Raw genomic sequence first — 57,671 nt, 5'->3', positions numbered from 1 at the left:
GTTAGGTCTAAAGTGAGCGGCTTGCCAAGATGAGAGCCGCTCACATGCCGACAAGACCCAACCCTGCTAAACGTGTACGCCACGAACAACCCGACACGCTGGTTTATGCAATAGAAGATCGTCTCTACGTTAACTTAACAGATCGCTGCACTCTGGCATGCAATTTTTGCCCGAAACATAACGGTAGCAAAGAACTGCACGACTACAACCTAACGCTATCAGAACGCCCAGAACAAGAGCATATTATTGAGCAGATAGGTGACCCTTCACGTTATCAAGAGATTGTTTTTTGCGGATTTGGGGAGCCGACATTACGTCTTAAGGCTCTAGTATCAATAGCAGCAGCGGTTAAAGCTAAAGGAGGGAGAACTCGTTTAAATACCGACGGACTCGCGAACCTTTTTCATAAAAAAGATGTAGTGCCACTTTTGGCCGGCTGCATTGATGCAATGTCTATCTCCCTGAACGCTCAAAATGAGCAGACATATACTCAACATTGCGCGCCAAGCCTAGCCAACAGTCATGCCGCTGTATTGTCTTTTATCAAGCTCGCTGCTGATATGATTCCTGATGTAACGGTCACTGCAATAGACGGTTTAGAGGGTGTCAATATTCTGGCTTGCCAAAAACTTGCAAAAGAGCGAGGAGCAAAATTTAAAGCACGAGCCCTAGACATTGTCGGCTAAATTATGCTTCCTATTTCTATACGTATTTTGGGCTGTATTTATAAGAGCGATAACGCGTAACTGTTTTGCGATCAAGCAAACGCAAGAAGTTAATAGTATCGCTACTTTTCATCGGAAAGCCTAAGAAATAGCCTTGGGCAAAATCACAGCCCTGATTCTTCAGCACAGCTAATTGCTCTTTAGATTCAACCCCTTCAGCAACAACTTCCAAACCAAGCGACTGCGCTAATGCAATAGTCGCTTTTACTATCATTTCATCATTAGTATTGTGCAACATATCACGAATGAAGCTTCGATCAATTTTCAAACGACAAGCACTGAGTTTTCGTAAAGTCACCATTGATGAATAACCCGTTCCAAAGTCATCAATTGCTATCTTCAAACCTTGATTAACATAACTTTCTAACAGTTCAATCGTATTATCAGACGCATCCATACAAGCTGATTCAGTAATCTCTACTTCAAAGTGATGCAAAGGTATGCCAGACGACTTCAGTAAAGATAAAAGACACTCGACCCCTGCCTCACTGCGCAATTGGACTGGCGAGATATTAAACGATACCGTACCAAACGCAAGCCCATCCTCAAGCCAGCGCCCAACTTCAAGGCACACATGCTGCGCTACCCAGATACCTATATCATCAATCATGCCGCGCTTTTCGGCGACAGGGATAAAGGTTAATGGAGAGATCAAACCTTGCTCTGGATGCTCCCATCGCAACAATGCCTCAAAACCAACTAACGCGCCATTTTCGCAGTCGAACTGCGGTTGATAAACCATATAAAGTTGCTGTAAAAAACGTGCACTGCTCAACATATGAGCTAACTCTGCTTCTTTTTGAACACGCTCTGTCATCTCTGCCTGATAGAAAACAAACCGCCCACGCCCCTGCTCTTTAGCACGGTATAGAGCAACATCTGCACGTGAAATCAGTTCATCTGCCGTATCATCAGAATCACATAGCACTATGCCAACACTGGTATTGGTTTTAAGTTTATGCCCTCCCACATCAAATGTGGCTTCAAAGCAGCTAATGACTTTTTCAGCAAGAGTAGCTACATCAGAAAGGTCATGAACATTACTTTGTAAAACAGTAAACTCATCTCCACCAAAGCGGGCAAACGTATCACACGCTCGAAGCACCCCCTTAATTCTACTGGCAACTTCAATCAATAACTGATCACCTGCCGGATGACCTAGGGTGTCGTTAATCTCTTTGAAGTGATCCAAATCCATCATCAGTAAAGCGCAAGTTTGCTGATGCCTGCGCCCCTGAAGCAATTCATGCTCAAACCGGTCAAGAAAGAGCCGCCGATTAGGCAAGCCCGTTAAAGAGTCATGAAATGCCAAGTATTTGATCTGCTCTTCAACGGCTTTTCGGTGAGAAATATCATGAAAAGTTACTACAGCACCCACAATCTCCTCGTTTAGGTAGATCGGTGAGCTCCAATACTCAACAGGGAAAGATTGGTTTCCTTTTCTCCATAAAACATCAGTTTCAATTCGGTAGCTCTCACCATCACGAATTGACATCGACATATAGCAATTTTCTTTTAATAACGGCTCACCATCAGCATGAGAGTGATGAATCAATCCATGATTATCTTTTCCGATAAGCTCATCAGGGTCATAGCCGAGCATCATAGCACCCGCAGGGTTTATAAAGGTTGTAACTCCATTAACATCTAATCCAAAAATACCTTCATTACTGTGCTCTAACAGCAAACGGGAACGGTGCTCTGCTGTCTTCAACGCATTTTCATAATCAAGTCGATCACGAATATCTTTCAAAACCGTGATCATATAAATTTTATCTTGATGAACAAACGGGCTGGAAGACACCTCAACAGGTACCTCTTCTCCGTTTCGTAGCTGGTGTGTTGTTTTAGCGGAAAGCGTCTTTTCCTGAACTTTTATCCAGCGCTTTTTTAATCGAGTAGCAGTAAAAGCGGGATCCCAATCGGATATATGTGTTTGATAAAGCTCACTTGCGCTAACGCCAAAATGCTTTATTGCCGCAGAATTCGCATAGATGATTCGAAAGTTTTCATTTGGGGAAGTACAGATCAGCGAATCTAAGCTATGATCGACCATTGCATTTACAAGCGATAACTGGCCACTCATTACGGTATGTTCAGTTATGTCACGACTAACGCCTAACACCCCATGACCTATGTCAGGAAGGTTTAACGGAATCCGTAGCGTATCTAACAAAACTCGACGGCCATCAGGGTAAGTAACCCATTCATCATGGCGAATTGGTGCCTGCTTTTGTAACATTTCTTTATCAAAAAACTGAAAGCCATTTGCTGTCGTGCAATCAAATAGATCAGCATCTTTTTGACCAACAATGGACTCTTCACAAGCACCACTAAATACTTCAAATGCTTTATTACAGCCTATATAAGCAGCATCGCTATTTTTGAAAAATATAAGGTCCGGTATAGAATCAATTAACGTGCGTAAACGACTTTTTTCAATTTGTAACGTTTGCTCGGATAGCCGCTGCTCAGTAATATCCGTTCCTGAAGAAAGGATACCTATGCGAACGCCCTGTGCATCTTCTAATACGCGGTTGTGCCAAAGAATAAGACGCTCATCTCCCGTTTGCGTAATAACTGGCTTTTCAACTTTCTGATTAGGGATTTTAGTACAGCTCATTAAGCGGTTATACGCAGATTGAGCGATGAACCTTCCACTAACGGGTAGAAAATTATCGAACCAGTTGAGTCCTAGTGCATCTTCTTGCTCCATGCCCAACAATTCACAAGCAAAGCGATTTAACAGTGTGATGTTTCCATCAAGATCAAGTGTCACCATGATGACACCTGCTATATCTAAATAATGATTTGCCCTTTGGTGCTCTTGCTTTAACGCCTCAATAACAGAGCCTTGGGTCGCATAATCAGAAACCAAACCTATCTCATAATCATTGCGACCTTGCGGCAAAAACTCAATATGACACCGCTCCTGCTCGATAGCGGATAATGAAAATTTCACAGGCAGTATATGTGCATCATTGAAAGCGTGCGGTTCTTCACACAAAGACACTAATACATCATGATAATGCCCAGTATTATCAAGCAAACGCAGTGAGAGTCCGTCAGGAAACGAGTGATCTATTTGCCACTCAAGGAGCGCCTCTTTCCATCGCGGCATATCATCCGAATGAATCATTAACGATAAGAAAGACGGCTTTTCCCAAATAGAAAGCACACTTCCAAGAAACATATCGATGTCGCTATTTTCGATACTGAATTGATCATGCTTCGTGTCAAAGAGCCCGGTTATAACCAAAACCCCACCCAATGACGCATGCAAATGCTCGGACGAACCCATCAATCACTCTTTTTAATTATTATTAGAAGCTACAAAGTAAGGCTTTGCCTTACTGTTAGCTGAATTATAACACCCATCATCAGTATGGCGATGGTTTTGGAAGAGGATCATTGAAATTCTATAAGGCAGAGGCAGCAACAAAAGAGGTTTACACACATTTTGCTACTGCTTGAGTCACATATTAGATGAAATACGTTTTCAAAGGAGGGAAACCATTAAACTCTACAGAACAATAACTACTGGTATAAGCACCGGTCGCCATCCAATACATTCGATCACCTATCTCCAAAGAAAGAGGCAATTCGTATTTGTGGTTTTCATACATAATGTCCATGCTATCGCATGTTGGGCCAGCCAAAACAACAGCCTCTTCTTCACCACTACGCTCTGTATGAATAGGGTATTTAATACACTCATCCAGTGTTTCAATTAGCCCGTTGAACTTACCTACATCTGCATAAATCCAACGTTCAAGTGCGGTTTGCGATTTTCTCGAAATCAAAACTATTTCAGAAACAATCACACCTGAGTCGCCAACTAATGACCGACCCGGCTCCAAAATAACTTCGGGAACAAGATCCGGAAAATCTTCTGTCAAAAAGCGCGTAATTTCTTCAACATAAGTACTGAATTCATTGGTTTTCTGAATATACTGCGCTGGGAATCCCCCTCCCATGTTGATCATTTTTAACGCAATGCCGTGCTCACTATAAAGTCGCTCAAAGACAACCTTCACTTTAGCAATCGCGCCATCCCATGTATCAATTTCACGCTGCTGCGAACCTACATGAAAAGATACGCCATAAGGATCTAAACCTAACTCTTTCGCCAAAGCTGCCAGCTCAATAGCCATTTCAGGACTACAACCAAATTTGCGTGAAAGCGGCCAGTCAGCGCCTTCAGCACCTTCTGTCAAAATTCGGATATAAACACGTGAGCCAGGTGCATATTCCGCAATATTGCGAAGGTCAGCTTCTGAATCCGTGGCAAATAGACTTACCCCTTTTTCGTAAAAATAGGCAATATCTTTACGTTTTTTAATAGTATTACCATAACTGCAACGATCAGGTGAAACATTACATTTAAGAACACGGTCTAACTCAAAAACAGACGCTATATCGAAATTTGAACCTAGTTCACCCAACAAATTAATCACTTCTTCAGCCGGGTTAGCCTTCACCGCGTAATACACACGCGCATAATCAAATCCCTGAACAAGCTCTAAATACTTTTCACGCACAGTATTCAAATCAACAACAATAAAAGGGGTTTCCTTATTGTCAGCAAATGCTTTGATTTTATTCCAGTTTACTGGAGATAAATGTTCTGGATGTTTCACTTCTTTCGTCACCATCTATTTTTCAGGGTTAATACGAAAACAGCCCATAATGGGTAACCATTACGGGCTTAACTTCTAGTGCTTACTACGCACTGCATCGAGCGAATAGTCAGCATTTTGCGCGAGTATAAATTAAATGCTGGTGATAGCAATAGTTGAAATAAAATTCAGCCGCCATGGGATACTACTCTCTCAATTTCAGCGAAAGACTTAGCTTCGTACATTATTTCAAAGCCGATTTTAAGCTTCCTAGAGACATCACTTGCAGAGATAATACCGCGAATTCGCTTCACTTGAGCCAGACCTTCATCAATCACCAGAATGTGCTGCTCACCAGAGTCTTTCAGAGTAAGCATCACATCACCAATTTTTGAGTGCTGTAACTGCTCATAGGTCAGCGCCTGCAATTGCCTTTTCGCTGTCATAACATGCTTTACCAACATAAATTCTCTGGATAAACCATGAGTCTGCATATAAGACATTACACGGCTACCCATGATATCGCGAGCTGTCACAACCCCACTAAAAACGCCCTCGTCAGCGGTCGCGAAAAGCAGCCTGACATGTTGGTTTTTCATCCACTCAAGCGCTTCATCAATCTGTGTTTCTTGGGAGATGGAAACAGGTTTAACGCTTTGAAAATCTGTCATAACATCAACAGCGGCGCTATTTAAACTGATAGGAGCTTGTAGCTGCTCCGGAGAAAGGAGATGCGATACACCAGCAATCTCCTGTAAACGAATATGACGAAATGTTTCTAACATCGCCGACCTCCTTCCTGTTATTTTTAGAATTTGAAGTCTGTTAATAACAGCATAGCCAGCTTTTTAGGAAAGGTCATCTTTTTGACTTCTCCATTATCCTTAAGTTACACCCACCTATGTTAGTCATATCTAACCTAGCTATAAGTTAGGCTCGCTCATTACCGCTAAAAAATACCCCTTGAGACATCAAAACAGCATTGCCAAACACTTCAACTTGATTCACACCCTGAGGGCCTACCTTAACGTGAGTCCCAATTAGACTAGAACGCCCCATCTCGACACCTTGCTCGATCATCCAGCCGGTATCATGCTGAAGTTCTTTAATTAGTGCGATACTACCCACCAGCGCAGCGGCCGCACTACCTGTTGCTGGGTCTTCTGCTATACCGGCAATGGGGGCAAACATACGCATACGGATATCTGCACTTTCATCACTATAGCTAAAGATACATAGATCAGGCGCCTCATCATTCGAGAGTAACGTAGACCACTGTGACATATCTAGTTTAGCCTGTGATACAGCACCAACATTTTCAAGCTCTATTATCTGATAAGGCACACCGCAACTGGCGACATAAGGAAATGGCTTGACCTGTTCTACTCCTAAACCAAGCAGGCTTGCTGCATTATTAACTGATAAATGGCTATTACTCACCTGCGGCAACACAGCTGTTGCAAAACGCGCCAACGTTTGACCATGACTATTTGTTGAGTACTTCACAGGGACGGGCCCTACTTTTTCATCTAGGGTCAACTCGCATTCACCATTAACGGCTTCTAGCCAGCCTAACAGCTTCAATAAAATAGCGGTACCCACAGTCGGGTGGCCAGCAAATGGAATTTCACCTTGGGGCATAAAGATACGAATTGCCCAGCGGTTCACGCCTGTTTTTTCTGTAATAAAAACAGTTTCTGAAAGGTTTAACTCACGTGCAATGCTCTGCATTTGCTCACCTGATAAACCGCCTGCATCCGTAAAAACCGCTAAAGGATTGCCGCAAAAAGGACGGTCCGTGAAAACATCCAACGTATAGTATTCTAACCCTTTCATTTTTACTCCTTATCCATTACTAACATTAACCACCGAGCAAGGCATATCATAAGCGCTTTACCCTACTCAGCAGCTACTGGTTAACTGCGCCAGAACGGCTTATTCGCTTCTAACAACGCATCTGCACGGCTTATCCCAATATCTTTCAAAGCATATCGATCTAAAGTGACAAGTTCACGTCGTGAGCGCTGACGCTGTTGTAGCTCACGCAATCTTTGCAAAATCCGTCTAAACATTTCAATGATAATCATCGTCATACCCTCCTGTAGTTGCTGATAAATATCTTATGTCGTAAACTAAAACCATTACAGATTCAGAGTTAATTATTTTTTACCAGCACAGATAATAAGTACAGATAACTGTATTGGTTATTTTCAGCAAGATCTGTCATGCATGCTTTATTGAAGGCGTGGTGTTATTAACGAATAAAAGAAGGCTAAAGAAAAATGAAGCTTTATGAGAAAGTAGCGCATGCCATTGCAGAACGCATAGAGCAATCTTTTTATCAGGCCGGTGAGAAGCTTCCCTCTATTCGTGCATTAAGCTTGGCTCATGAAGTCAGTATTTCCACTGCACAAGAAGCCTACCGCTTACTCGAAGATCAAGGTTGGGCAGAATCTCGCCCCAAATCTGGTTTTTATGTTATTAACCGACAAAAAGCCCCGCAGCAACTTCCTGACCTATCACGCCCTACACAAAGACCAATCGAAGTATCTCAATGGGAAGAGGTATTAAACTTGCTTTGTGCCAGCACGACACCAAATTTAGTACAACTAAGCCGCGCTATACCTGACCTTAACGCACCTACGCTAAAACCACTCACGCGCATCCTGTCAGACCTCAATAAAAATGCTCACGGCAGCATGCTATCGTATGAAGCCCTCAGGGGATCCGACAGCTTACGTCTGCAAATAGCACGTTTAATGGTTGATTCGGGCTGCCGGTTGCACCCAGATGACATTATTATTACCGCAGGCTGCCAAGAAGCCCTATCCACCAGCCTTAGAGCAGTCACAAAACCTGGCGATGTAGTTGCTGTGGATTCGCCAAGCTTTTATGGCTCGATGCAAGCCATCAAAGCACATGGCTTAAAAGTACTAGAAATCCCAACACACCCTGAAACAGGCGTTAGCATTGAAGCCCTTGAATTAGCATTAGAGCAATGGCCCATCAAGGCAATTCAAATAACACCGACGTGCAACAACCCACTGGGTTACACCATGCCAATTGAGCATAAAAAACGCTTATTAGCGTTAACTGCTCATTATGACATTCCCATTATTGAAGACGACATTTATGGCGATTTATCCTACATCTCACCTCGACCACCGACTATCAAGTCTTTTGATACCGAAGGGCGTGTATTGCTATGCTCTTCTTTTTCAAAAACGCTCGCTCCGGGGTTAAGAATTGGTTGGGTTGCCCCTGGTCGCTATGGCAACCAAGTCATGCACATGAAATACGTTGTCACGGCCAGCACACCAACAATACCTCAACTGGGTATTGCCGAGTTTATTGCCCAAGGGGGCTATGAGAGGCACATAAGGAAAGTACGCGCTCAATACCACCAAAGCAGAGATGTGATGATTCGCTGGGTTGAAAAGTACTTCCCTCAGGGCACAAAAATCAGTTATCCACAGGGAGGCTTCTTACTGTGGGTCGAGCTACCTGATGATATCGACACAACAATCTTAAACGAACGTACCATCATCAAGGGAGTGAGTATTGCTCCTGGTGTGCTGTTTTCCGCTTCTGGTAAATATCGAAATTGCATGCGCCTTAACTTTACTGACAAGTCCTCTGAGAAAAATGAAAACGCCATAAAACTGGTCGCAACATCCATTCATGAAATGGTTTCAGAGCTGAAACAACAGACGCATACAATAACGGTCTAAAAGCATAAGGGGCTCACACCGAGCTACTGCGCCAACAACTTGACCCAAAAGTCAGAAAAAGATTATTCTTATTCTAAACAGAACATTCTAGGTAGCATCATCGGATTAAGTACACATGATTACGTACTTAATAAAACATCAGGAGTGATCAGTGATTCGTTTTTTACTCAACAATACGCTGCAATCGGTTAGCAACATTGATCCCAATACCACAGTACTTAATTACTTGCGCAACACTCTACGCTCTACAGAAAAGCGCACGGGCACCAAAGAAGGCTGCGCTTCGGGAGATTGCGGCGCGTGCACAGTGGTTTTAGCCGAAGTAAAAAATGATCAACTTACCTACCAATCCATCAATAGCTGCCTTACCTTACTCCCTGCTCTTAATGGAAAACAACTCATCACCGTCGAAGACCTCAAACAAGGTGATCAACTACATCCCGTACAGCAAGCAATGGTGGACCATCACGGCTCCCAGTGCGGTTTTTGTACACCCGGCTTTGTGATGTCTCTCTTCTCTTATCAGAAAAACTACAATCACCGCCTTCTGCATGAAAACAGCACGCTTAAAAGCCACACAGACAAAAAAAACACAGTGCAGCAGTTCAACCCAGCCAAAGCACTTGAAGCACTTGCGGGGAACTTATGCCGCTGTACTGGTTACCAGCCCATAATCAATGTGGCAAAAGAGATCAGCAAGAACCAACAACTCGACCAGTTTGACCTCCAACAGCAACACACCGTCACTACATTAAAAAGTATTCAACCCGGTCAGTGCGATACTATTAAGTACAGTATCCCAAGCACAAATAAAAAGGGTGCAGTCAAAAACTCTTACTCACCCACACAGCTATCCCAGCTCGAGCGGTTATTACAACAACACCCCAAAGCACATTTGCTCGCGGGTGGAACCGACTTAGTACTTGATATTACACAGAAGCAAATCTCTTTCGATACTCTAATTTATCTAGGGGAAATCGAAGAGCTACGGTGTATTAACTTAAGTGAAAACACTATTGAAATAGGTGCGACTACACCGCTGAGCCAATGCCATGCAGTGCTGTGTGACGAATATCCTGATTTGGGCCAGCTCTTAGAGCGGTTTGCTTCATTGCAGATTCGTAACCAAGGAACTCTCGGGGGGAATATAGCTAACGCATCTCCTATAGGAGATGCGCCACCTGCGCTCATTGCCGCAGGGGCCAGTTTACAACTACGCCACGCAGGTGCAGTACGCAGCATGCCATTAGAAGCTTTTTTTATTGATTACCGTAAAACTCATTTAGTTGCTGGTGAATACATCGAGAAAATTATTATTCCTCGTAAACCTGCAGGCTCAATCTATCAGATTTATAAGCTTTCCAAACGTCTCGATGATGATATTTCTGCCGTTTGTGGTGCTTTCCATATCCAGCTGAAAGATGGCAAGGTTACGGAGGCTAGCATCGCCTTTGGTGGCATGGCTGCCATCCCTAAACGCGCCAGCTATTGTGAACAAGCACTGCTCCATCAGCCATGGAATAAAGCCAGTATAGAAACAGCCATGAGCGCCTTAGACCAAGACTTCACCCCTCTCTCTGATTTTCGTGCCAGTGCAAAGTACCGTTCTCTAGCAGCACGCAACTTACTATTAAAATGCTGGATAGAAACGCAGCCTAATAGCTTGCCCACAAGGGTGACTGACTATGTCTAACCATAGAAAAGTCGCCAACAATACTTCGCAGCTAGAATTAGAGAAGCAGTTCAAACAAGGCCTAAAAACCGGCGTCGGTAAAAAAATCCCACATGAAAGCGCAGCAAGGCACGTCAGCGGTGACGCTCTGTATGTAGACGATCGCTTAGAATACCCCAACCAGTTACATTTATATGCACGCCTTAGTAAGCAAGCCCATGCAACTATTAGCACAATAGATACAGCCCCCTGTTACAAAATACCTGGCGTATCCTGTGTAATAACCGCAAAAGATATACCCGGCAACCTAGATATCGGGGCGGTATTTCCCGGTGACCCTTTACTGGCCGATGGAGTCGTTGAATACCTGGGACAACCGATACTTGCGGTTGCTGCTGCTTCACTTGATATTGCCCGTAAAGCGGCCGATGCAGCCGTTATTGAATACACACCACTTACAGCGGTGCTGGATGTAAAACAAGCACTGGATAGCAAGCAGTTTGTACAAGATAGCCACCAACACAAGCGCGGCGATGCGAACAAAGCACTTAATGATGCCACTCACCGCTTACAAGGCGAGCTGCATATTGGTGGGCAAGAACATTTTTACCTCGAAACCCAAGTCTCTTCTGTGATGCCAACCGAAGACGGTGGCATGCTGGTGCATTGTTCCACACAAAACCCAACAGAAATACAAAAATTAGTAGCCAGCGTACTCGACCTGCCCATGAATAAAGTCATTATCGATATGCGCCGTATGGGCGGCGGTTTTGGTGGGAAAGAGACTCAAGCAGCAGGCCCAGCGTGTATGGCTGCGGTGGTTGCAAACATCACAGGGCAACCCGTCAAAATGCGCCTACCTCGTATTGACGACATGCTAGCTACCGGCAAGCGCCACCCTTTTTATATCAAATATGATGTTGGTTTTGATGAGACAGGCAGATTACAAGGCATCGATATGCAACTGGCAGGTAACTGTGGCTACTCGCCAGATCTATCCGGCTCCATCATTGATCGTGCTATGTTCCACTCTGATAATGCCTATTATTTAGGAAATGCGTTAATTACCGGCCACCGTTGCAAAACTAACCTAGCCTCCAATACTGCCTTTAGAGGTTTTGGCGGGCCACAAGGTATGGTAGCAATTGAAAACGTAATGGATCATATCGCTCGCTATTTAAGGAAAGACCCATTAAAAATTCGTAAACGTAATTTTTACGGAAAAACCGAGCGTAATATCACTCACTATCACCAAACAGTAGAAGACAATTTTCTGGAAGAGATGACCTCTGATCTAGAGCAAAGCGCCAGTTATAGCGAACGTCGTAAAGCGATCATTTTGTTCAACCAATCCAGCCAGATATTAAAAAAAGGGATAGCGCTCACACCGGTTAAATTTGGTATCTCCTTTACTGCTACTTTTTTGAATCAAGCTGGCGCGCTCATCCATATCTATACAGACGGCAGCATTCACCTAAACCACGGCGGCACAGAGATGGGCCAAGGGCTCAATACCAAGGTTGCGCAAATAGTCGCCGAAGAGTTTCAGGTAGATTTGGAACGCATTCAGATTAGTGCTACCAATACCGACAAAGTGCCGAACACATCGCCAACAGCAGCCTCCTCGGGAGCAGACCTCAACGGTAAAGCGGCACAAGCAGCTGCCCGAACCCTTAAACAACGTCTCACCAGCTTTGCTGCAGAGCATTTTGACGTTGATATTAGTGAGGTAAAATTCAATAACAACCTAATTCAAGCAGGCGAGCAGTTCATCAGTTTTAATGAGTTGGTACAGCTCGCCTACTTTGCACAAGTGTCACTTTCGAGTACGGGTTTTTATAAAACACCCAAAATTTTCTACGATCGAGACAAAGCCAGCGGGCACCCTTTCTACTACTTCGCATACGGTGCAGCGTGTTCAGAAGTCGTCATTGACACCTTAACGGGCGAGTACAAAGTGCTACGTACTGATATTCTCCATGATGTCGGCGCATCGTTAAACCCCGCCATCGATATAGGGCAAGTTGAAGGCGGCTTTATTCAAGGCATGGGGTGGTTAACGACCGAAGAACTCATATGGAACGAACAAGGCAAGCTCACCACCAATAGCCCAGCAAGTTACAAAATCCCAGCGATTGCGGATACACCGCTAGATTTTCGAGTCAAGCTGATCGAGAACCGTAAAAACCCAGAAGATACTGTTTTCCATTCTAAAGCTGTAGGCGAGCCCCCCTTTATGCTGGGAATTTCTGTATGGTCGGCAATTAAAGATGCAGTATCCAGTCTATCCAATTACCGAATTCACCCGCAGATAGATGCCCCCGCCACGCCTGAAAAAGTTCTCATGGGCGTAGAAGCATTACGTAAACAGATGGCAACGGAGCAATCACCATGAACTGGCTGAGTACGCTCCACCGCCTACACAGCGAAGGCACAGCAGCGATGCTGGTTACCGTCGTTGAAAATCGCGGATCAACACCCCGAGACGCAGGCACTAAAATGGTTGTAACCACCGATGATAGCTATGAAACTATCGGTGGCGGCCACCTAGAACATAAGGCGATAAAACAAGCCCGCCAGCTATTAAACGAACATTGCAGCAGCGTACAGCTTGAGAGTTATGCATTAGGAGCCAGCCTTGGACAATGCTGCGGCGGTGCAATCCAACTGTTATTTGAGCCCATCAACCCTCCAGCATTACATGTTGTTCTGTTTGGTGCTGGCCATGTAGCTAAAGCGTTGATTCCTTTACTGGGTAACCTTCCTTGTAAAGTCACGTGGATAGATAACCGCTCAGAGCAATTCCCTGCAGATTTACCACCTAATGCCACTCGTAATTTATGCGACAAACCTGCAGATGAAGTACCTGACTTACCCGCTTTTAGTTACTGTTTAGTCATGACTCACAACCACCAGCTAGACCAAACAATAGTAGAAGCTATCCTCAAACGAGATGATTATCGTTATCTCGGTATGATTGGGTCAAACACAAAACGGCGCAAATTTGAGCATCGCCTGCGTCATAGAGGTTTTGATGAGAACAGCATTGCACAGCTACATTGTCCTGTAGGTTTGGGCGAGGTCTGCGGTAAACTACCTGGTGAAATTGCCGTATCTATTGCTGCCGAATTCATTGCCCATTACCAAGCAGCCGCTAAAAGCAACAAAGCTAAAACTAACTACTTAACTCAACACACAGCATAACTGGCACAAAATCGATGACAACAACCACTGCTTCCCCTTATCACGCATACCGCGCCGCCATTATTCACACGCTTGAAGATCCTGCAAAGGTAGGCATAGATGCCAGTTATCAATACTTTGAAGACGGCCTACTTATCGTAGAAAACGGCTTAGTAAAAGCTGTTGGCCCAGCAGAAACGCTGCTCAACACATTAGACCCCAATACACCCATTACTGTTTATGACAACTCACTGATAACACCGGGCTTTGTCGACACACATATTCACTACCCGCAAACGGGCATGATCGCCTCATACGGTGAACAACTACTTGACTGGCTAAATAACTATACCTTCCCTGAAGAGCATAAATTTGCTGATAAAAACTACGCCGATAACGTAGCAAAGATCTTTTTAACCGAGCTATTACGCAACGGCACCACCACTGCATTGGTGTTTGGCACAGTACACCCACAATCTGTGGATGCCTTTTTTGAGGCCGCACAAAGCCTTAACCTGCGAATGATTGCCGGTAAAGTGATGATGGACCGCAACGCGCCAGACACGCTTACCGACACCCCAGAAAGCAGCTATCAAGACAGCAAAAACCTTATCGAACGTTGGCATGGCAAAGGCAGACTACATTACGCCGTAACACCCCGCTTTGCGCCCACCAGCAGCGACGAGCAGCTCACGTTAGCGGGAAAACTGCTGAAAGAATACCCAGAGCTTTATATGCACACTCATTTAAGTGAAAACAAACAAGAAATAGAATGGGTTAAAGCGCTGTTCCCTGATCAAAACGGTTACCTAGATGTGTACGACCATTTTGATTTACTAGGCGAGCGTTCCGTGTTCGCTCACGGTGTATACCTGTGTGATGACGAATGTAAACGCTTAGAAGAAACCGACTCTGCCCTTGCTTTTTGCCCTACGTCCAACCTATTTTTAGGCAGCGGCTTGTTTGATTTGGCTAAAACAGAACAACACAATATTAAAGTAGGCCTTGGCACTGATGTTGGTGCAGGCACCAGCTTTTCGATGCTGCAAACCCTCAACGAAGCCTATAAAGTTATGCAACTACAGGGGGAGAAACTCAACCCACTTAAATCTCTCTACCTGGCTACACTGGGTGGTGCACGAGCACTTAAATTAGAAGAGAAAATTGGCACATTGCAACCCGGCACTGAGGCCGACTTTGCCGTTCTCGACTACCACGCAACACCGCTGATGGCTTATCGTATGGAACAAACAACATCACTTGAAGAACGCTTATTTGTGCTAATGACGCTCGGTGACGACCGCACTATTAAAGCCACATACGCTATGGGTGAAGCAGTACACACACGAGACTGATTGCCTTTTTAACCATTAACTTTTCGGCTATCAACACCTCAACCATAGCTATTAATCACAAGGTATTGCACCCAAAACAGTGCAGCGCTATGGTTGAAAACAGCGTTTTATAATAGCTTGTCTACTGTTTTAGATAGTCGCCGATAGAAAGAGTGTAAGATGTCCTTTCTGCTAAATACCGTTTAACAAGCGATATAGTGGGGATCCATCATGAAAAAAATCAGCGTTAACGAAGCCCAACAACCTCTACGCGCTCAATACAAAACATCTCCTGAAACAGCCATAGTGACAGATCATGCACGCACTTGTGGCCCTGATGCTAACGACCCTTTCCACTCCATTGTTGAACCCATGCAAGGCTGCGGTGTAAATGTGCCGATTGGTGTACATCATGCACTGGGTGGCTTACACGATGCTCCAACACCTGGTGATATGTTATGTGCAGCACTCGCTGCATGCCAAGACTCTTCCATCCGTATGGTAGCTAATTTATTGAACATAGAATTAGAGCAGCTTGAAGTAAGCGTAGAAGCAAAGGTCGATGTACGCGGCACGATGGGCATAGATAAAAACGTACCTGTCGGTTTTCAAAACATACACTGCTCAGTACAACTACGTGCCAAAGAAGGCACCGATCCTATTATGCTCCAAAAACTACAAGTAGCCGCAGAACGATGCTGTGTAGTGCAGCAAACCTTACGTAACCCACCACCCATTGAAACAGTATTTAATGCTTCTTAAGCCTCTTTACAGGACCAGCTTTAAGCAGATGAATAACCCTAAAGAAGTGGATAACCTGGCCCCTACAATAGATAGGAATTTGGGTCTAACTCATTAAAAATAAACGGCTCGTCAGTAATCGGAGCAACCCATGACGTTAAAACGAAAGGAACAAATTTATACCTTGTTAAAAGGCATCGAAACGGGTGACGAAGCATCCGTTGCTGTTGTGAATCCTGATAAATATATTCAGCATAACCCCCAGACCCATGAAGGGAGTGAAGGCCTCGCAGCACTTTTCAAACGTTTATCCAAGAGCTCTCCGAGGGTCAATATCGTTAGAATTTTTTCAGATGGCGAATACGTATTTGGTCATACGGAATATGAATTCGATACCTCTAAAGTTGGGTTTGAAGTATTTAGATTCGAAGGTGATCAAACCGTGGAACACTGGGACAACATCCAGCTTCGAAAAAGCCCTAATCAATCAGGCCACTCTATGGTTGATGGTGGAACTCTTTTAACTGATATTGAAAAGACAGAATCAAACCGAGAACTCGTTCGTGCGTTTATAAGTGAAGTGTTAATCAATAATGAAACACACAAAATGTCGCATTTTGTTAATGCTCAGCCCTATATAGAACATAGCCCTCACCTCGCGGATGAGTTATCCCCATTACATGCTGCCCTCACAGGGCAACCTAAAGAAAACACTGGTTTCATTCAATACGACAAGCTGCACAAACTATTGGCAGAAGGCAATTTTGTCCTAGCAGCCTGCGAAGGCTTTCGAGATGGTGCCCATACATCATTCTATGACCTATACCGTGTTGCGAACGACAAAATTGTGGAGCACTGGGATACCAGTGAGTCAATTCCCCCGCGCAGCGAGTGGAAGAACGAAAATGGAAAGTTCTGAAGTTCTGAATTGCTAAGCTAAAGATTGATAAACTATTAATGTCTATAAAAATCACTACTAAGTAGACTTGGCTCACTGTTTCTATATGTGAGCATTATGTTATCCGGAGAAGCCAATGATTAGGGAAGTCACAAAGTCAGACTTTGAAGAGTTCTGGCCTTGTTTTGAGCGCATCATCAAAGCGGAGGAAACGTACGCCTTTGAGCCTGATATGAACTTCCAAGAGGCATACCAGCTTTGGTGTAAAACACCTTTAAAGAGTTTTGCCTTTGTGGAAGGCAAACAAGTTCTCGGTTTGTATTATATAAAAGCGAATGCTCAAGGACCTAGCAACCATATATGCAATTGTGGATACATGGTCAACGAGCAAACTCGCGGTAAAGGTATTGCCAAGAAACTTTGTCAACACTCTCAACAAATGGCAGTAACCCTAGGGTTTAAGGCAATGCAGTTTAACTCTGTAGTCTCAAGCAATAAAGTTGCTGTCAGCCTTTGGCAACAATTAGGCTTTAATATTATTGGAACTATTCCCCTTGCGTACCGACACAGAAGGTTAGGTTATATTGACAGTTATGTCATGCACAAACAGCTACGAAAATAACACGGATTTGTGAAACTCAGGAGAGCAAAAGTGAATGACATTACGAAAGAGCTAGCTATTGCAGAAAAGTATCTCTCACAAATGCTAGAGGCTGATCGAACTAGTAATTATGAAGCCTTTATCGAGCGATTCGATAAAACAGATTTAGAAGATTTTAACGAGGACGTCTTTCTTCATGATACAAAGCTGATGCGAGAAGACTTAGGCGCTTATAAAAGCCGCTCATATATGGGATCCCTAAAGGGCTTTAAAGTCGATCAACACCCTAAATGCATGAGGTTTGTGTGGCGCGCCATATACGACAAAAATGAAGCACTTATTGTTGTAGGTATTCATGAAAAAGACGGTGTTTGGTATGTGAATGAAAGCACAGTATCTAAGTAGCGCTAGGTGTGGTGGTAGCTCATCAGGTTACGTTTTTGCCTATAAAAGACAAATGCTTGCAACAGCTCTTACGAAGTAAAATATAAGCAGGAAACCCTTTAAATGCAGCCAGCGGTCCGAGAAAAGTTTAATAGCTACCCGAAGCATATCAAAATAGTTTTGATGAAAGTTCGTGCTCTAGTACTGGATATTATTCACGATAATAATTTAGGTGACGTGAAAGAAACACTTAAATGGGGAGAACCTAGTTATCTGGTGAAAGGTGGCAGCACAGTGCGCTTGGACTGGAAGCCAAAATATCCTGAGCAGTACTTCGTCTTTTTTAATTGTAAAACTAAACTTGTAGACACGTTTAAAGAGTTATATTCAGATACGCTAGAATTTCAAGGCAACCGTGCAATTGTGTTGCACGTAAATGATCCTTTACCGCAAAGCGAACTACGACACTGCCTTGAACTTTCGTTAAAATATAAAACGATCAAACACTTGCCACTGCTTGGCGTGTAATTGCAGTAGCGTTAATTATCATGCCTAAACATTCACTACAGAGATCTCTATTAATGATTAGTAAATATTTCCCGCATACACTTGCTGGAATCTACTTGGTTTTTTCTATTGTACTGGGTATCAGCCCCGTTTCCCGCGAAGTGTGGATCGCAGAGATCATCCCTGTCATCGCTATCTTTCTAATTTTGGTTTTCACATTCCATAAGTTTCGCTTCAGCAACCTAGCTTATGGATTAGTTTTTATCTGGATTTTTTGGCATACGGTAGGCGGGCACTACACATTCGCCAATGTTCCTTTTGGCTGGGTAACTGAGCTGCTAGGAGCCGAGCGTAATCATTTTGATCGAATAGGCCATTTTACTATTGGCTTTTATGCCTTCGCTATGGCTGAGTGGTTATTACGTAAAGGCTACTGTGGTTTTAAATTAGCAATGACATTTAGCCTATTCTTTATTATGAGTGTTGCTGCGGCATACGAAATCATCGAGTGGTGGTATGCAGCGCTCGAAGGTGGTGATGCAGGCGTCGAGTTTTTAGGCTCACAAGGCGACATCTGGGATGCTCAAAAAGACATGTTATCCGATACGCTGGGCGCTATTGCCTCACTACTACTTTTTTACTTTTATCGGTCGGACAAAAAACAACAAATTTCATAACAAATAATTTCAATTAAGAACAGGGAGTTTAGTGACTCTCTGTTATCCGCTCCATGACATTACTAACCACCGCATCACAGTGCTCGCCAGCAAACTCAAATACCTCGAGTCCCGCCGCTTGAATATGTTGATCTAAGTGGCCACGTAAAAGCTTTTTAGCTCTAGAGAAACGTGTTTTAACCACATCGGCATGTAAATCCAATGAGTCAGCGGTTTCTTGTGTAGATAACTGCTGTACACCTCGTAATACAAATACGCTGGCATAGCTGTCAGGTAACTGGTCAATAGCTTGCTCGATGATTTTTGCCAGCTGCCCCTGAGCTAACACAGCCGATGGCCCCTCGTTATTCAACTCAACTGGCTCATGATCTTGGATAGAGCAAATATCAACAAGCTTGTTCCTACGTATTCGCATAAGCGCCTCATTGCGTACAATACGAGATAACCACCCAGCAAAGCCTTCGGGGCCGCTAAACTGTGCTATTTTTTCATAAGCAATCACGTAACTGTCTTGTAGAATATCCATAGCATCCGCATCACTTTTACAAAAACTACGCGACAATCGATATAAACGCTGATTATAACGCCGCATTAATGGCTCAAAAGCCACTGAAGAACCTGATCGAACCCGAATTATTAACTCAAAGTCAGTTTCTTCTTGTAGATCTGCAAGTGCAATATCCATTGGTAACGCTTGTGCTGAAGAATCCATTGTTCATACCTTACTTAGCGGCAATCATTATGATCAGTTGTGAGAAGCTCAATATAATCAATTAACTGGGCTCTCACGTTAGCATCAGTTATACCGGCAAAGGTCATTGACGTGCCCGGCACTATAGCTGCAGGGCTTTCAAGAAACTTATCCAACGTCTGCCGATCCCAGCGCAGTCGAGACATTGTTAATGCCTCACTGTACTGAAACCCTTCCTGACGAGCAGCCAACTGACCAAATACACCACAATGCTTAGGGCCTGTGCGGTTATAAGATGGAGAGTGGCACCCCATACACATAACATAATGAGGCGGTGCCGCGTATGCACTAATATTAAAGCTGCAAAATACACAACATGTAAATACCAACACTGCACGGCAAACACTCATGAAAAGAAAGCTCCCGGCACCGGATTAAGCCCTAATACTTGTCTCAACACCGCCCAGTGCATGGCTTCATCAGCAAGAATACTGGCAGCGGCTTTAGACAACTCTCGTTGTTCAAATAAAGGAATAGCACCGGCATAAGCACTCACTGCTCCACGCTCTAAAGAGGCGGCGAAAGTTAATACATCAGTTTCAGTTTTCAATTTTTCTACTGAAAATTGATAAATTGCTAATGGACCTGCGGCCTCCCCTCCTAAAGCCCCCACCGCTTTAGAAAGTGCATCAATATGTTCTTTATGATGCCCCTGAAACTGCACTGCCACATTGAGTATAGCCGATGACAGCAAGCCACTTTCTGCACCTACTTGATAGGCGGCTACCGCTTCATGCTCAGCAGCAATCGCTGTATTTAAGATTTGTATATCCATCATAGTTTGTTTATCTGACGCGCTAGCCACTTTAGCGTTAAGGCCTGACAACATAGAAATAGCCATTGCCGACAATGTCAGCTGCCCTCCTGAACGTAAAAAGCTTCGACGGTTAGTTGTTTCTTGTGTAACAGTTGAAGCTGTAGGTAAAGCATCTACTGATAATAGAGTTTTTGGTTTAGAAAATTGAACTGACATAGGTTTCTCCCATCTGGTCATATTTATGATCTATACCCATAAAGATGCACCGCACAGGAAAAGGTGACAGATATTTGAAATTAATTATTCGCGTAATAAGTTAAGACACTATAGAAGATGCACTACTCCTGCTCTTGCGCTTCGTCCAACTTAGCTCTTTGTAAATACAAGCGCAGCAACGGCGGGTGAACCACCAACGTATAAAGACATAAAACAAAAACTAAGCACAGCATCTCAAACCGATAAATGTAGTCTGCAGGGATCATCAGCACTAAAGCAGCAGACACAGCACCACGCAAGCCACCAAGCATCATTATATGCTGCCACGCTAAAGGGAGCGGCTTACGTAATGAGCTTAATAACAACGAGCCTCCATAAACTACAACCGCTCGTGACACTAGCAATACAATGACAACGCCTGGGAGCGCCCAATTAATAGGAAAGTCATGAGCGCCTGCCGCTGTCCCTAGTGAAAAAAACAAAATGCTACCCGCTAATACCTCTAAATATTCCCAAAAGGAAGTAAACAACTCACCTTCTTTAGGCTGAACGCCTGCCTGGCGACTGCGAATAAATGCCAAAGACGCACACAGCACAGTAATAACACCAGAGACATGAAAGACGCCCTCTCCCAACAAATAACTGCCATACGCCAATAACAATGTCAGCGTTAAACCGGGAAAGCGATTCTGCTCTCCCCAATGCAGCACTAGCTTTCCAGCCAACCAACCCAGAGCCAAGCCAAGAGGAATAGCGCCAGCAATAGACCAAGCAAATTGCAGCAACGCCTGCCCCAATGATAACGGCGCATCAGTTAGCACCAGCGCAGCCATTAAGCTAAACAGTACGATGGCGGTTCCATCATTAAAAGTAGACTCACCCTCCAGCAAAACATTTAACCGTTCTGGAATAGAAAAGCGCTGAAAGATAGCCGCTACGGCAGAAGGATCAGTCGCTGCGACGGCCGCCGCAAAGAGCAGGCCATCAGTAAGGGGAATAGACATGATCCACGAAAGAGGAATACCAATCAGAAACAGTGTCAAAATAACGCCTAAGCCTGCGAAACAGAAGATAGGTATCACGTCCGTCTTGAGCGCGGGAATTGAGGTATTGCGAGCACTGGCGAAGATAATAATAGGTAATAGTAACCAGATCACCAGCTCAGGCGAGAGTTCGATAACAGGTATAGTAGGCAAGTAATTGTGTTGCACAGACCCATAAATCACACCTGCCAATAGCAACCATGATTCTGGCGGTAAAAAACTACGGGAACTATAATGACGCAGGCAAGCAACGAAAAAAAGAAATGCACAAATGCCGACAAGAATGAAGAAAAGCGGTTGATCATGGGCGCTCATAATCTAGCCCTCTGAGGTTTTAATCCAGTTTTAGTTTTACTCAGTCACTCCATTTCTAGCTATTCCATTTTATCTATCGCCGTACCCCTAGCTGGACTCAAAGGGCGATAATCATCAGAATAAGCGCTATATTCTTAAAAATCTACCGTTACGAGTGTGTTGCTAGTTCTTACAACAGCTCCTTGCCACCGTAAACCTCTGCCAACTCATCAAGCTGTGAGCTAGTTGAATCAAAGCCTTCCTCAGCAAAATAATAAGACACTTTAACTTTATCGGCACCGCGATAGAGTTTTACCTGAACATCGGCAACACTCCAAACTTTGAGCGCGTTTAAAAAGCGGTTTGCCTGCTGCCCCGTCACAAAGGCATATACAATTTGTGTTTCCATAGAAATTTCAGAATGCTTAAAAAGCGCGCAGTGTGGCACAAGTTCCTAAAGAAGGCATTTCGTTTTTTCTGGATTACGAATATATTTATCTATACTGTTACAATCATATTCACACTGAGAATCATGCTTTTCACTTGTCTATCTACCTATTTTTATCGTGTCGCCACGGCTAAATGAGTTTATTTAGAATGGATATAAAAAAGAAAGAACAGCGTGCAAAAGCTTTCGACTATCTCTTTGATTCTGTCGTCATTACTGACTTGCAGGGTATTATCACCGACTGGAACAAAGGCTCTGAAGAGCTATACGGTTACTCCCAATCAGAGGCTATCGGACAGCCAGTATCTATTCTTCATGTGCCTGAAGACTCTGCACATATTACAACCGAAGTTATTTCCGCTGTTGGAGAGTTTGGTAAGTGGGCGGGCGAAGTAAAAATGCGGCGTAAGGATGGATCAACTGGCTGGATTGAGTCTATGTGTGTCCCTCTACTCGACGATAACAATCAGGTTATTGGCGCACTGGGTATTAATAGAGACATTACCGAGCGTATCAGAAAATCTGAACACCTCACACAAATTGCTCACTACGACCAATTAACTCAGACTCCAAACCGTTACTTATTACTAGAACGGATCTCGCACTTAATTGATCAATGTGAAAGAAACAAAGGTAACTTTACGCTGCTCTATATTGATCTGGATAAATTTAAGATTGTAAATGATAACAAAGGCCACGCATTTGGTGACAAAGTCTTACAAGAGGCGGCTCGCCGTATGATGAAATCCATTCGCAAGTCAGATACATTAGCACGCTACGGTGGTGATGAATTCATACTATTACTAGAAAACACACGAAAAAGAGAAGATATCATTACTATTTCGAAAATATTAATTAAAGCGCTAAGCAGGACATTCAAACTAGATAATGACACGGCAAATATCAGCTGCTGTATAGGCATTGCCACATACCCCTACAATGGAACGACCTCTGATGCATTACTATCTTTTGCAGACGATGCCATGTATAAAGCCAAACACAAAGGCACCGGTACCTTTCAATAAATACAAATAACTCACTATGATGAAAATACTTAGTTTTGCTACCTTTATCGCTTTTGCCATTTTAGCGACGGCCTCTGTTGCCTTCTACACCCTTCCTTTTTTAGTCTTAGCTATTTACTTGGCAATGAGCATCATCACCTTTATCACTTATGCTCTAGATAAATCAGCAGCCATCAATGGGCGCTGGAGAACAAAAGAAAGTACCTTGCATGTGTTTGCATTAGCAGGAGGGTGGCCAGGTGCTTTGCTTGCCCAACAAACGTTACGCCACAAATCATCCAAGCAAGCATTCATCAATGTTTTATGGATAACAGTAATAGTAAATCTTGGTGGTTTTATTTGGTTACATAGTGCAGATGGCAGCTCCTTTTTAAATAGCTACCTGCATACGACTAATATAAAATTCATACATTTAGTGACAGATATATCGTTGCCAGATTTTGTGCAAATATGGCTTTGGAAAATCAATTACTATTTCAAATAATAATTTAATAACCTAAAGCACAGTCCACTGCCTCAGGTATCAACCCAGACTTATAATATTCACGTATATTATTAGCCACAATTTTACTGGCACTACTGATATTGGTAGGCGCTGAAATATGCGGTAAAACAGTAATTTTTTCATGTGCCCAATAAGGATGATTGACGGTTAACGGCTCCTTCTCGAATACGTCAAGAACAGCATGTGAAACAAGACCGGCATCCAATGAGGTGATCAAATCGATCTCATTAATCGTAGCACCGCGGCCAAAGTTAATAATAGAAACACCCCGTTTGCATTGGCCAAAACGCTCGGCATTGAGCAAGCCGCGTGTTTCATGTGTTAACGGCAGCAAGTTAATCACGATATCACTTTGTGATAGCACGGTTTTTAGCCCGTCTTCTGTAGCAAACGTTTGAATGCTCTCAAGCGTTTTTTTGTGCCGACTCCAGCCCAACACTCTAAAGCCGTTAACGTGAAGGCGCCTAGCAGCAAGCGCTCCTAGCTTACCCAAGCCTAATATAGCAACGGTGCGATCACTTGACGCAACATAAGGCAGCTGCACCCATTGAGCATTAGCTTGTTGCATACGATAAGTAGGCATATCGCGGTGTAAATAGAGCGTCCAAGCCAATACCGCTTCTTCCATAGTTTGCGCAAGCGCAGGGTCGACCAAACGAACAATGGGAAATGATACACCGCTCCCTGCCACCATAAGCTCCGCGACCATACGCTCAACACCGGCCCATGTACTGTGTACCCATTTAAGATTGGGTAACTGGCGCAAATCCTCGGGGTCAGGGTTAGCCACAACAGCCAATGTACATTGCTGCTTTTGCAACTGCGTTAAACTATCAAATAAACAGACGTCACTGTCCGGTAGCAGCTTATTTAAGATCAATATCCATTGCTCTACTTCAGAAGCTGGAATACGACTAACGAAGGCAATTAATTTTGGCTCAGATTCCACCTTCGTTATATTCATACTCGTATTCCTTATGGGTATTACCGTTAATAACTACTACTGTTTAGCACCATGCCCTATAGCATTTCTATCAAGCAAACGGGGCATGAATAACTCTTATTTATTATCTAGATTCTTGTACTCTCCAATACTTTGGACGCTGCCGTCAAACGTATAGCGCTGTCGCAGGCACTACCAAGTTCACGGCCTTTTTTAATAAAATGCCTCAAAAAGTACGTTACATGCTCTTCATTATCGTGAAAGTGATGCGGCGTTAGTACAGCCGTTAATACCGGCACTTCTGTTTCAAGCTGCACTTGCATTAAACCACTACACACGGCTTGGGCAACAAACTCATGGCGATAAATACCCCCATCGACCACTAACCCACTGCAAGCAATAGCGGCATACTGGCCTGATTTTGCTAATAGCTTAGCTTGTAGCGGTATTTCGTAAGCGCCTGGTACGGCCACAACATCAATTTTATCGATATCATAACCACACTCGGCCATTTCAATCCGGAATCCTTCTAGGCTATTCAAGACTATATCGGTATGCCAAGAAGCATGGATAAATGCGATACGGTGATTTTTTACATCTAAGAATGGTGTATTCGTTGAGCTCTGATTCATTGATAAAGTCCATCAAAATTTACTGAATCAGGGCGAACGGACAGGCAATTAATACCCGCAATAGAAAATCTATCGAGCATTAAACAACTCACTGAATTAACAGTGATGCAGTTTTGTCTGACACGCTCTCTATCATCCGGACTATAACCGTCGGCTCTGGAGTCTCACCAGATCTGCTGACCCTTTTATAGCAGGCTATTAAAGCACTAAAACAAAAGGCGCTCGCGGGCTTAAACAATAAGGTAACGTGCGCTACCCTCTATTTTTACCGCCGGTGGGGAATTACACCCCGCCCCGAGAACGAAACCGGATTAATCATCCGGCAAACGACTATAAGATTTTTATTAAAAGGAGTCAAAGCTAAGAGATTATTGTGGAAATTTAGGCTAATAACCGACGTTTTTATACAGATAGATTAGAAAATATGGCTTTTAAATCACCTTTGGCATTTTCATCATGCAAGGTTAATTTTTGCTCAACATGGTCTAAATGATGCTCCATTAACAGTACCGCCCTCACTTTATCTTTTGCGGCAACAGCGTCAATCAATGCTAAGTGCTCATCATAAGAACAATGGGTTTGAGTATCGTTTTCGTATAATGCAATGATTAATGAGGACTGCGATACCAAACTACGCAAAAAACTGCGTAATGGTCCATTACCTGATACTTCAGCCAGTTGAAGATGAAATTCACCGGACAAGCGAATACCTGTGCCTCGGTCTCCTCGCGCAAAACAATCCTGTTCGTCTTTAACAAGTTTGCGCAACTGATCTAACTGCTTATCAATGGGGTTTTCTGCTGCCAGCTCAATTACTGTTTTTTCTATAACGCGTCGAGCAAAAAGAACCTGCTTAGCGTCATCGATTGTAGGGCTGGCAACCATTGCGCCTCTATTAGGACGAATAACAACCACCTTCTCATGCGCTAAACGTGATAACGCACGATGAATCACCGTACGGCTAACACCAAAAATATCTCCTAGCGACTCTTCACTAAGCTTAGTGCCCGGAGCAAGCCTTTGCTCTAAGATAGCATCGAAGATATGGCCATAAATTGCCTCATCTTGCGTTGCTCTATTTTGTGAAGCCATAAAGCGACAATCTCTAAAAAAAGGTTTTTTTCAGCATAAAAACGTGTTTTTTACTTCAATTAGAGTATAAAAAACGGAACATGGTCACTTTTCATACACAGGCATGATACTGAATTAACTGCCTCGATACGTTGAGTAACTGTATGGAGATACCAGTAATGGCACATGGTAGTGTGAGCCCTCCTCTGCGATCCCAAAATGAATTGAAACATCATCAATAAACGCGGGTTCAGCGAGCTCAATACCTCTTGCCCTAAAGTAATCACCTACGGCAAACACGAGTTCGTATTTACCTACTGAAAACTCATCTTCAGGCAGTATGGCGGAATCAGTACGTCCATCAGCATTTGTAAGCATGTCATTTATTAGCACTCGGCTATTACCACTAAGTCGAAATAATTGCACTCGGACTGCATTTCCTGGGCAACCTTGTGCAGTATCAAGTACATGTGTCGTTAAATACCCCATTGGAGATCCTATAGAATAAAAATTTCATGAAAATATTGTATACAATCAATCTATTAAATTTAAGACAACTTAACTTAAATCTAACTTATTAGTAGAAATAATCAATTTTTAGCAGCATTAACTTTATATACGTCATATTTTATTGTATACAATTAAATAGAAAAGATTCACGTGATACTCTCTCAAAAGCCATAACTCTGAGTAAATGATATGAGCTATCCTCGCGACCTTATCGGCTATGCTGGGCGGCCACCACACCCACGTTGGCCTAAGGATGCTAAAATCGCACTGTCCTTCGTTTTAAATTATGAAGAAGGTGGCGAGCGCTGTGTACTACACGGAGATGAAGAGTCTGAAGCATTTTTATCTGAAATACCTTCTGCTCAGCCTTTTCGCCACTCACGCCATATCAGCATGGAGTCTATCTACGAATACGGCAGCCGCGCAGGCGTATGGAGGGTTCTAGACCTATTCAAAAAGCATCAAATCCCGCTAACCATATTTGCTGTTGCTATGGCTGCTGAACGCCACCCTGATGTTATCAAAGCCATGACGGCGGCTGGTCACGAAATTTGTAGCCATGGTTATCGCTGGATCGACTATCAAGCTCTGAGCCCTGAAGAGGAACGCGCGCATCTTGATAAAGCCGTAAGCATTCTCACAGCTATTACCGGCGAGCGTCCTTTAGGCTGGTACACCGGCCGTAATAGTATCAATACTCGCCAACTCGTTATGCAAGAAGGTGGGTTTTTATACGACTCAGACGCCTACGATGATGACCTACCCTACTGGGTCGAAAATCAAGATAAAGGGCACCTAGTTATTCCTTACACGCTCGACACAAACGATATGCGTTTTTCGACGGCACAAGGCTTTAACAGCGGTGAACAATTCTTTAATTATCTTAAAGATAGCTTCGATACACTCTACGAAGAAGGTCAGACCGCGCCAAAAATGCTGTCTGTAGGTCTCCATTGCCGACTAATTGGCCGTCCTGGACGTATTGCTGCTCTCAAGCGCTTTATTGCCTACACGCAACAGTTTGAGAAGGTCTGGTATGCTCGCCGCATTGATATTGCACGCCATTGGTATGAACACCACCCTTATACACCGCCACAGAGAACACAAAAGCGGACGGTATCATGAAGTTCAGCACCATACACCCCAGCACAATGACTAAAGCTTCGTTTGTAGAGCATTTTAAAGATATTTACGAACACTCGCCTTGGGTAGCTGAACACACTTATACGCGCTTACCATCGATCAATGCTGATGACATACAACAGCTGCACCAATTAATGTCTGATATTTTATTAAGCGCGCCTAAAAGCCAGCAACTCACACTGATTAACGCTCATCCAGACTTAGCCGGTAAAGCGGCTATGTGCGAAGAACTAACCACCTCTTCGACTGACGAACAAACAGGAGCCGGTATACATCAATGCAATCCTCAAGAGTTTGCACGCTTCACAGAGTTGAACACGACATACAAAGCCAAGTTTAACTTTCCGTTTATCATGGCAGTGAAAGGAAGTAACCGCTTACAGATACTAAAAGCGTTTGAAACACGTATCCACAACAATAGAGACACAGAATTTGAACAGGCGATAACAGAAATCAACAAAATCGCACTGTTTCGGCTTGAAGCCCTATAACCTTTCTGAGAAACACCTATGAGCCTACCAACTGAATTCACCCACTTTCTAAACCTTGCTGATAGCCGATTAGGAAGCATCGCCACCTTTGTTACCGACGACTGGTTTGCAGAGGTCAACCGCATGCTACAACCAAAAGCACCTGTATGGAAGGATGATGTTTATGATGACAACGGAAAATGGATGGATGGATGGGAGTCTCGTCGAAAACGCTTTGAAGGTTATGACTACGCTATAGTCCGCCTAGGTGTTGCGGGCGTATTCAAAGGTGTTGATATTGATACCTCTTACTTTACGGGCAACTATCCTCCTTCGGCATCTCTAGAGGCCTGCTTCTCACCCGATGAAGAACCTAATGAGCACACCACATGGCAAAGCGTTTTAAGACCTGTCAGCTTAAATGGCGATAGCCATAACATATTCCAGATAGATGACGAGCGTCCTTGGACTCATATTCGCCTTAATATTTTTCCTGACGGGGGCATTGCTCGTTTAAGGATCTATGGTGTGCCACATAGAGACTGGAGTAATCATAGGAGTGATGAACTGATCGATTTTGCTGCCGCCATCAATGGCGCTAGAGCTCTTGCGTGCAGTGATGAGCACTACGGAGACAAGAGCAATATCCTAAACCCTGGCCGCGGCGTTAATATGGGAGATGGCTGGGAAACGGCAAGACGACGTGTTCCGGGTAATGACTGGGTTATTGTTGCTTTAGCTCACCCTTGCGATATTAAGCAAGTGCTCGTTGATACTTGCCACTTTAAAGGAAATTATCCGGATAGTTGCTCGATTCAAGCCGCCTTTGTAGAAAGCGGCACAGATGAGCAAATAGCGACTCGCAGCTTATTTTGGCGTGAACTACTGCCTTCACAAAAATTACAGATGGATAGCGAGCACCCATTTTCCACAGAACTAAATGACTTAGGAAAAATAAGCCACATCAAACTCAATATATTCCCCGATGGGGGCATTAGTCGATTACGCGTGCTAGGGCTCTTACATAAAACATCACCGTAGATACTTTGTTCTAAAATTCTCACCACTATAAAGAGAGCAACCGATGATTACACTCACACCGCAACCATTAACGGCACAAGCGTTTGCTCCCTTTGGCGATGTTATTGAAACCCAAGACCGAGATTTTTTTCTTATTAATAATGGTTCAACTAAACGCTACCACCAGCTCACTAAGGTTGATCTAGACGAGCAAGGCTCAGCCATTATTAGCATTTTTAGAGCGACCCCCTTAACAATGCCATTGCCAATTATGATGCTAGAAAAACACCCTCTAGGAAGCCAAGCATTTATTCCCATGCAAGGCAGTTCTTTCTTGATTGTTGTAGCTCCCGAAAGTGATACCGTTGATCCAACAGAAATAAAAGCCTTTATCAGCCACGGCAAGCAAGGTATTAACTACCGGAAAAATGTCTGGCACCACCCTATCTTAGCGCTTAACAACAATGATGATTTCTTAGTGGTCGACCGTACGGGCCTTGGCAATAACTGTGATGAGTTTTACTTTTCGCAAGAGCAATCTATTTTATTGTCTCCTTGAGCTAACATAAGAAGCCCGCTAGGATTACTCACAAGGTAGAGAAACTAACCACGCTCTTCATGAGCATTGGTGGACATACCGTCCCAAGGTATCTCACGTAAGAAGAATATATGAGCCGAATTCGCGAAATCAACAGTGAACGCATCCTTGAAGCATCCTGCATAGAGTTTGCAGAGAAAGGCTATGCTGCAACAAAAATTATTGATATTGCCAAAAAAGTAGATTTACCAAAACCCAATATTTACTACTATTTTCAAAGCAAAGAAAATCTGTACCGCTGCGTACTTGAATCAATCATTGAGCCATTACTAGAAGCCTCAGCTCCATTTGATCAATATGATGATCCTGCAGTTGCCCTAGAAGAATACATTCGCACCAAAATCCGTATTTCAAAAGAACACCCACACGCATCAAAAGTGTTTGCAAGCGAGATAATGTTTGGCGCGCCTCATCTAACAAAAGATATTTCTGACAAGTTAATGCAACAAACAACACAGATGACTGCACGTATTAATCAGTGGATCAGTGAAGGAAAAATGGAACCTATAGATGCCCAACACCTACTTTTTATGATCTGGGCTTCTACTCAAACTTACGCTGATTTTGATTGGCAAATTGGCAAAGTAACCGGAAAAAAGAAGCTAGATAAACAAGATTATCAAACAGCTGAGGCCCTTATTACTCGCTTGGTATTGAAAGGCTGCGGATTAAATTTAGCGGAAATCAAGTAATATTATTTACTTATGCTAGAATCATACTGAATACATCCTGTATTCCCCCAGATTTAACGTAACCAATTCCATAATGATGCCCCATCATTATTTTGTACACAGGCGTTTTTATTACTAATGACAGACGAAGAATTTGTTTCAATACTACGCTCTCTCAGCCTTGAGCAACTTGATCAGCTTCAAAACAATCTCGAAGTAAAAGTCCAAGAGAAAAAGCGTAAAATAGAAAAGCGCAAAGCCGCTATGAAAGTTCCTCCACGTAAGACCAGCGATGTAGAAGAAATGGCTGATCAAATGGGACTCGACCTTAGCAGTTTAATGCGTGAGATATCACGCCGCTAACGTTTACCAATTATTAGCCAAAATACTACTGCAACCTTCCTGCAATGGCTCTGCGACTCTAGCTAGCGGTTTATTTTCACGTAAAACTCGTAAGAGTAAACAAAAACAGCGATGCCCTCCTTTAACCGATGGCCATATACCTAAAATAAACAGCAGCGACTCTGGATTTAAATCCAAAGTACCTATTACATGTCTTTGCCAAAGCTTTTTTAGCCCAACTTTCATTGAGCTTATTTGATACAAAGGGATTTTAGGGTTTGATGAAGGGAACTTTCAAGCACTGTTTGTATCTATTAAACGTGATCAGGAGAGAATAGGCGTTACTAGCCTTTATCTTTAACAACACCCTGTACAGCTGATCCCCTCTGGGGGTAACTCATGGAGTTATTGAGGGGCGTCGGCTTTTTTAATAATGCACCACAACATTACGTCCCGCATGCTTAGCCTTATAGAGTGCAATATCAGTACGCTTATAAAGCGTACTAACCGTATCTCCTACGCCATACTCCGTTACTCCAAAGCTACACGTTACTCTTAAGTTTTCACTAAACTTTTCTGACGCAATCAAACTACGTATTTTTTCAATACTCGTAACTGCTTCCAGTAAGCTTACACCCGGAAGAATAATAAAAAACTCATCTCCACCCCAGCGCCCTAGCGTGTCTGTTTCTCGAATATGCTTAATGACCAGCTGACTAACCTTTTGTAAAACCAAGTCTCCATTTTGATGACCAAAAGTATCATTAATTATTTTAAATTCATCAACATCAAATAAGGCGACAGACAAAGGAGAGTGGTAACGTTTAGAGCGTGCGATTTCGTTGAGGAGTTCTGTTTCTGACTTATGACGGTTATACACTGAGGTGAGATAATCGGTATCTCTTAAACGCTCAATTTTCTTGAGGTTCTTAGCAAGTTCCAAATTAACCTGAGTTAATTCAGCAGTGCGCTTTTCAACTTCTTGTTCGAATGTCAGCTTTCCTTGATCTAATAATCCACTCTGAGCCTGCAGTTGAGCCTGCGCCAACTTAAGCTGATGAATGTCAGAATGAGCGCCTACCATAAAGGTCGCGTCTCCCTCTTTAGACCTTTCTACAACTCGTCCCTGATCTCGAATCCACAGAAAATCACCATCACCTTTAATACACCGGTATTCAATATCATAAACACTGGTTTTTCCAGATGTGTATGCTTCAAAATGCTGCATAACTGCTTCAAAATCATCAGGATGTATTACTTTCTCCCAAGTAAGAACGTTCTCGGGAAACAAGTTTTGGTTATAACTGAGCATACGATACCAACCCGGGCTACGCTTCACCTGGCCAGTATTTGCGTCCCACTCCCACACTCCTTCCGTGATGATATCGAGTATGTAATGCAGCCTGATAGAATCATCATGGCTTGATGGCTTTTGATCCTCTGGGTTCGTCATGAATACGACCCCCATGCTATATGGCGCTGTGCTTTCCTTTTGCACGCTTCATGTTTTAAACAAGAACAACCAACCGGCTCTTCACGTACTTATTTTAAAGATACCCCATTATGCGTGAGTAATCGATAAAATCTCATTCATGAAAGCGAACATAGCGCTTGTACCTTGCGGCGGATATCCTCATAGCGTAAATGCTCACACACACCAAAACCCTGTAACTTCCTCACTTTATAGCGATTAAATACAGGCACGCCAATACCTGCTAAAAACCGGCTAATGTTTTCTTGAGAGAGCGCAACGCTTCGATCTAAGGAAGAAAGCCCCGATGTTTTTTCAACTAAATGCTGCTCTACAGCGTCTATAATACGGCTGAGTTGCACATCTTCAGGCCACTGAACAGCCGAGGAGTATGCCAGCTTGGCCACCTGCCCTTTACATACAGAGCAATGACTACATTTTTCAGGGGAATGTGCATCATCAAAATACAACGCTAGGTGATGGCTCAAACAGTCCGACAGCTCAAAAAAGCGAACTAAGGTGGCAATACGCGCTATCTCTTTTTGCTCTTTCTCAGCAAAATAGCTATGCAGCCTTTCTGCCAGATCAGACTCAGACAACACATTTACGTTTACCGCAAACACTTCGGTGATACGTTTAGTTTCTAGCGTAATACAGCCCTGTTCTTGTAGGTACTCCAATGCTGCAACAACGCGCGCACGATCACATTGATAGTTTTCAAATAACGCTTCAAAATTGGGATTGCCCCACACTTTCTTGAAGGTTGTATTGGTAAAAATAGCAGCAACAAAATCTCGTCGTTCTCCTGAGAACAGGGCCAAAATATCATCTTTAGACTTCAATAGCTTGATTTTGAAATCCGCAAAATAGGCATATAGAGGCCGCAGCACCCCCAGAAGTTCCAGCTGTACTAATAAGGTTTTTAACGGTAACTGGCGAATATTACTGTCATTAGACAAACCTAATACCTGTAATTCCCATTGGCTATTTTGGCATTCATGCCGAATGCTATTAATCACGTACTCTATACCGCTCAATTCAGGCGTATCACCGTATACAAAGTTTTCAACTGTGTTTAACCCATCCAAATTGGCCAATGTAATGCAACTAGACGAAGAGCCATCACGACCGGCACGACCAATCTCTTGGCTATAATTTTCTATCGATTTAGGCAGGTCATAGTGAATCACAAAGCGAATATCTGATTTATCGATCCCCATACCAAAAGCGATAGTGGCAACAACTACTTGGATTTCACCTTGCATAAAATCAGACTGTATTTGCTGGCGAAGATCACTCGGTAAACCCGCATGATACGCCATTGCATTAATCTGCTTAGCGCGTAAGAACTCTGCTACCTGCTCTGCACTGTGCTGAAGTGTGACGTATACAATACCTGAGCCCTGCTGCTGACAAACAATATCATTAAGCCTTTCATCTTTGTGTGCTGTACTAACAGGTACAACAGATAAATCCAAATTAGGACGATAAAAGCCAGTCTGAACAATATCGGATTCATTTATAGCAAACTTCTTTGCCATATCCTTTTTTACCCTACGAGTTGCTGTCGCCGTCAACAACAACACCAGCGGTATTTTCAGCTCTTCACGATAAGCAGGAAGCTTTAGGTAATCCGGACGAAAGTTGTGACCCCATTCTGAAATACAGTGCGCCTCATCGATCACCAACATAGATACTGATACAGATTGAATAAAGCTTCGAAAGCGCTCATTTTTAAAGCGCTCGACAGATACCATCAGTATTTTAATTTTTCCAGAACGAACATCAGACATAACATTTCTGCTCTGTTCTGCCGTTAAGGTTGAATCGATACTCGCAGCAGCAATACCTTGCTGTTTAAGGAAGGATAACTGATCGTTCATCAACGCCAGTAAAGGTGAAACAACAAGAGTTAAATGCGGCAAGTGTATAGCCGTTAATTGATAACATAAGGATTTACCAGACCCCGTAGGGAAAATTGCCAGTGAAGAACTCCCCTTTAACAGCTGTCGGATGGTTTGCTCTTGTCCTGAACGGAACTGATCAAAACCAAAAACTTCTTCTAATGAAGCATGTAAATCCGAATTCATTTTAAATACCTATAAAGAGGAGCGAAGAAGCGCAACAAGAAAATGTATTGCCAAAGCATTAAGACCAATAAGCTTGTGCCCACTGAAGGTGTTCATCCTTAGACAGAAAGCTCCAGGCGATCAATCGGCTAATTTTTTGCCCTTGGCTCATATTAATAACTTCACACTGCTTAGCCCCTAAGCGCTTAACTAGTTGCTGTATTGGCTTAATATTGTCTTTCTTGGATACTAAGCTGGTAAACCAACAAATTTGCTCAGCATAATCAACACTCTCTTTGGCCATACACTCAAGGAAAGCTAACTCGCCACCGGGGCACCACAACTCGCACTGTTGGCCACCAAAATTCAATTGAGATGCGTTTTGTTTTACACCGGTGTTGAGATTTTGCCACTTACGCTGGCTAGCGGCTTGTGCTTCTTGCATTGACGCATGAAAAGGAGGGTTACAAAGCGTTAAGTCAAACCTATCTTTAGGCTTAACAACACCTTTAAAAATATACTCACTCTCTTTTTGCTGTCGAACTTTAATGAGTTTGTTTAAGGCGCTGTTTGATTGAGCAATCAAACTTGCTGTTTTAACGGCAACCGGATCAATATCAGTCCCTACAAACTGCCAGCCATAGCTTTGGCTACCGATAATCGGGTAAATACAATTAGCGCCCGTACCAATATCCAGCACATGAACTTTTTTTCCTGTCGGGCACTGTTTTTGATGACTAGCCGCCAGCAAGTCAGCCAAGTAATGTATGTAGTCTGCTCGCCCCGGAATCGGAGGACATAAGTAACCCGGAGGTATCTGCCAGTGTTGCACATGATAAAAATGTGCCAACAATGCTTTGTTTAAACAAAGCACCGCCTTCTCGTCACTAAAGTCGATCGTCTGATCTCCTTTAGGGTTCGGCCGAAGAAACATAGTAAGTTCGGGGCAAGTGCGGCTCAACGCTGCCAGATCATAACGACCCTGATGAAAGTTATTTGGGTGTAATTTACCACTCATTATAACTTCTCAAACCGGTCTACAAGCTGGTCACTGTTTAATGTAACCTTCTCAAAAAACATGTCATAAGGGCGAACCCAAAGGTCTGCATCACCATATAATGGGCGATAAAGCACCATCCACTCTTCTGTTTCTGAGTGCCTCACTAGATCAACTAGCTCGTATTCATTACCTTTATAATGGCGGTACTTTCCGACCCTAAATGAAGGTTTAAGTGATAAATCCTGACTCATACTTTTCCCTCAATTAATTTTCCCAAAGCAACTTTAAGCATATCCAACGACTCCTCACCGCTACGTTCATTCCAAAAAGCGGTAACGTTAACAGGAGTAGACTCCAGAGCTACAACATCAGAAGGTAAAAGCGTAATAACTTCATTTAATATGCTTAACTGGGTATCAGACAATACTCTTTCACCCACTTTCCAACACCAACCTTCAGGTAAACCTTCATTAGCAATAGCTGTGACTCTAAAGATTTGCCAAGGAAACATTGCACCGACTTCTCTTTTATCAAGGTTCGTTCTAGGTAAACGATAAGCAGGTGTGTTACGTACTTTCTCGTCCATTTCACCTTCAGCCCGTGGCGCAGTTAACCTAACGAGCTGCACCATGAAACCTTCTTTTTTTGCTCTTAAACGCAGTTTCGCCTGAAGCTTTTCTCGCGGGGTTGGCATCATCCACATAAATGAGCCTAATAAAGACATCACAACAAAAACGATAATAAAGATTTTCATCTTAAAATTTCCTTTGAACAACTCTCATTCTATTGATGGTTATCACAATTTTATAATCTTTCTGTATGCTAGACTGAAGAAAATTCAATAAAGAGGATTAACCCAATGGCCGTTTATTCTAAAATTCTCTTAGCTGTAGACCTATCTGAAGAATCAGACCAGCTCATTGAGAAAACACGTACGATTGCACAAAATAACCACGCAGAATTAACAGTACTGCATGTTATCGAGCCGCTTAGCTTCGCATACGGTGGCGATGTTCCAATGGACCTTACCACTGTCCAAGATCAACTCGATGAACATGCTCGAACTAAACTCTCAGCTTTTTCCGAAAAACTTAATTACCCCGTTGAATCTCAACAGGTCATCACCGGCCATACTGAATCAGAGATTCATCGTATGGCCGAAGATAAAGAGTGTGATTTAATTATTGTTGGCAGCCACGGCCGTCACGGTCTAGCGTTGCTACTAGGCTCAACAGCAAACAGTGTTTTACACGGTGCACCTTGCGACGTATTAGCTGTTCGCGTTTATGAGCCAAAAACATAACACTACATTGCTTCCAGCTCTACCCAGCGCTCCATCAGCAATTCAATCTTGCGCTCCTGCTCTTGCAGTAGCGCAAGCTTTTCTGTCACGACGGAATGATCGCTTTCATAAAAACCTGCCGCGCTTGTTTCAGTCATTAAAACTTCAAGTCCTGCTTCAGCCGACTCTAGTAATGCAGGCAATTGCTCAAGTTCACGCTGCAACTTATAACTAAGCTTTGGTGCCTTTTTAACCGGCGCTGTAGGTGCCGCTCCTGCTTGGCTCAATCCGGCTTTAGCAGGCAACTTCTCTTTAACAATACTAGGGCGCTGCCTTAACCAATCTTGATATCCACCGATGTAACTAGAAACACCGCCGTTCTCAAAGACAAACGAACTTGTCACAACATTATCCAAAAATGCTCTGTCATGACTCACTAACAAAACAGTGCCTTTAAAGTCCATAAGAATTTCTTCTAGAAGCTCTAGTGTCTCTACATCCAAATCATTTGTTGGCTCATCTAGTACCAACAAATTTGCCGGCTGACTAAACAAACGCGCTAGCAACACACGGTTACACTCACCACCAGACAGTGCTTTTAATGGTGTTCGCGCTCGCTCAGGAGCAAACAAGAAATCTTGAAGATAACTAATAATATGACGACGCTGACCATTTATTTCGATCGCTTCACGCCCTTCAGAAATGTTATCGATAACTGACTTTTCTGGATCTAACTGACCGCGCAGCTGGTCAAAGTATGCGACTTCAAGCTTAGTACCATGAGAAACACTACCACTATCGGGTTTAAGCTGTCCCAATATCAACTTAAGTAACGTACTTTTACCTGCACCGTTGGGGCCGATCAAGCCTATTCTGTCGCCACGCTGAATAGCCGCCGTAAAGTTTTCAATAACGGGTGTGCCATTAAAGCCAACAGTAACGTTTTCAAGTTCAGCAACTAATTTGCCTGAACGTTGAGCTGCTTCAAGATTAAAACTGGCTTTGCCTTGACGCCCCAGACGCTCTGAACGCTCTCGACGCAATGACTCCAGAGCACGTACACGCCCTTCGTTGCGGGTACGACGTGCTTTAATTCCCTGGCGAATCCACACTTCTTCTTGCGCTAGTTTTTTATCAAAAAGAGCATTATGTCGCTCTTCCTGCTCTAGTAAAATCTGCTTCTGTTCAGTGTAAGAGGTATAGTTACCAACGAATGAGGTCAAGATTCCACGATCTAATTCGATAATGCGTGTCGCAAGATGGTCGACTAATGCACGGTCATGAGAGATAAATAACACACCGCCACGAAACTCTAGCAACTGTTTTTCGAGCCATTCGATCGTATCGATATCCAGATGGTTGGTAGGCTCATCTAGTAATAACAGATCGGGTTCTTGAACCAAAGCGGTACCCAGTGCTGCACGACGGCGCCAGCCACCCGATAATGAAGACATCAGTGCTTCACCATTGAGTTTCAATCGAGTTAGTACACGCTCTACACGCTGCTCGAGCCCCCAGCCATCAACTGCTTCCATCTCATGTAACAGATGGTCAAGTTTTGCTAAAGATTTAGCATCCGTATTAGATGATAGCTCGTCATATGCGGCCCGCATATCAACAACCTCTTGCAGACCTGAGGCAACAACATCCCATACTCTTCGCTCATCAGCGGCAGGTAAAGCCTGCGCTAATTCAGCGATACGACAAGAAGGATCAATCCACAGTTCGCCATTATCTAAATGAACCTGTCCGGTAATCACTTTTAATAAGGTCGACTTACCAGCCCCATTGAGTCCGACCAGACCAATACGCTCCCCTGGCTCTATATTAAGACCCACATCAGCAAGTAAAGGGCGTGAGCCAAACGCAACGGAGGCTTTATCAAGGCGAATCAGGGGCATGATGTTCTCTATACGAAAAAATGAGCCGGTATTTTACCGAATTTAGTGTTAGCAATATAGCGGATTCTTTAGGTACGTACGGCAGGCCCTAATGGCTCAACATGCTTATTAACAAGATGGGCTCGCCAAAATGAGTCAGGACACTGACTCAAAACTCGAGTAAGCACGCCAATAAACACAAAAGTAAACAGCAGCCGTGCCCATAAAACTCCAGAAAGGTCAGCGCCCAACACTGTCACTAATAACGTATCTTCGATAATGCTATGACAAAGAGCCAGGAGGCTCATTGAAGCGAATATATCTCGCTTAGCTACATGTCCTGCGCGAGCCTCTTTTATTAACAACCCCCCACCAAAAGATAACCCCAAGGTTACGCCCACTATAGTAATAGTCGTAGCTTCTCGCCCTATGCCTACTAAACGTAAAACGGGGCGCAGCAATAATGCCATTAAACGCTCTATACCGAGTATTTTTAAAACCTTTAATGCAGTCAGTAAGATTACGATAACAACTTGGATCATAATGAGGCCTTCTACTTGACTGATACCCCACGCTAATAAACCTGGCTCTGGGATCTCTGGCTGCCACATTAAGTTCATAGGTTCCTGCAAGAGATTAAAGAAGCTATAAAAGTGATGCATAATACAGCCTAGCAGCAAGCCACCTCCCACTCTTAGCAATAACGTAACACGTAGACGAACACCCGCTTGTTGCGCAATCCGTGCTTCAATAGGAAGGGCATGTGAGAGCAACATCAGAATAGATAATACGGTCACTTGCGCTACCGTGAGCACCTCTGCTTGCTGAGTATAAAAAAACACCAACATGCCACCATAGATGTTGGTTAACATAGTGGTCGCCCAAACAAACCCCATAGACTCAGGCAAACCCACACTATGCATTATCGGGCCAAGAACCATACCTAAATATTCAACAGCACCTAATTCTTGCAAAATTTTCACGACGACAATGACAGGAATCATCAATTTAAATAACGTAAAAGAAACTTGGAAGATGTCGCGGCCAAGCTCAGTAAAAAACAACTTCATACAATCACCCATAATTTGCTCGTCAAATATGACAGCGAGATGGCATTTTATCAAAAGACTAGTTTTAATTAATTTTATTACGCTCATTAGTTTTTATACTGTTTTTAAGTGAAGACCGTATAAAAACCAACCAGAGTATTGACTCTGATCCCTGTAACACTTTCATTGTTATCTGCAGGTAAGCCACTCAGCTTATCGAACTCTTTTAAAATGAATGGAGTCAACAATGAAAAGCTCTAATACTGCTTATTTACGCTTACCCTTTGAGTTTCCTATTAATGGAAGCATTCCTTATTGGGAGCCTAGTGTCACACATGATCTTTCGCAAGGTGCGTGGAGTAAAACCAATATTGAAGAACACATAGATCTTGCACAATGGCAAAGCTACCTCAGCGATTTACCTAGAGACCCTTATGTCGATACTCGCTGGAAACGAATGTCTTGGCTTTTTTTGGATGATAGCAACACATTACAAGTGTTACACGAATGTCCCATGGCTCAAGGCGGACAGTACAATGATGCGGCAACAATGGCAGACAAGCTACGTTATTACCCACCGCTACAAAAAGAGTTTCTTCAACGTAAAGACGTTCAAGAGTTTGTCAAAAATTGGGCAAGTCTTTGGAACATAGGCCCGCAAGAACCTATTTTAATGCAAATAAATGGCATAAGAGGTCAACAAGCACTAGACCCATTGCAAGGCCAAGGAATTCATCAGGACGGTAGCCAGTTTCTCAGTATTCTAGTGTTAAACCGCAACAACGTTGTGGGGGGAAGCAATGCTTTATATAAAGACAAAGCGGGAGAGCACACAATAACTGAAGTGACCCTAGAACCTGGAGAAATTCTTCACGTAAGAGATAATGAGGTATTCCATAATGTTTCACAAATACACCCTATTAACAATGATACCCCATTTGAAAGGTTCATTATTATTATCAATAGCCGATTTAATGATAAATTCCAAAATAAAATTCTTCAAGAGTATTATCCCAAAGCCATACTGAGCAACCATTAAATTGAACATAACCCCAATTTTACTGCTTGATACACAATTGAAAATATTTCAATTGTGTATCAAGCAATGCAAAAAAATCAACCCGCTAGATAAAACCAATAATAACTAGCCGCCCTTTCATTATTTAAATGAACCTTTGAAATAAAAACCTATCAATACATTACCTTTTTCCTAAAAGCTGTTTTACACTTAAGTCACACATGACTCAACCGTAGGCCGATAGCACTATGTTAAAAATTAAGAATTTGTTATCTGCAGTAACAATCGTTAGCGCCACGTTGGGCTTCACTTTATCTGTTCATTTTGCACATGCAGACACCTCAGAACGCCAACTATACTTACAAGCAAAAGCAGCCTTTGAAAAAAAGGACATGCCTTTAGCCGATAAACTAACGGCTCAACTGAAAAATTATCCTTTAGCCCCTTACTTACACACTAGACAGATCAAACGCGATATTGCCAAGCTTGACGATACATTCGTCAGCGGCTTCATCAATAAGCACAAAGCAACCCCGTTCGCTGATGACGTACAAAGCGCTAGATTAAACAACTTACTACGACAGAAAAAATGGAGCGCCTTTACTAAAGCCTATGCAGCATTTCCAATTAAAAGTCGTCGGTTCCAATGCCAATTAGGTAACGCCCAATTACAGCTTGGCCATAAGAAACAAGCGTTCGTGAGCGCTCAACGACTTTGGTTAGTTGGCTACTCTCAAAACTCAGCATGCGACCCTCTATTTGCGACATGGACGGCACAGGGAAAACTAACGTCTGCTTTAGCCTATCAACGTTTTTGGCTAGCTATACAAAAAAAGAACTTCGCATTAGCCAAATATTTAGCACGGTTTATTAGCAAGCCCGCCCATAAAAAGGAGAGCGCGCTTTTTTGGGCAGTTAAAGACAAACCTGATCTGGTCGAAAATGCGACACTCTTAAAAACAAAAACACCACAACACGGCATAATCGCAGCCTATGCTATCCGCCAAATTGCACGTGAGGATATCAATAAAGCTGCTAACTTATGGCTTCGCGACCGCGAGCGACTAACATTTAGCCAGGCAATTACTGATAAAACCAATTCCTATTTTGGTATGCGGTACGCCAAAGGGTTTCGTAGTAATGCCGTACAAATGTTAGCTAAACTTGACCCCAACTACTCTTATGGAAAGCTAACGGAATGGCGCATACGCTTAGAGCTTGCCAAACAGGACTGGAAAGACACGCTTACGCTAATAGATAAGCTCCCTGCTAATTTAAAAAGCGAGGGCCGCTGGGTTTACTGGAAAGAGACAGCAACGCATAGACTTAATCCTAAAAAGCACCAAGTCGACTATGGTGAAGTGATTAAAGAAAGAAGTTTTTACGGTTTTCTTGCCTCAGAAACAACCAACAGTCCTTTTTACTTAAACCATCGCCCTTCTGGTATTACTACTGCACATAAAAACAAACTAAGCGAGCTCGCAGCATTTAAACGAATAAAAGAGTTATTAGCACTGGACTATCAATATGCCGCACGTGTTGAGTGGAATCGCTTAAGCAAGCAGCTCTCAACCAACGACCAGCTGGCAATGGCTCACGTAGCTTATGATTGGGGTTGGTATGACCAGGCAATTCGTGGTGCAGCTCGCATTAAAGCATGGGATGACCTCGATATTCGTTTTGCTAACCCTCACAAATCCTTATTTGAAGAGCTTGCTAACGAGAGAGGAATCTACCAGACATGGGCCGTCGCTGTTGCTCGACAAGAAAGTGCTTGGCATCAGTACGCTCGTTCACGTGTAGGGGCACGCGGTCTCATGCAGCTAATGCCTGCTACAGCAAAAATGACAGCAAAGAAGTTTGATATTAAATACAGTGGTGTAAGTCAGTTGTTTACACCACGTACTAACATTTCATTGGGCACCGCATATTTAGCACAAGTGCTAGGTACATTTAATGGAAACCGTGTTTATGCTACAGCAGCTTATAATGCAGGCCCGCATCGTGTTAAAAAATGGTTAAAGGCGCGTAGTAATGTTCCTTTAGACGTGTGGATTGAAACAATCCCATTTGATGAGACGCGTAACTATGTGCAAAACGTTTTAGCATTTAGTGTTATTTATGACGTAATGGCCGCCAGGAATGCAAGCTTACTCAGCTCAGTTAAACCCGGCTCTTTGGCTCTTAGTAACGATATACAAACTAGTAAACCAACACTGTAAATGATTGATATTGGTGTCAACCTGACTGATAAGCGTTTTCGTAATGATATTGAAGACGTTATTCAACGCGCAAAAGCCGCGCATATTGGCGCAATGGTGGTAACAGGGACATCTTTATCATCATCTGAGCAGGCAGTGGCATTATGCCAACAATACCCCGAATACTTATACTCTACCGTAGGTATTCATCCTCACGACGCGTCTTCACTTAATGACCAAGTGCTTGCTGAACTGTTTACTCTTAGCCAACACCCCTGCGTTGTGGCTATCGGTGAAACAGGCCTCGATTTTAATCGTAACTTTTCAACACCTGACGAGCAGATACTGGCATTTAATCGTCAAATTGAATTAGCAAAAACCACAAGACTCCCACTCTTTCTGCATGATAGAGAAGCAACATCGACACAAATCAAAATACTTAAACCTTTCGCATCGCAATTAGAGGGCGCAGTTTTGCACTGCTTTACTGGCAATAAAGATGCCCTATTTAGTTATTTAGATTTAGGCTGTTATATTGGCATTACTGGGTGGATTTGCGACGAACGTAGAGGATTAGAGCTTAAGGCATTAATAAAAGAAATTCCTGATGATCGATTGCTCCTTGAAACCGACTCACCCTACCTACTTCCTAGAGATTTGCCTTTTAAAGCAAAAAAAGGGCGAAACGAGCCAGCCTTTCTTCAGCATATAGCATCAACTGTCGCCGCGCTAAGGCATACATCAATAGAGCAACTAGCCGCCCAAACCACAGTCAATACTCGCCGCCTTTTTTCTATATAACTTATAAACATACAGTTTCTACGCAAACCTATACCGTTAAAGCAACAAAGTGTTCTAGCTTATCAGCATCAAAAGGCCAATTTAACTCAGCTTGTGTATCTTCATTTTTAAAAACAGGAATACGCTCACCGTAACACTCAAGCAGTGCATCATCATAGGCAATATCAATAACATCCACCTGGTGACACTCGGGATTAAGACTTGCCACCAACAAAGCCTCTGCCACCTCACATAAATGACAACCTTGAGTCGTCAGAAAAACAAAATTTTGCATAACTTTCTTTATACCAATGTCTGTGTGATTTTCCATGCAGATTATGGCATCTCTGCTACCATTAATCATAAATGACACTCAGAATAGTTAAGCCTGAAGAGTTAAATTCGAACAACCTCTAATCCACCTCTTTATAGTGACGCAGTCTATGAAGCCAAAAATCACACCTATCGACCATGAAGTTTCACTCAGTGACAATGAATTTATCGTCAGTAAAACTGACCAGAAAGGTTTAGTCACATACGTCAACCGAACATTTATGAGTACTGCAGGGTATCCTGAATCTGCCTTACTGGGAAAACAACACAACATCATTCGTCATCCAGATATGCCTAGAGGCACATTTAAACTGTTATGGGACACCTTACAAAAAGGGGATGAGTTTTTTGGTTATGTAAAAAATTTATGTAAAGACGGTAGCTACTACTGGGTATTTGCTAATGTCACACCCGATTATGATGCAAAGGGACAATTGCGCGGCTACTACTCCGTGAGAAGAAAACCCTTACGCCACGCTATCAACACTATGATCCCTATATATCAAAAAATGTTAGAAATAGAAAAAAAGAGTAACACTAAGGATGCAGCAGCCAATTCACTGGCCTACCTTAACGAAACCCTCGCATCGCTTAATACCACCTATCCACATTTAATGCTGAGTTTAAACGAGACTGAGGAGCAGGCATGAGCATTCGCAATCCACAGCAATCCGGTGTCAGCTCAGGCGCACCGTTCTTAGATGCCCGCGTTAAAGCATATTGCTTAAGCTTTATTGCTATATCACTTTGTAGCTCCTTCTATATTACCTATGCTTATGAAATAAATGCCATTTGGCTTATCCCTCCTATCCTAACTAGCTATATCGCTTACCGTTTACTAGTCAATACAGGTTATGTTTTTAGTGCTTTACAACAGATCCACCAAACACTGGAGCAAGCAAACAACGGAGAGTTCCATGCACGAATAACCCGTACAAAAAAACTAGGTGAAGTTGGAAAAGTAGCCTGGGAGGTTAATGATTTTCTCGACAAAGTAGAATCCTACTTTAAAGAAGTGGATTCTTGCTTCACCCATGTCGCACGAGGCGAATATGATAGGCCCGCATTACATAAAGGCCTACCTGGTCTACTAGAGCAATCTCTCAAAAACATTAATTTCGCTCTCCTTGAGATGAAAAAAGGCACTGAAACAGTTGCGGCTAATGCATTACATTCAGAGCTACACTCTTTAAATGGTAGGCACTTAATTACTAACCTGCGTCAAACACAAAATGACCTATTACAGATCAGCGAGGAGATGGAAAAGGTAGAGGCTATCGTCCAAGATAACGGTACCGCCGCCCAGCACAGCCAGCAATCTGTAAGTCAGATGGTAACCGCCCTTGATAATATATCGTCAACTATCAGCTCTATCGCGACGGTTGTCAGTAAACTTGGTGAAGATAGCGCTAAAATCACAGATTCTCTATCAATGATTACCGGTATCGCAGATCAAACCAACCTACTTGCACTCAACGCTGCTATTGAAGCGGCAAGAGCAGGAGAGCAGGGCCGTGGATTTGCGGTTGTAGCTGACGAAGTTAAAGCCCTTTCAAGACGCACCAAAGATGCAGCGGTTGAAGTTACGTCTACCATTACAGATTTCAGCGTACATGTTAACGAAATGATCGAGCAAGCAGAAAGTTCCAATAAGATGGCCGCAGAAGTTAGTGCTATAGTTTCAAGCTTTAAAACTCAGTTTGATACATTCGCAAGCGGTGCCAATGAAACCTTACGTGCGATAACGCATACGAAAAGCCAAGCATTTGGCTCCTTAGTAAAAGCAGATCATGTGATATTTAAACAGAATGGTTACATAGCTTTAGATCATTCAATGGACCGTCAAAACGAGATTGATGCAACGTCGGTGACTCATCACAACTGTCGCTTAGGCAAATGGTATTACGAAGGCGCTGGAGCAGAGTTCTTTAGCAATACAGCAGCCTACTCCAAACTGGAGGCTCCACATGCAGCGGTTCATTTAGCAATACAAAATGCTGTTGCCTTACGTGATTCTGATTGGGGCAACAATTCATCTATCCGACAAGAAATTGTGGACTCCATGGCACGGGCAGAAAATGAGAGTGACAAGATTCTGCAACATATTGACGCTATGATTGACGAGTATCATAATCATAGGCAAGGCTAAAGTTCTATCATCATTACTTGCAAGCCTCGTAGCGGCAAGGATATGCTGAACAGCAGTTCTGAATCGATCAAAGTTTAAATAGTTAACTGTAAATCTGAATAACGTCGAATCGACACCTAGGTAATAGCTGGGCAACACGCAGACTTTCAGCCAAAAAGGTAGTTTCATGGAAAAAAATAGTAACGACAAGCTTACGAATCCTCAAGAGTTCATCAACTACGTCAACCAGGAAACTCAAAAGCTCCTCTCAAGCTACACCAGCGCGGGTGGCGATGACGTATTTAGCCAATTCACACAGTCTTGGTCCGAGCTAGCAACGCGCTCTCTTGAAGACCCAACTGTTTGGATAAAGGCAATCACCGATTATCAGCAGGCTCAGATGAACATGTGGAAAAACATGCTATCCGGCCAAACGGGAGCAACACCGACTGCTGCCCCAGCACCAGGTGATCGTCGCTTTAATGCAGACGAGTGGTCAACAAACCCTATTTTCAGTCACATCAAACAATCTTACCTACTAGGTTCGGGCATGCTGCAGAACATGGCATCTAATGCCAACCTGTCTGAAAGCGAACAACGTAAGCTTGAGTTTTACACTCAACAGTATATAGATGCGATGTCTCCTACCAACTTTGCCATTACTAACCCTGAAGTATTACAACAGGCGCTGGACACAAAAGGTAAGAGTTTAGTAGACGGTCTGCAGAATTTGTTAGGCGATATCGAGAAAGGTCGTATCTCGATGACTGATGAAAGCGCCTTTGTACTGGGTGAGAACATCGCAACGTCTGAAGGTGCTGTTGTTTTTGAAAATGACATGTTCCAGCTTATTCAATATAAGCCATCTACTGAACAAGTATTTGAAAAGCCAACACTAATTGTTCCACCATGCATCAACAAGTTCTATATTCTTGATCTTCAAGAACACAATTCTTACGTTAAATACTGTGTTGATGAAGGGCAAACTGTTTTCTTAGTCTCTTGGATTAACCCAAGCATCGAGCAAGGCGATATCAGCTGGGATGATTATGTTGGTAAAGGTGTTATCGCTGCAATCGACAAGGTTAAAGAAATATCAGCTGTGCCTAAAATCAACGCTGTCGCTTGGTGTATCGGCGGAACTCTGCTTGCATCAGCTCTAGCCGTATTAGCACACCGTAAAGACACTAGCGTAGCATCTGCAACTTTCTTGACTACGCTGACAGACTTCCGTGACCCGGGTGATCTTTGCGTATTCTTAGATGAGCAACAAGTTAAGAAATTAGAAAACAAGGTTAATAACCAAGGTTATTTATCTGGTAAAGAGTTAGCGACATCGTTCAACATGCTGCGCTCTAACGACCTTATCTGGTCATATGTGGTGAACAACTACCTGAAAGGCCAGACACCCCCTCCATTTGATATCCTCTACTGGAATGGCGATTCAACTAACCTGCCAGCTGAGATGTACACTTACTACATCAACAATATGTACCTAGAAAATAAACTAGTTGAGAAAGATGCGCTAACAATGTGCGGGTCTCCAATTGATTTGGGTCGCATCAAAATTCCATGCTACTTTCTGTCGACTATTGACGACCATATTGCTCCATGGAAAGGTACTTTCACAGGCGCTGAAAACTTCAGTAATGTCGAATTTGTACTAGGTGGAAGCGGTCATGTTGCTGGGGTTATTAACCCCGCTTCTAAAAACCGCCGTAACTATTGGGTCAAAGGCGAACAAGGTAAAGGCTCTGATCATTGGCTAGAAACTGCTGAGCGTGTTGAAGGCTCTTGGTGGCCAAACTGGTCTGAGTGGCAGAAAAAACGTGGCGGCAAAAAAGTTGTTGCTCCTGCAGATTATGGGAACGCAGACAACAAAGTAATTGAAGCAGCCCCAGGACGTTTCGTAGCAGTGCGTATCGAATAAGGCTTTTTTGTAAAATAGCCTGTACCATTAAAAGCCTCTGCTCTGCAGAGGCTTTTTGCTTTCTAGCATCATAAGCAACATTTAAAACTAATAGCCTGAACCCACACCTTAAGAGAACTCATCTGTGACACTGTACCGTACTTGGATGGAAGTCAAAGCCCTTCTTGCTCTTGGCTTTCCCATTATGCTGACACAAATTGCCCAAGCGTCTATGGGCTTTGTTGATACACTGGTCGCTGGGCAATACAGCACTTTGGACTTAGCAGCTGTCGCACTCGGTTCGAGCATTTGGTTACCTATTTACCTCGCTGCAACAGGCATTCTCATGGCAACGACACCTTTAGTTGCCTTTGCCTCAGGCTCTAAAACAACAAACGGTGTTCTCAGTATTTTCAGGCAGGGAATATGGGTTGCAATCACCCTAGGCATCATTAGCGTATTTATACTTAACTCCACAACATGGATACTTGATTTCATGAGAGTGGAAGCATCTTTAGCAGCAAAAACGCAAGAATATCTTCAGGCAATTTCTTGGGGTTTTCCTGCGCTGCTGCTCTATCAATTACTGAGGAGTTATTTTGAGGGCCTAGGCAAAACACGCCCTGCAATGCGGATTGCATTTCTTGCTCTTGTTCTCAATATCCCTCTTAATTACTTATTTGTTTTTGGTAAATTAGGCTTCCCAGAATTAGGGGCTGCAGGGTGCGGCTGGGCCAGCGCATTAGTAATGTGGGTAATGCTAGCTTGTGGTTTAGCTGCTATTCAACGCAACCCTCTACTACAACTGCCAAATGAAACAAACCCTCGCTGGCTAGATATTCAGGAATTGCTTAATTACCTGAAATTAGGCATTCCCATGGGTTTTGCTATTTTAATCGAAACCAGCATGTTTTCTGTTATCGCACTATTACTCGCGCCACTAGGCACGCTCGTTGTTTCTGCCCATCAAATAACAATGACATTTTCTGGGTTAATATTCATGATTCCACTGAGCATAGCCATGGCTTGCACTATTCGAGTAGGCCAATTATCGGGCGCAAACGAGCCTAAAAGCGCCTGGTTTAGCGCAAAAGTTGCCGTATTGGTAACGACAAGTATTGCTCTATTTACCAGCATCACCATTTGGCTACTTGCTACTAACATTGCTCAGATATTTACATCAGAGCCCTACTTAATCGAGCTTGCCGCAAGCTTACTCTTAATAGCCGCTCTCTTTGAAATATCTGATGCACTTCAGGTTACAGCTGCAGGCGCTCTACGCGGTTATAAAGATACGAGTATCCCGCTGCTCATAGTGTTTATTGCATACTGGGTTATAGGCTTACCACTGGGTTATATTCTTGGCTTAACTGATTTACTTCTACCCGCAATGGGAGCAGCCGGATTCTGGTACGGATTGCTAATAGGGCTATCAGTGTCTGCTGTATTATTGATTGTAAGGCTAAAGAGAGTCGCTCAACATGCGCATATATAGCGCATGTTTTTACAGTATTTTTTTACTGCTACTCAGCGCTTGCAGTAACGAAACGCCTGAACGACAACTCATGCACACTTATATCAAACGTGTTGCGAATGTACTTGGCGAAGAGGTAAAAGATCCCCTCCCAACCAGCCTATTACCTGCACTGCCTCCACAAAAACTTCGTCATCAAGCAACCACAGATATTAGAGAAGGCATGCTCGATGTACTTGATTTTAGTTACTGTGAGTTGCTGCCCTTAATTGCATCAAGAAATAGCTCACTTGGAATAGTCGCACAACCATCCCAACGACTAATCTACGAAATAAAATTTTATCGTAAACTTACAAAATGCTTATCTCTTCTTGAAAAAGATCCGGCACTAGACAGCGAGCTAAAGGCACGCATAAAAAATGTATATGCAATAAAAACTCAAAACCTACCCAAAGTAATCTGGAATGCGCTATACACTGGACAAGAAATCGAGGTTTCGCTTGCACTCAACCTCCCCCCTTTTCCTTTACAGGAATCGAATCACAGCGAAACCCTAAGGGCATTTCATAGGCTTCATTCAATAATCAACATATTGAATAGAGATCACTCAGCCGGTCAATTCTCTATAAAAAACGTAGAAGAAAGTTACGCTGCTATTTATCACAACCCACTTGGCACACCGCTGTTAAAATCTCTCTTATTACTAGAGACTACTTTCAATGAAGTAGCCGCGACCATTAACTCCAGATTATTACGCAGACCATTTTGCTTTCCTGGTATGCAAAACCCACAGGCAGATATCTTGAAAAACATATTTACCGAATATTATGCACGCCAAATCCAGCCTTACATGAGCAAGACGCATCGTATTGGAGAACAATGGTTTAACCTTCATGAGATGGCAATGAAGAAGCTACCAACCCCCGAAAATATTGAACCCTATGTTGCTCAGGTTTTTTTGAAAGATTCCGATAACAGCATATGGAAGCGTTACACTGCCGCACGAGATAAGCACACTCAAGCTTGGCTAACCATTCTTAAACAATGCAAATTAATGCCAACTCGTTCTAACTAAATAGCTTTCACCTTGAAAAAAGCACATTCTTCTACCATGCTGCATGCATTATTCCTGCGCCATAAGGTTAGCCGTGCTTAATAACCGCTTTTACATCGCTGAAAAAAGACGGTCCAAGTCATTAAAAGCAAACAGTTTAGTTTATGCATGTATTACCTTACTCTGCTTAACCGCGTCCATGTTTGCTTTGAGCGATATAAGTATCCGGCTCAGCAATGCTTATATTCAAAAGCTCGGGGATAAGTACGGTGCTAAAGCAGAGCTGCGCTTACAAGCATGGCAAAACTTAATTGTCGATATAGCCGATATGCCCGAAAAGGAAAAGCTAAAACAGGTAAACGATTTTTTTAACCAAGTACGGTTTTTAGACGATATTAAGCATTGGGGAAAAAAGGATTACTGGGCAACACCCGTGGAGTTTCTCATCAGTAATGGTGGCGATTGTGAAGACTTCTCTATTGCAAAATATTACACCCTCAAAGAAGTAGGTGTGGATATCACCAAGCTCAGCATATCCTACGTTAAAGCATTAAAATTAAACCAGGCTCATATGGTGCTTACTTACTACGAAAACCCTAGCGCTATGCCGGTTGTGCTTGATAATTTAATCCCAGAAATAAAACCAGCCTCACAAAGAACTGACCTTTTGCATGTATATAGCTTTAATGGTGATAATTTATGGCTATCTAAGAAAGGCCGAAGAACCACTCTGGTGGGTACATCAGACCGTCTGGGCCCATGGGTACAGTTAAAATCAAGACTAGAGAATAACCGTGTTAATGTTAATTAATTTAGAACCAAGGAGCGCTATATGTCATTACTCAATCAACTAATTGCTGCGGTTTTTGCCGTACTGATTGGCTTGGTGTCTGGCACTCTATATATCATGTCCGACAGCTCAAAAGAGATGCTATCTCACCAGCTTGAGTCTCACGGTCAGGATACTGCTACACACTTAGGCTTGTATCTTGCCCCATATATAGGAAAGAAAGATACAGCAACAATAGAGACCACTATCAATGCTATTTTTGATAGTGGTTTCTATCAAAAGATTGAAGTGCTCGATGAGCAAGGAAACACCCTTTTTGCTTCAGGTGCGCCATCGCCTACCCCTGAAAGCGTGCCTAGCTGGTTTTTGCGCCTCGTACAGTTTACGCCACCGTCAATGGAGCGCGAAATTAGTCATCAATGGCGCAAGGTCGGCAAGGTAAAAGTACAAGGCCGCGCAGGGTATGCATACGAACAACTATGGAAAGGCGCCGAAAAAACACTACTCTGGTTTATATCATTATCCCTTATTGCGGTCTTCTCACTCAGCTACCTACTTAGATTCATCCTACGCCCTCTTAAAGGTGTTGCAGAACAAGCAGCGGCCTTATCCGAGCGAAAGTATGTTGAACAAAAGCACATTCCCAAAACACAGGAACTAAAAGTTGTCGTAGAAGCGATGAACAGAATGGTACGTCGCGTACAACGCACTTTTGATGAGCAAACCCGCAACATAGAAGACTTACGCAAAACCGCCTATCAAGACAATTTAACAGGCCTCGCAAATCAACGATCAACCCAAGCACAACTAAGTGATTGGCTTGATTACCGCAAAGATTTTGGGCCCGCAACTTGTCTTTACCTACATATCCCTAATTTACACGCACTCAACGAAAAAATTGGTGAGGAAAACGCTAACAATTTTTTACGCTATATAGGAGCACAGCTCTCTGACCTAGCGACGCAATATCAGCCACATATTATAGGTCGACTTTCTGGAGCAGACTTCATTGCCCTGCTTCCTATCACTGATGAAGAAACCATTAAGCGAACTATTAATCAGATTAATGAATCAATCAATATTAGAGCTAATTTTCAAGACGTTTCACCAAACCACATACCTGCGCACATATCGGTAACACAAAGTAACGAAAACACATCGGCGGCGCAGCTCTTGTCAGAAGCGCGTATATTGGTAAAACAAGCTACAACAGAGAACATAAGCATAAAATACCCTGAGCAATTCTCTGGTACGCAAGCTGCTTCAAGTTCATGGCAGGCCCATGTAGCCAATGCCATTAACACTAAACAGGTATTTCTTCAGTTCCAGGTCGTCATTTCAAGTGAGGATGACCGTGTTCTGCAGCGCGAACTGCTTGCACGTATTCTCAATAGAGAGAACATGCCTTGCTCAGCTGTTGAATTTATTCAGGTCGTAAAGGAACTAGGGTTAATTGAAGCACTGGATAAAGCGGTATTAGAACGCGCTATTGATTATATTCAACACAATCCAAAATGCCCACCACTGACCGTCAACTTCAGCCAACAAGCCATTCACTCAGAAAACTTTACAGCATGGATAAGGAAACAATTAAGCAGGCATAACCTGAAAGGCCGACTCAACATTGAAATTAATGAAACAGCCGTACTTAACGACATAGATCATATCGTTGAATTTAGAGACCTCTTAAAACAAAGCGGTGTTGGCTTTGGTGTTGATAATTTCGGTATTCATCCCAGCGGCTTTAGCTACCTATACGCAGTCCAGCCTGACTATATCAAAATAGATGGATCTCTCAGCCGTGAGATTGATAACAGTGCTGAGGACCGCTTCTTTATAAGCAGCCTAATTACAGCCGCTCACAGCTTAGGCATTCAAGCATATGCGGAACGTATTGAACGGGAAAGCCAAACAGAGCAACTGAATCAACTTAATATTGATGGCTCTCAAGGCTTTTTGCATGGCAGACCAGAAGCATTAGTTTGAAGCGGCACAGTGCTACTCGTAACCGCTTAGCCATCTAGAAAGGTTAGTTAAATCCATTGCTCCAGCCTGGCGAGCTACCTCTACACCACCCTTCAACACAAGCAAGGTTGGAATACTGCGAATAGAGTAGCGCGCTGCAAGCGCCTGCTCTACTTCAGTGTTAACTTTAACAAACCTAAAACGCGGCTCTAACTGTTTTGCTGCCTGCTCAAAAACGGGCGCCATCATTTTACATGGGCCACACCAAGACGCCCAAAAGTCGATCACAACGGGTATATCACTTGACTTAACAAGCTTATCAAACTGAGCCATTGTTAACTCAACTGGAACACCTTGAAAAAGTGATACACGGCAACGACCGCAGACCGGTTTAGCTGTAAGTTTTTCTATAGGAACACGGTTGGGTGTTTGGCAAGAGGGGCATGAAATTAATTTAATTTGAGACATAAAACACCTTATATATTAGCTAGTAACTATATAAGGTGCTTTGGAAGGATTACAAGGTGTGGCTTATCGTTTATTCAACGCGACCAACTGATCCAGTTTATTATGCAAGCGATCAGCTTTCTCAGTCTCACGCTGCTGTTTTTCTTTTTCACGCTGCTGTTCACGGCGATGCTGATGAAACTCTTTTAGCTTACCTTTGGCATGCTCCGCTTCTTCAGCTGTAACTTGTCCCTGACCTTCGCCCTGCAAGTTAACCCTATCAACACCTTCCTGCAAGGATCGAAAATATTGTGGAGAACGGACATAAGATGCCAGAGCTCTTTTAATTTTGTTTTTTGCAACTTTATCATCAGTGATCAAGTCATCTTGAATACCAATCTTCAGAGGCCGTACGTTGTCACGATTAAAAACCTGAGGGTATGTTTCCATTAAAAGCTGAAGTGCAGCCTGATTTGCGGCTCTATTTTTCGCTTTACTTTTACTTTTTGGTATCACTACGTCGTTCACAACATTTCTCTCGATCACTTTGATATTCGAACAGCTTTTTTTAAGCTCTAAATTGCCAATCAACCGTTCGCACTCATCAACTACCCGCAACGTTTGCGTCACTGCGGCTTCAATATCGTTAGACACTATATCAGCTGCCTTTACGAATATAATAGCTGAATGTTTCATTTTCGCATTCATTGACCTGTTCAACCAGCTCATGCCCAAGAAATGTACAGAACTTGGGTATATCACGCTGAGTAGATGGATCTGTTGCTAAAACCAACAACACCTCACCTATCTCTATTTCACGCACCTTGTTATGCAACATCATTACTGGTTCAGGACAATACAAGCCCTTAGCATCCAATAAATGATCTTCTTTGATACCAACCATTTCACATCTCGATCTATAAACAGACCTATTATCTCAAATAAAGCACAGCAGTGAAAGCTGGTACTTGCCAAAGTATGAGTTTGTGATTTTCCAGACAAGGTTTATGCTTAAAGAATAGCGATGAATTAAGAGGGAACAACTATGATTAAAGTAATAATTGAGCGTCATATCGCTGATGAATTAGGTGAACATTACGAAAAGACAGCGAGAGCCACCTTACAAAAAGCAATGCAAGCGCACGGCTTCATCTCAGGCGAAGCCTTAAAAGACTTTAATGACCCTAACCACCAGATTGTTATTGCCAATTATAGAACGATCCATGACTGGCAACATTGGTTAGGTTCAGCTGAGCGTAAAGAGATGATGGAGCAAATTAGGCCAATGCTCGAGCGTGAAGAAAAATTCACCATTCTTGAGCACTAACAAGCAACCTGATGACTAAATTTTTTGATGTTATCAAGCATCATATCCATGGCATAACGCATATGCTCTAGCTGAGTAAACCCTGACGACTTTCGGGGCTTTAAGTCATGATTGCCATCTGCTAACCAGTTCAGCATCACAGCGGATGGCAACAAGTACTGTTGTACTTCATCTTTAGTCCCCATAGGGTCTCTTTCGCCCTGAAACACACATAACGGTTTTGTTAAATCCCTCATATGATCAGCACGCGTAGTGAGCAACTTACCTACGGGATGGAAAGGGTAACCAAAAACAAAACAAGCAAGTGCAGACGAATCTTCTAATATCATTGAAGCAATTCGTCCTCCCATAGATTTGCCTGCCAAGAATAAGGGCACTGAGTCAGAAAACTCCTCAACAACTTCTTTATAAGCATCTATTAGCTTATCAGCCCTGTTTGGTGGCCTTTTCTTGCCATCAATACGCCTTTGTTGCATATATGGAAATTCAAATCTCACAACTTGCACACCGTTACCCGCCAAGTACTTAGCAAGCTCTTCAAGAAACTCGCTTTGCATGCCTGCACCAGCACCGTGAGCCAAGATTACGCGACCTAAAATAGGCTCCCCATCAATTAATAGATCCAAAAAAATCACCTCAAAGAATAAAACGCTATCTCGCGCCATTGTAGGGCTTGATTTAGATCAAGCAAATGAGAGTTAAGAAACAATAAAAGCACGCCTAAAGTAGCAGAAGAAAACTCAATTTACCGCCAAAGTACATAATAGACAATTGTAGAACAGCTCTCATTAGAATATTTATTTTAAATAAAATCAATAAGATAGAAGCAGCACAGAGAAAAAACTAATCTACATATACAATATATTTACCAACCGTTTTATGCGACAATGCGCCACACTCAACGCCTGAACCTCGTTGAAAACACAAGGCTATTCCAAGATAATTGCCTGTGGAACTGTACTATCAAACCAAGCTTTTGGATGAGAGCCTGACATGAGCACTGTAACTGAACACCCAACTTATAATTACAAGGTTGTGCGCCAGTTCGCCATTATGACGGTGATATGGGGTATCGTCGGAATGACAGTTGGCGTCTTAATTGCCGCACAACTTGTATGGCCGGCACTAAACTTTGACACATCATGGTTATCCTACGGGCGTTTACGTCCGTTACACACCAATGCGGTTATATTCGCATTTGGTGGATCAGCGTTGTTTGCTACATCTTATTATGTAGTTCAACGTACCTGCCAGACGCGCCTATTTTCAGACGGTCTTGCGGCCTTCACGTTCTGGGGATGGCAGTCCGTTATTCTTTTAGCAGCAATAACCCTACCTATGGGTTTAACGTCTTCTAAAGAATACGCTGAACTAGAATGGCCAATTGACATATTGCTTGCTGTTGTATGGGTTTCCTATGCAATCGTATTCCTTGGTACTGTCAAGAACCGTAAAACCTCGCACATCTATGTAGGTAACTGGTTCTATATGGCCTTTATTATCACTGTAGCGGTTCTACATATTGTTAACAGCATGGCTATGCCTGTTTCTATGTGGAAATCTTACTCGCTATACCCAGGCGCTGTTGATGCCATGGTACAGTGGTGGTACGGCCATAACGCAGTAGGGTTCTTCCTGACTGCAGGTTTCTTAGGCATGATGTACTACTTCGTACCTAAGCAATCAGAGCGTCCAATTTACTCTTACCGCCTATCGATCGTGCATTTCTGGGCTCTGATTGCTACTTACATGTGGGCTGGTGGTCATCACCTTCACTATACTGCATTACCAGATTGGACTCAGTCTGTAGCAATGGTTATGTCTTTGATTCTATTAGCTCCGTCTTGGGGCGGCATGATCAATGGTATGATGACACTGTCTGGTGCATGGCATAAGCTACGTACAGACCCGATACTTCGTTTCTTAGTTGTGTCTCTGTCCTTCTACGGTATGTCTACCTTCGAAGGCCCTATGATGGCCATT

Annotated in this window: 59 protein-coding genes and 1 riboswitch; of the genes, 33 read left to right on the top strand and 26 right to left on the bottom strand. The window is 43.1% G+C overall.

The annotated features are described in order from the left end of the window. The first annotated feature begins 44 nt into the window (after nucleotides 1-44). Nucleotides 45-686: a TatD family nuclease-associated radical SAM protein gene (locus tag G511_RS0115685; protein ID WP_051222139.1), complete on the top strand. Its 642-nt coding sequence runs from the start codon at nucleotides 45-47 to the stop codon at nucleotides 684-686. 16 nt (nucleotides 687-702) lie between these two features. On the opposite strand, the gene G511_RS23965 is transcribed toward G511_RS0115685, so the two are convergent. The 5 genes from G511_RS23965 to G511_RS24240 all read right to left on the bottom strand — a co-directional run bounded on the left by G511_RS23965 (nucleotide 703) and on the right by G511_RS24240 (nucleotide 7,437). Continuing rightward, nucleotides 703-4,026, bottom strand: a complete 3,324-nt coding sequence (locus G511_RS23965) for a sensor domain-containing protein (protein WP_051222137.1) — start codon at nucleotides 4,024-4,026, stop codon at nucleotides 703-705. Between the two features lie 181 nt (nucleotides 4,027-4,207). Next, on the bottom strand, nucleotides 4,208-5,365 hold the full coding sequence (locus G511_RS0115675) for a type III PLP-dependent enzyme (protein ID WP_028470479.1): 1,158 nt from the start codon (nucleotides 5,363-5,365) through the stop codon (nucleotides 4,208-4,210). 167 nt (nucleotides 5,366-5,532) lie between these two features. Then, on the bottom strand, nucleotides 5,533-6,129 hold the full coding sequence (locus G511_RS0115670) for a CBS domain-containing protein (protein ID WP_028470478.1): 597 nt from the start codon (nucleotides 6,127-6,129) through the stop codon (nucleotides 5,533-5,535). 145 nt (nucleotides 6,130-6,274) lie between these two features. Beyond that, a complete protein-coding gene (locus tag G511_RS0115665) occupies nucleotides 6,275-7,180 on the bottom strand; it encodes a PhzF family phenazine biosynthesis protein (RefSeq protein ID WP_028470477.1) in 906 nt (301 codons plus the stop codon). A gap of 80 nt (nucleotides 7,181-7,260) precedes the next feature. Then, on the bottom strand, nucleotides 7,261-7,437 hold the full coding sequence (locus G511_RS24240; RefSeq protein WP_245574080.1) for a DUF1127 domain-containing protein: 177 nt from the start codon (nucleotides 7,435-7,437) through the stop codon (nucleotides 7,261-7,263). A 189-nt stretch (nucleotides 7,438-7,626) separates the two neighbouring features. Between G511_RS24240 and G511_RS0115655 the strand changes: the two genes are divergently transcribed. The 11 genes from G511_RS0115655 (at nucleotide 7,627) to G511_RS0115605 (ending at nucleotide 19,072) form a co-directional block, all read left to right on the top strand. Next, nucleotides 7,627-9,075: an aminotransferase-like domain-containing protein gene (locus G511_RS0115655; RefSeq protein WP_028470476.1), complete on the top strand. Its 1,449-nt coding sequence runs from the start codon at nucleotides 7,627-7,629 to the stop codon at nucleotides 9,073-9,075. Between the two features lie 151 nt (nucleotides 9,076-9,226). Beyond that, the gene (gene xdhA / locus G511_RS0115650; RefSeq protein ID WP_028470475.1) at nucleotides 9,227-10,768 is read left to right on the top strand and encodes a xanthine dehydrogenase small subunit; all 1,542 of its coding nucleotides are present in this window, start codon (nucleotides 9,227-9,229) and stop codon (nucleotides 10,766-10,768) included. Next, complete coding sequence (gene xdhB / locus G511_RS0115645; RefSeq protein ID WP_028470474.1) at nucleotides 10,761-13,142, top strand: xanthine dehydrogenase molybdopterin binding subunit; 2,382 nt, start codon at nucleotides 10,761-10,763, stop codon at nucleotides 13,140-13,142. The genes xdhA and xdhB overlap by 8 nt, the downstream gene beginning before the upstream one ends. Continuing rightward, the gene (gene xdhC / locus G511_RS23135) at nucleotides 13,139-13,951 is read left to right on the top strand and encodes a xanthine dehydrogenase accessory protein XdhC (RefSeq protein WP_051222135.1); all 813 of its coding nucleotides are present in this window, start codon (nucleotides 13,139-13,141) and stop codon (nucleotides 13,949-13,951) included. The genes xdhB and xdhC overlap by 4 nt, the downstream gene beginning before the upstream one ends. Nucleotides 13,952-13,965: 14 nt before the next feature. Beyond that, nucleotides 13,966-15,285 carry a guanine deaminase gene (gene guaD / locus G511_RS0115635; protein WP_028470473.1) on the top strand — a complete coding sequence of 440 codons (1,320 nt, stop codon included), beginning with the start codon at nucleotides 13,966-13,968 and terminating at the stop codon, nucleotides 15,283-15,285. Nucleotides 15,286-15,495: 210 nt separating this feature from the next. After that, the gene (locus tag G511_RS0115630) at nucleotides 15,496-16,026 is read left to right on the top strand and encodes an OsmC family protein (protein WP_036552215.1); all 531 of its coding nucleotides are present in this window, start codon (nucleotides 15,496-15,498) and stop codon (nucleotides 16,024-16,026) included. A 130-nt stretch (nucleotides 16,027-16,156) separates the two neighbouring features. Beyond that, nucleotides 16,157-16,924 carry a nuclear transport factor 2 family protein gene (locus G511_RS0115625; protein ID WP_028470471.1) on the top strand — a complete coding sequence of 256 codons (768 nt, stop codon included), beginning with the start codon at nucleotides 16,157-16,159 and terminating at the stop codon, nucleotides 16,922-16,924. Nucleotides 16,925-17,039: 115 nt separating this feature from the next. Continuing rightward, nucleotides 17,040-17,525, top strand: coding sequence for a GNAT family N-acetyltransferase (locus G511_RS0115620; RefSeq protein ID WP_028470470.1), 486 nt, complete (start codon nucleotides 17,040-17,042; stop codon nucleotides 17,523-17,525). A 30-nt stretch (nucleotides 17,526-17,555) separates the two neighbouring features. Then, nucleotides 17,556-17,909: a hypothetical protein gene (locus G511_RS0115615; RefSeq protein ID WP_028470469.1), complete on the top strand. Its 354-nt coding sequence runs from the start codon at nucleotides 17,556-17,558 to the stop codon at nucleotides 17,907-17,909. 102 nt (nucleotides 17,910-18,011) lie between these two features. Beyond that, the gene (locus G511_RS0115610; protein WP_028470468.1) at nucleotides 18,012-18,416 is read left to right on the top strand and encodes a DUF1801 domain-containing protein; all 405 of its coding nucleotides are present in this window, start codon (nucleotides 18,012-18,014) and stop codon (nucleotides 18,414-18,416) included. Between the two features lie 53 nt (nucleotides 18,417-18,469). After that, a complete protein-coding gene (locus G511_RS0115605; protein WP_028470467.1) occupies nucleotides 18,470-19,072 on the top strand; it encodes a DUF2238 domain-containing protein in 603 nt (200 codons plus the stop codon). A gap of 28 nt (nucleotides 19,073-19,100) precedes the next feature. Here the strand turns inward: G511_RS0115605 and G511_RS0115600 are convergent, their stop codons facing one another. From G511_RS0115600 to G511_RS0115580, 5 genes are all read right to left on the bottom strand, one after another. Next, nucleotides 19,101-19,784 (bottom strand): RNA polymerase sigma factor, encoded by a 684-nt coding sequence (locus tag G511_RS0115600; RefSeq protein WP_028470466.1) that lies wholly within the window; start codon nucleotides 19,782-19,784, stop codon nucleotides 19,101-19,103. A 14-nt stretch (nucleotides 19,785-19,798) separates the two neighbouring features. Then, on the bottom strand, nucleotides 19,799-20,173 hold the full coding sequence (locus G511_RS23130; RefSeq protein ID WP_051222133.1) for a c-type cytochrome: 375 nt from the start codon (nucleotides 20,171-20,173) through the stop codon (nucleotides 19,799-19,801). Further along, nucleotides 20,170-20,796 carry a ferritin-like domain-containing protein gene (locus G511_RS23125; protein ID WP_051222131.1) on the bottom strand — a complete coding sequence of 209 codons (627 nt, stop codon included), beginning with the start codon at nucleotides 20,794-20,796 and terminating at the stop codon, nucleotides 20,170-20,172. The genes G511_RS23130 and G511_RS23125 overlap by 4 nt, the downstream gene beginning before the upstream one ends. A 122-nt stretch (nucleotides 20,797-20,918) precedes the next feature. Continuing rightward, nucleotides 20,919-22,154: a cation:proton antiporter gene (locus G511_RS0115585; RefSeq protein ID WP_028470465.1), complete on the bottom strand. Its 1,236-nt coding sequence runs from the start codon at nucleotides 22,152-22,154 to the stop codon at nucleotides 20,919-20,921. 169 nt (nucleotides 22,155-22,323) lie between these two features. After that, complete coding sequence (locus tag G511_RS0115580; RefSeq protein ID WP_028470464.1) at nucleotides 22,324-22,542, bottom strand: hypothetical protein; 219 nt, start codon at nucleotides 22,540-22,542, stop codon at nucleotides 22,324-22,326. 188 nt (nucleotides 22,543-22,730) lie between these two features. On the opposite strand from G511_RS0115580, the gene G511_RS0115575 reads away from it, so the two are divergent. Next, the gene (locus G511_RS0115575) at nucleotides 22,731-23,606 is read left to right on the top strand and encodes a sensor domain-containing diguanylate cyclase (protein WP_028470463.1); all 876 of its coding nucleotides are present in this window, start codon (nucleotides 22,731-22,733) and stop codon (nucleotides 23,604-23,606) included. 16 nt (nucleotides 23,607-23,622) lie between these two features. Continuing rightward, nucleotides 23,623-24,090 carry a DUF1294 domain-containing protein gene (locus G511_RS23120; RefSeq protein WP_051222129.1) on the top strand — a complete coding sequence of 156 codons (468 nt, stop codon included), beginning with the start codon at nucleotides 23,623-23,625 and terminating at the stop codon, nucleotides 24,088-24,090. Nucleotides 24,091-24,094: 4 nt separating this feature from the next. Here G511_RS23120 and G511_RS0115565 read toward each other — a convergent pair whose 3' ends face one another. From G511_RS0115565 to uraH, 4 genes are all read right to left on the bottom strand, one after another. Next, the gene (locus G511_RS0115565) at nucleotides 24,095-25,075 is read right to left on the bottom strand and encodes a 2-hydroxyacid dehydrogenase (protein WP_051222126.1); all 981 of its coding nucleotides are present in this window, start codon (nucleotides 25,073-25,075) and stop codon (nucleotides 24,095-24,097) included. A gap of 107 nt (nucleotides 25,076-25,182) precedes the next feature. Then, complete coding sequence (locus G511_RS0115560; protein WP_028470461.1) at nucleotides 25,183-25,686, bottom strand: 6,7-dimethyl-8-ribityllumazine synthase; 504 nt, start codon at nucleotides 25,684-25,686, stop codon at nucleotides 25,183-25,185. A 120-nt stretch (nucleotides 25,687-25,806) separates the two neighbouring features. Then, a riboswitch (FMN riboswitch) is annotated at nucleotides 25,807-25,992 on the bottom strand. A gap of 96 nt (nucleotides 25,993-26,088) precedes the next feature. After that, nucleotides 26,089-26,778 (bottom strand): GntR family transcriptional regulator, encoded by a 690-nt coding sequence (locus G511_RS23115; protein ID WP_051222124.1) that lies wholly within the window; start codon nucleotides 26,776-26,778, stop codon nucleotides 26,089-26,091. Nucleotides 26,779-26,892: 114 nt separating this feature from the next. Then, entirely contained in the window at nucleotides 26,893-27,246 is a 354-nt protein-coding gene (gene uraH, locus G511_RS0115550) for a hydroxyisourate hydrolase (RefSeq protein WP_028470460.1), read from the bottom strand. A 210-nt stretch (nucleotides 27,247-27,456) separates the two neighbouring features. Between uraH and puuE the strand changes: the two genes are divergently transcribed. The 6 genes from puuE (at nucleotide 27,457) to G511_RS0115515 (ending at nucleotide 31,532) form a co-directional block, all read left to right on the top strand. Beyond that, on the top strand, nucleotides 27,457-28,392 hold the full coding sequence (puuE, locus tag G511_RS0115545) for an allantoinase PuuE (protein ID WP_028470459.1): 936 nt from the start codon (nucleotides 27,457-27,459) through the stop codon (nucleotides 28,390-28,392). Further along, nucleotides 28,389-28,901: a 2-oxo-4-hydroxy-4-carboxy-5-ureidoimidazoline decarboxylase gene (gene uraD, locus G511_RS0115540; RefSeq protein WP_036552211.1), complete on the top strand. Its 513-nt coding sequence runs from the start codon at nucleotides 28,389-28,391 to the stop codon at nucleotides 28,899-28,901. Before puuE ends, uraD begins: the two co-directional genes overlap by 4 nt. 18 nt (nucleotides 28,902-28,919) lie before the next feature. Next, entirely contained in the window at nucleotides 28,920-29,921 is a 1,002-nt protein-coding gene (alc, locus tag G511_RS0115535) for an allantoicase (RefSeq protein WP_028470457.1), read from the top strand. 43 nt (nucleotides 29,922-29,964) lie between these two features. Next, nucleotides 29,965-30,459 (top strand): ureidoglycolate lyase, encoded by a 495-nt coding sequence (locus G511_RS0115530; protein ID WP_028470456.1) that lies wholly within the window; start codon nucleotides 29,965-29,967, stop codon nucleotides 30,457-30,459. A gap of 110 nt (nucleotides 30,460-30,569) precedes the next feature. Next, nucleotides 30,570-31,190 (top strand): TetR/AcrR family transcriptional regulator, encoded by a 621-nt coding sequence (locus tag G511_RS0115525; protein WP_028470455.1) that lies wholly within the window; start codon nucleotides 30,570-30,572, stop codon nucleotides 31,188-31,190. A gap of 117 nt (nucleotides 31,191-31,307) precedes the next feature. Further along, on the top strand, nucleotides 31,308-31,532 hold the full coding sequence (locus tag G511_RS0115515) for an H-NS family histone-like protein (protein WP_028470454.1): 225 nt from the start codon (nucleotides 31,308-31,310) through the stop codon (nucleotides 31,530-31,532). Nucleotides 31,533-31,938: 406 nt separating this feature from the next. Here the strand turns inward: G511_RS0115515 and G511_RS0115505 are convergent, their stop codons facing one another. The 5 genes from G511_RS0115505 to G511_RS0115485 form a co-directional block, all read right to left on the bottom strand. After that, a complete protein-coding gene (locus G511_RS0115505; RefSeq protein WP_036552208.1) occupies nucleotides 31,939-32,964 on the bottom strand; it encodes a sensor domain-containing diguanylate cyclase in 1,026 nt (341 codons plus the stop codon). 137 nt (nucleotides 32,965-33,101) lie between these two features. Continuing rightward, the gene (locus tag G511_RS0115500) at nucleotides 33,102-35,072 is read right to left on the bottom strand and encodes a RecQ family ATP-dependent DNA helicase (protein WP_028470451.1); all 1,971 of its coding nucleotides are present in this window, start codon (nucleotides 35,070-35,072) and stop codon (nucleotides 33,102-33,104) included. A gap of 58 nt (nucleotides 35,073-35,130) precedes the next feature. Continuing rightward, the gene (gene rlmF / locus G511_RS0115495; RefSeq protein ID WP_028470450.1) at nucleotides 35,131-36,069 is read right to left on the bottom strand and encodes a 23S rRNA (adenine(1618)-N(6))-methyltransferase RlmF; all 939 of its coding nucleotides are present in this window, start codon (nucleotides 36,067-36,069) and stop codon (nucleotides 35,131-35,133) included. Further along, entirely contained in the window at nucleotides 36,069-36,302 is a 234-nt protein-coding gene (locus G511_RS0115490; RefSeq protein WP_028470449.1) for a DUF1653 domain-containing protein, read from the bottom strand. Before G511_RS0115490 ends, rlmF begins: the two co-directional genes overlap by 1 nt. Continuing rightward, nucleotides 36,299-36,805 (bottom strand): hypothetical protein, encoded by a 507-nt coding sequence (locus G511_RS0115485; RefSeq protein ID WP_028470448.1) that lies wholly within the window; start codon nucleotides 36,803-36,805, stop codon nucleotides 36,299-36,301. The genes G511_RS0115490 and G511_RS0115485 overlap by 4 nt, the downstream gene beginning before the upstream one ends. Before the next feature lie 105 nt (nucleotides 36,806-36,910). Between G511_RS0115485 and G511_RS0115480 the strand changes: the two genes are divergently transcribed. Then, nucleotides 36,911-37,354 (top strand): universal stress protein, encoded by a 444-nt coding sequence (locus tag G511_RS0115480; protein WP_028470447.1) that lies wholly within the window; start codon nucleotides 36,911-36,913, stop codon nucleotides 37,352-37,354. A gap of 2 nt (nucleotides 37,355-37,356) precedes the next feature. Here G511_RS0115480 and G511_RS0115475 read toward each other — a convergent pair whose 3' ends face one another. Then, on the bottom strand, nucleotides 37,357-39,234 hold the full coding sequence (locus G511_RS0115475; RefSeq protein WP_028470446.1) for an ATP-binding cassette domain-containing protein: 1,878 nt from the start codon (nucleotides 39,232-39,234) through the stop codon (nucleotides 37,357-37,359). A gap of 68 nt (nucleotides 39,235-39,302) precedes the next feature. Further along, nucleotides 39,303-40,283: a hypothetical protein gene (locus tag G511_RS0115470; protein ID WP_028470445.1), complete on the bottom strand. Its 981-nt coding sequence runs from the start codon at nucleotides 40,281-40,283 to the stop codon at nucleotides 39,303-39,305. A 226-nt stretch (nucleotides 40,284-40,509) separates the two neighbouring features. On the opposite strand from G511_RS0115470, the gene G511_RS23110 reads away from it, so the two are divergent. The 3 genes from G511_RS23110 (at nucleotide 40,510) to G511_RS0115455 (ending at nucleotide 44,282) form a co-directional block, all read left to right on the top strand. Next, complete coding sequence (locus G511_RS23110; RefSeq protein ID WP_051222122.1) at nucleotides 40,510-41,301, top strand: 2OG-Fe dioxygenase family protein; 792 nt, start codon at nucleotides 40,510-40,512, stop codon at nucleotides 41,299-41,301. A gap of 227 nt (nucleotides 41,302-41,528) precedes the next feature. Further along, nucleotides 41,529-43,502, top strand: a complete 1,974-nt coding sequence (locus tag G511_RS0115460; protein WP_028470444.1) for a transglycosylase SLT domain-containing protein — start codon at nucleotides 41,529-41,531, stop codon at nucleotides 43,500-43,502. Then, complete coding sequence (locus G511_RS0115455; protein WP_028470443.1) at nucleotides 43,503-44,282, top strand: TatD family hydrolase; 780 nt, start codon at nucleotides 43,503-43,505, stop codon at nucleotides 44,280-44,282. Between the two features lie 28 nt (nucleotides 44,283-44,310). Here the strand turns inward: G511_RS0115455 and G511_RS0115450 are convergent, their stop codons facing one another. Continuing rightward, nucleotides 44,311-44,556, bottom strand: a complete 246-nt coding sequence (locus tag G511_RS0115450; protein ID WP_028470442.1) for a glutaredoxin family protein — start codon at nucleotides 44,554-44,556, stop codon at nucleotides 44,311-44,313. Between the two features lie 148 nt (nucleotides 44,557-44,704). Between G511_RS0115450 and G511_RS0115445 the strand changes: the two genes are divergently transcribed. The 7 genes from G511_RS0115445 to G511_RS0115415 all read left to right on the top strand — a co-directional run bounded on the left by G511_RS0115445 (nucleotide 44,705) and on the right by G511_RS0115415 (nucleotide 53,935). Beyond that, entirely contained in the window at nucleotides 44,705-45,244 is a 540-nt protein-coding gene (locus G511_RS0115445; protein WP_028470441.1) for a PAS domain-containing protein, read from the top strand. Next, complete coding sequence (locus G511_RS0115440; protein WP_028470440.1) at nucleotides 45,241-46,743, top strand: methyl-accepting chemotaxis protein; 1,503 nt, start codon at nucleotides 45,241-45,243, stop codon at nucleotides 46,741-46,743. Before G511_RS0115445 ends, G511_RS0115440 begins: the two co-directional genes overlap by 4 nt. A 166-nt stretch (nucleotides 46,744-46,909) precedes the next feature. After that, entirely contained in the window at nucleotides 46,910-48,652 is a 1,743-nt protein-coding gene (locus G511_RS0115435; protein WP_028470439.1) for a PHA/PHB synthase family protein, read from the top strand. A 124-nt stretch (nucleotides 48,653-48,776) separates the two neighbouring features. Continuing rightward, nucleotides 48,777-50,126 (top strand): MATE family efflux transporter, encoded by a 1,350-nt coding sequence (locus G511_RS0115430; protein ID WP_028470438.1) that lies wholly within the window; start codon nucleotides 48,777-48,779, stop codon nucleotides 50,124-50,126. 70 nt (nucleotides 50,127-50,196) lie between these two features. Continuing rightward, complete coding sequence (locus tag G511_RS0115425) at nucleotides 50,197-51,180, top strand: DUF3080 family protein (protein WP_169565788.1); 984 nt, start codon at nucleotides 50,197-50,199, stop codon at nucleotides 51,178-51,180. A gap of 73 nt (nucleotides 51,181-51,253) precedes the next feature. Further along, on the top strand, nucleotides 51,254-51,970 hold the full coding sequence (locus G511_RS0115420) for a transglutaminase-like cysteine peptidase (protein WP_342664802.1): 717 nt from the start codon (nucleotides 51,254-51,256) through the stop codon (nucleotides 51,968-51,970). A 21-nt stretch (nucleotides 51,971-51,991) separates the two neighbouring features. Beyond that, entirely contained in the window at nucleotides 51,992-53,935 is a 1,944-nt protein-coding gene (locus G511_RS0115415; RefSeq protein ID WP_028470435.1) for a bifunctional diguanylate cyclase/phosphodiesterase, read from the top strand. Between the two features lie 12 nt (nucleotides 53,936-53,947). Here G511_RS0115415 and trxC read toward each other — a convergent pair whose 3' ends face one another. From trxC to tusA, 3 genes are all read right to left on the bottom strand, one after another. After that, a complete protein-coding gene (gene trxC, locus G511_RS0115410) occupies nucleotides 53,948-54,382 on the bottom strand; it encodes a thioredoxin TrxC (protein WP_028470434.1) in 435 nt (144 codons plus the stop codon). A gap of 63 nt (nucleotides 54,383-54,445) precedes the next feature. Beyond that, complete coding sequence (locus G511_RS23105) at nucleotides 54,446-55,015, bottom strand: ProQ/FINO family protein (protein ID WP_028470433.1); 570 nt, start codon at nucleotides 55,013-55,015, stop codon at nucleotides 54,446-54,448. 4 nt (nucleotides 55,016-55,019) lie between these two features. Further along, nucleotides 55,020-55,265 carry a sulfurtransferase TusA gene (gene tusA / locus G511_RS0115400; protein WP_028470432.1) on the bottom strand — a complete coding sequence of 82 codons (246 nt, stop codon included), beginning with the start codon at nucleotides 55,263-55,265 and terminating at the stop codon, nucleotides 55,020-55,022. Nucleotides 55,266-55,406: 141 nt separating this feature from the next. Between tusA and G511_RS0115395 the strand changes: the two genes are divergently transcribed. Continuing rightward, nucleotides 55,407-55,688 (top strand): antibiotic biosynthesis monooxygenase family protein, encoded by a 282-nt coding sequence (locus tag G511_RS0115395; protein ID WP_028470431.1) that lies wholly within the window; start codon nucleotides 55,407-55,409, stop codon nucleotides 55,686-55,688. Here the strand turns inward: G511_RS0115395 and G511_RS23100 are convergent. After that, the gene (locus G511_RS23100) at nucleotides 55,685-56,314 is read right to left on the bottom strand and encodes an alpha/beta family hydrolase (protein ID WP_036552219.1); all 630 of its coding nucleotides are present in this window, start codon (nucleotides 56,312-56,314) and stop codon (nucleotides 55,685-55,687) included. The two genes, G511_RS0115395 and G511_RS23100, sit on opposite strands and share 4 nt — an antisense overlap. Before the next feature lie 367 nt (nucleotides 56,315-56,681). Between G511_RS23100 and G511_RS0115385 the strand changes: the two genes are divergently transcribed. Continuing rightward, nucleotides 56,682-57,671 (top strand): cbb3-type cytochrome c oxidase subunit I (locus G511_RS0115385; RefSeq protein WP_028470430.1); only part of this gene is annotated, 990 nt, incomplete at its 3' end.

The organism is Neptunomonas japonica DSM 18939 (assembly GCF_000422765.1).
Classification (GTDB): domain Bacteria; phylum Pseudomonadota; class Gammaproteobacteria; order Pseudomonadales; family Balneatricaceae; genus Neptunomonas; species Neptunomonas japonica.
This window is presented reverse-complemented; position numbering and strand designations above follow the sequence as displayed.

Excerpts from the sequence above, each read along its gene's own strand:
- G511_RS23965 (WP_051222137.1), bottom strand. The coding sequence starts at position 4,026 with ATGGGTTCGTCCGAGCATTTGCATGCGTCATTGGGTGGGGTTTTGGTT.
- G511_RS0115450 (WP_028470442.1), bottom strand. The coding sequence starts at position 44,556 with ATGCAAAATTTTGTTTTTCTGACGACTCAAGGTTGTCATTTATGTGAG.
- G511_RS0115480 (WP_028470447.1), top strand. The coding sequence starts at position 36,911 with ATGGCCGTTTATTCTAAAATTCTCTTAGCTGTAGACCTATCTGAAGAA.
- G511_RS0115395 (WP_028470431.1), top strand. The coding sequence starts at position 55,407 with ATGATTAAAGTAATAATTGAGCGTCATATCGCTGATGAATTAGGTGAA.
- G511_RS0115445 (WP_028470441.1), top strand. The coding sequence starts at position 44,705 with ATGAAGCCAAAAATCACACCTATCGACCATGAAGTTTCACTCAGTGAC.
- G511_RS0115530 (WP_028470456.1), top strand. The coding sequence starts at position 29,965 with ATGATTACACTCACACCGCAACCATTAACGGCACAAGCGTTTGCTCCC.
- rlmF (WP_028470450.1), bottom strand. The coding sequence starts at position 36,069 with ATGAGTGGTAAATTACACCCAAATAACTTTCATCAGGGTCGTTATGAT.
- G511_RS0115685 (WP_051222139.1), top strand. The coding sequence starts at position 45 with ATGCCGACAAGACCCAACCCTGCTAAACGTGTACGCCACGAACAACCC.
- G511_RS23120 (WP_051222129.1), top strand. The coding sequence starts at position 23,623 with ATGATGAAAATACTTAGTTTTGCTACCTTTATCGCTTTTGCCATTTTA.
- G511_RS0115490 (WP_028470449.1), bottom strand. The coding sequence starts at position 36,302 with ATGAGTCAGGATTTATCACTTAAACCTTCATTTAGGGTCGGAAAGTAC.
- G511_RS0115670 (WP_028470478.1), bottom strand. The coding sequence starts at position 6,129 with ATGTTAGAAACATTTCGTCATATTCGTTTACAGGAGATTGCTGGTGTA.
- G511_RS0115575 (WP_028470463.1), top strand. The coding sequence starts at position 22,731 with ATGGATATAAAAAAGAAAGAACAGCGTGCAAAAGCTTTCGACTATCTC.
- G511_RS0115665 (WP_028470477.1), bottom strand. The coding sequence starts at position 7,180 with ATGAAAGGGTTAGAATACTATACGTTGGATGTTTTCACGGACCGTCCT.
- G511_RS0115455 (WP_028470443.1), top strand. The coding sequence starts at position 43,503 with ATGATTGATATTGGTGTCAACCTGACTGATAAGCGTTTTCGTAATGAT.
- G511_RS0115560 (WP_028470461.1), bottom strand. The coding sequence starts at position 25,686 with ATGAATCAGAGCTCAACGAATACACCATTCTTAGATGTAAAAAATCAC.
- G511_RS0115585 (WP_028470465.1), bottom strand. The coding sequence starts at position 22,154 with ATGAGCGCCCATGATCAACCGCTTTTCTTCATTCTTGTCGGCATTTGT.
- G511_RS0115440 (WP_028470440.1), top strand. The coding sequence starts at position 45,241 with ATGAGCATTCGCAATCCACAGCAATCCGGTGTCAGCTCAGGCGCACCG.
- G511_RS0115505 (WP_036552208.1), bottom strand. The coding sequence starts at position 32,964 with ATGACGAACCCAGAGGATCAAAAGCCATCAAGCCATGATGATTCTATC.
- G511_RS23130 (WP_051222133.1), bottom strand. The coding sequence starts at position 20,173 with ATGAGTGTTTGCCGTGCAGTGTTGGTATTTACATGTTGTGTATTTTGC.
- G511_RS0115485 (WP_028470448.1), bottom strand. The coding sequence starts at position 36,805 with ATGAAAATCTTTATTATCGTTTTTGTTGTGATGTCTTTATTAGGCTCA.
- G511_RS24240 (WP_245574080.1), bottom strand. The coding sequence starts at position 7,437 with ATGACGATGATTATCATTGAAATGTTTAGACGGATTTTGCAAAGATTG.
- G511_RS0115460 (WP_028470444.1), top strand. The coding sequence starts at position 41,529 with ATGTTAAAAATTAAGAATTTGTTATCTGCAGTAACAATCGTTAGCGCC.
- uraD (WP_036552211.1), top strand. The coding sequence starts at position 28,389 with ATGAAGTTCAGCACCATACACCCCAGCACAATGACTAAAGCTTCGTTT.
- G511_RS0115515 (WP_028470454.1), top strand. The coding sequence starts at position 31,308 with ATGACAGACGAAGAATTTGTTTCAATACTACGCTCTCTCAGCCTTGAG.
- uraH (WP_028470460.1), bottom strand. The coding sequence starts at position 27,246 with ATGGGGTATTTAACGACACATGTACTTGATACTGCACAAGGTTGCCCA.
- trxC (WP_028470434.1), bottom strand. The coding sequence starts at position 54,382 with ATGTCTCAAATTAAATTAATTTCATGCCCCTCTTGCCAAACACCCAAC.
- G511_RS0115565 (WP_051222126.1), bottom strand. The coding sequence starts at position 25,075 with ATGAATATAACGAAGGTGGAATCTGAGCCAAAATTAATTGCCTTCGTT.
- G511_RS0115630 (WP_036552215.1), top strand. The coding sequence starts at position 15,496 with ATGAAAAAAATCAGCGTTAACGAAGCCCAACAACCTCTACGCGCTCAA.
- G511_RS0115600 (WP_028470466.1), bottom strand. The coding sequence starts at position 19,784 with ATGGATTCTTCAGCACAAGCGTTACCAATGGATATTGCACTTGCAGAT.
- G511_RS0115620 (WP_028470470.1), top strand. The coding sequence starts at position 17,040 with ATGATTAGGGAAGTCACAAAGTCAGACTTTGAAGAGTTCTGGCCTTGT.
- G511_RS23115 (WP_051222124.1), bottom strand. The coding sequence starts at position 26,778 with ATGGCTTCACAAAATAGAGCAACGCAAGATGAGGCAATTTATGGCCAT.
- G511_RS0115475 (WP_028470446.1), bottom strand. The coding sequence starts at position 39,234 with ATGCCCCTGATTCGCCTTGATAAAGCCTCCGTTGCGTTTGGCTCACGC.
- G511_RS0115625 (WP_028470471.1), top strand. The coding sequence starts at position 16,157 with ATGACGTTAAAACGAAAGGAACAAATTTATACCTTGTTAAAAGGCATC.
- G511_RS0115655 (WP_028470476.1), top strand. The coding sequence starts at position 7,627 with ATGAAGCTTTATGAGAAAGTAGCGCATGCCATTGCAGAACGCATAGAG.
- G511_RS23110 (WP_051222122.1), top strand. The coding sequence starts at position 40,510 with ATGAAAAGCTCTAATACTGCTTATTTACGCTTACCCTTTGAGTTTCCT.
- puuE (WP_028470459.1), top strand. The coding sequence starts at position 27,457 with ATGAGCTATCCTCGCGACCTTATCGGCTATGCTGGGCGGCCACCACAC.
- xdhC (WP_051222135.1), top strand. The coding sequence starts at position 13,139 with ATGAACTGGCTGAGTACGCTCCACCGCCTACACAGCGAAGGCACAGCA.
- G511_RS0115500 (WP_028470451.1), bottom strand. The coding sequence starts at position 35,072 with ATGAATTCGGATTTACATGCTTCATTAGAAGAAGTTTTTGGTTTTGAT.
- xdhB (WP_028470474.1), top strand. The coding sequence starts at position 10,761 with ATGTCTAACCATAGAAAAGTCGCCAACAATACTTCGCAGCTAGAATTA.
- guaD (WP_028470473.1), top strand. The coding sequence starts at position 13,966 with ATGACAACAACCACTGCTTCCCCTTATCACGCATACCGCGCCGCCATT.
- G511_RS0115435 (WP_028470439.1), top strand. The coding sequence starts at position 46,910 with ATGGAAAAAAATAGTAACGACAAGCTTACGAATCCTCAAGAGTTCATC.
- G511_RS0115580 (WP_028470464.1), bottom strand. The coding sequence starts at position 22,542 with ATGGAAACACAAATTGTATATGCCTTTGTGACGGGGCAGCAGGCAAAC.
- alc (WP_028470457.1), top strand. The coding sequence starts at position 28,920 with ATGAGCCTACCAACTGAATTCACCCACTTTCTAAACCTTGCTGATAGC.
- G511_RS23125 (WP_051222131.1), bottom strand. The coding sequence starts at position 20,796 with ATGTCAGTTCAATTTTCTAAACCAAAAACTCTATTATCAGTAGATGCT.
- G511_RS0115610 (WP_028470468.1), top strand. The coding sequence starts at position 18,012 with ATGCAGCCAGCGGTCCGAGAAAAGTTTAATAGCTACCCGAAGCATATC.
- G511_RS0115605 (WP_028470467.1), top strand. The coding sequence starts at position 18,470 with ATGATTAGTAAATATTTCCCGCATACACTTGCTGGAATCTACTTGGTT.
- G511_RS0115470 (WP_028470445.1), bottom strand. The coding sequence starts at position 40,283 with ATGAAGTTGTTTTTTACTGAGCTTGGCCGCGACATCTTCCAAGTTTCT.
- G511_RS0115425 (WP_169565788.1), top strand. The coding sequence starts at position 50,197 with ATGCACACTTATATCAAACGTGTTGCGAATGTACTTGGCGAAGAGGTA.
- G511_RS0115525 (WP_028470455.1), top strand. The coding sequence starts at position 30,570 with ATGAGCCGAATTCGCGAAATCAACAGTGAACGCATCCTTGAAGCATCC.
- tusA (WP_028470432.1), bottom strand. The coding sequence starts at position 55,265 with ATGGTTGGTATCAAAGAAGATCATTTATTGGATGCTAAGGGCTTGTAT.
- G511_RS0115415 (WP_028470435.1), top strand. The coding sequence starts at position 51,992 with ATGTCATTACTCAATCAACTAATTGCTGCGGTTTTTGCCGTACTGATT.